This window comes from Mesorhizobium denitrificans (assembly GCF_003403035.1).
GTDB classification, from domain to species: domain Bacteria; phylum Pseudomonadota; class Alphaproteobacteria; order Rhizobiales; family Rhizobiaceae; genus Mesorhizobium_G; species Mesorhizobium_G denitrificans.
In genome coordinates, this window is the sequence record NZ_QURN01000007.1 from 57,407 (window position 1) to 112,894 (window position 55,488).

Below are 55,488 nucleotides of genomic sequence, written 5' to 3' on the forward strand. Positions count from 1 at the left end.
ACAATATTTCGGAAGGTGCGCCGCTTGGTTTGGGCCATGTGATACACCCAGCGTGGCTTGGTCGCGAGGTTGATCATGTTGGCGATGGTCGGCGCGGGCGGCGTGGTCAGCCCGTTCTTGATGTCCTTGTGGCGCTGTCCGAGAATTTGCAGGTCGAGCGTCAGCACCAGTGCGGTGCAGCCAGCGGCCTTGGCGCGGTCAATCAGGCCGTTGGAAAACTCTTGGTCGCGCATCACGTAGAGCTGGAACCAGAAGGGCGCGTCCGTATTTTCCGCAACGTCTTCGATCGAGCAGATGCTCATGGTCGAAAGCGTAAACGGCACGCCAGCCTTCGCAGCGGCGCGCGCGGCAAGAATCTCGCCGTCTGCATGCTGCATTCCCGTCAAACCGGTAGGTGCGAGCGCGACTGGCATCGACACCGGAATGCCGATCATGGTGCTTGCCAGCGAGCGATTGCGCATATCCACGGCAACGCGCTGGCGCAGCTTTATCTTCTGAAAATCTTCCTCATTCGCCCGATAGGTGCTTTCCGTCCAAGAACCGGAATCCGCATAATCGTAAAACATCCTGGGCACGCGCCTGCGGGCGAGTGCTTGTAGGTCGGCAACAGAGGTAATGGGGCGAGGCATAGTGAGATCCGTCAGCAGAACTGTGCTGACGGTGTAGCGCATTTTGCCCCGCCGTCACGATATTTTTTGAGCGATATTCAAATATGGACAAACTTTTTACAGGCTATTGGCACCCTTTGCTGGTTCTTCCCAGCCAAGCTTGTCCAGCGCCTTGCGAACGTCGCGCAACGCACCGTCCCAGCCGTCGTCGTCCACCATTGGGCTTTCGGATGCAGCACGTTGCAAGGCCCGCGCTTCGGATTCGATTTCCAGCAAAGCTTCGATCTTTTCATCCGTGGCGAGCGATTTGTCGTCAAGGATATGCTGTACCTTCATTTCATTGAGCCGTGTCATGTTGAGCCTCCGCTCATAATGGCAATGAAGAACGCTTCGAGCGCGATGGTGTTCCACAATCTTTTGCTCATGTATAAGCAGTTTATTATATAATTTGAAAATCGCGGATGTATCTTTCTGCTATCCAGAAGTGTTTGCCGCGAGGAGGCGGTAGAGGGAGGACAAATTGCTGGAAAAACTGTTCAAGCTTTCGGAGCATGGAACTTCCGTGCGCACAGAAGTGCTCGCGGGCATCACGACATTCCTCACAATGTCGTACATCATCTTCGTCAATCCGGAGATTCTTTCGTCCACTGGCATGGACCGCAACGCCATTTTCGTGGCGACCTGTCTCGCCGCCGCGCTGGGCTCCGCTGTTATGGCGCTGATGGCCAATTGGCCCATCGGCATGGCGCCGGGCATGGGCCTCAACGCATTCTTCGCGTTCACCGTTGTAGCCGCGTTGGGCTTCACATGGCAGCAGGCGCTTGGTGCCGTGTTCATCTCCGGCGTCATCTTCTTCATTCTCACCGTCACCGGCATTCGAAGCTGGCTCGTGGCAGGCATCCCGCATTCCTTGCGAAGTGCCATCGCCGCCGGTATCGGGCTTTTCCTTGCCATCATCGCGCTGAAAAGCTCCGGCATCGTGGTCGATAATCCTGCCACGCTGATTGGCCTTGGCAGCCTGCACAATGCGGGAACGCTGCTCGCGATCTTCGGCTTTTTCGTCATCGCCGCGCTGGATGCAATGAAGGTGCGCGGAGCGATCCTGATCGGCATTCTCGTGGTCACGCTTCTGTCGATGGCCTTGGGCATCAGCCAGTTTCAGGGTGTCGTTTCCATGCCGCCAAGCATTGCGCCGACCTTCCTGCAGCTCGACATTGCCGGCATTCTCCATGCGGGCATCATCCAGGTCATTCTGGTGTTCGTGCTGGTTGAAGTGTTCGACGCCACCGGCACGCTGATCGGCGTTGCCAAGCGCGCGAAGCTTATTGAGGAAGGCAAGCCGAACAATCTTGGGCGAGCGCTGTTCGCCGACTCCACCGCGATTGTCGCGGGCTCGCTTCTTGGCACCTCCAGCACCACGGCATATGTCGAAAGCGCGTCGGGTGTGCAGGCTGGTGGGCGCACGGGCCTCACCGCGCTCACCATTTCGCTGCTGTTCCTGGCTGCGCTGTTCGTCTCGCCGCTGGCGGCAGCCGTTCCCGCCTATGCCACCGCTCCGGCGCTGCTTTACGTGGCGGGCTTGATGATGCGCGAACTGGTCGACATCGATTGGGAAGACGTGACCGAAGCAACGCCCGCCGCGCTTACCGCACTGGCTATGCCTTTCACCTATTCCATCGCGAACGGCCTTGCTTTCGGTTTCATCAGCTATGTTGTCATCAAGGCTGCAACTGGCCGCATCGGCCAGATCCACCTTGCAACATTGCTCGTGGCGGTTTTGTTCGTCATCCGCTTCGCCTTCTTCGCGGAGTAGGCACGTCCTTCTCCCCGTTTACCGGGGTGAAGAGTGGTTTGCGAAGCAAACGAAAAGCCCAGGAATGGGCTTTTCGAACGAGGAACGCCCGGAGCCATAGCCGAGGGCGGTGGCCCGAAGGGCCGGGTGAGGGGAAGCGCGAGCTTTCGGCGATCTACGCCAACGCTGGCGTTTGCCTTGGCCGGGATTTGCTCAGCATCCACAGCATTGCGGTAATATTCACCAGATTCCACGCAATGCCATTCAGGAATGCGACTGTGTAAGACCCGGTCTGCACATAAATCCAGCCGGTCATCCAGCCGCCAACGGACATGCCGATGATGGTCGACATCATAACCAGTCCGATGCGCCGACCTGCTTCTGCCGGCGGCATATACTCCCGCACGATAATTGCATAACACGGCACAATCCCGCCCTGGCTGAGCCCAAAAATCAGCGACACGATATAGAGCGACGCCAACCCGTCAAACGGAATATAGGCAAAAAGCGCCAGGCACTGCGCTACAGACCCGATCAGCAGCGTTCGAATCCCTCCGATGCGGTCTGCCACCACGCCCGAAACGAGGCGCGAAACCACGCCGCCCACCAGCATCAGCGACAGCATTTCCGAGCCGCGCGCGATACCGTAGCCAAGGTCCATGCAATAGGCCACGATGTGCACCTGTGGCATGGACATCGCCATGCAGCAGCCGAACCCCGCCACCACCAGCAGCGCTTGCAGTGCGCGCGGCGAAATAGCTGCGATCGATTGCGTCTGCTTTTGCGCGGCTGCGGTCATTGCGATGTTATGGTCGATCCTGCGTCTTAGCAGCATCAGCAGTGGAATCATTGTCACGGCGCAGAAAACGCCGATCGCCGCATAGGCTCCGCGCCAGCCATAGGCATCCATCAAATGCGGCATGATGATCGGCCAGATCGCGCCTGAGAGGTAATTCCCCGAAGCCGCGGCGGTCACAGCTACGCCGCGCCGCTTTCGGAACCAATGCGATATGTCGGCGATCAGCGGCCCGAACATTGCCGACGATCCGAGCCCGATCAGCGCACCATGCGCGAGCGAGAACTGCGATGACGTTGTAGAAAGCGATGCAAGGATCAGTCCGGCGCTCAGGGTCAGCGATGCCACCAGCGCCGGCAGAAAATAGCCCATTCGGTCAATCGCGCGCCCGACAATCACATTGCCTGCGGCGAAGCCGATCATCGTAGCGGTGAAGGGCAGGGAGGCTTGCGCGCGGTCGATGCCGAACTCGGCCTGCACTTCGGGCATGACGACCACGACGATCCACATACCCGCGCAACCAATTGTCGCCAACAGTATGGAGATGCCTAGCCGGTACCACGCATATTGTCCGTCAATGTCGGCGGCGGTTCCCTGCATGATGCACTCCTTTTCGGGCTGCACCATTGCTTTGTGCCAGCGCTGTTTGGCAGCGCCACTCGCCGCCTTTCAGTCGATCCAGATTTGGCATTGGAGTGACAGGAACCGCGCTATCATTCAGCAGGTGGTGATGGCGGACACAGCGGCCTTAAAACAACCCCTCGATATAACCCTGCTCGTTTAGGAATATGCGTTCGCTGGAGGGCGATTTCGGCAGGCCGGGCATAGTCATGATCTCACCGCAGATGGCGACCACGAAGCCCGCGCCTGCTGACAGCCGCACCTCGCGCACGGGCACGACATGGCCAGTCGGTGCGCCACGCAGGTTCGGGTCAGTCGAGAAGGAATATTGCGTCTTCGCCATGCAGACCGGCAAATTGCCGTAGCCTGCAGCTTCCCACGCTGTCAGTTGATCGCGCACCGCTTTGTCCGCAATCGCCTCGGAGCCGCGATAAATGCGCTTCACAACCGTGTTGATCTTTTCGAACAATCGCATGTCGTCGGGGTAAAGCGGGGAGAACTGCGAGGCCCCGCTTTCTGCAAGCTCGACCACTTTGCGCGCGAGGTCTTCAATGCCTGCCGAACCCTGTGCCCAATGCTTGCAAACAATCGCTTCGGCGCCGAGTGAGGCGACGTAATCTCTCATCGCCTGAATTTCGGCATCCGTGTCGGAAACGAAATGGTTGACGGCAACGACCGCCGGAACGCCGAACTGTTTCACATTTTCGATGTGCCGGCCGAGATTCGCACAACCCTTTTTCACGGCCTCGACATTCTCCGCGCCCAGGTCTTCCTTCTTGACCCCGCCGTTCATTTTCATGGCCCGAACGGTCGCGACAATCACCGCCGCTGCCGGCTTCAGCTCGGCCTTGCGACACTTGATGTCGAAAAACTTTTCCGCGCCCAGATCCGCGCCGAAGCCCGCTTCTGTCACCACATAGTCGCCCAGCTTCAACGCGGTGGTTGTCGCAACCACCGAGTTGCAGCCATGCGCGATATTGGCAAACGGTCCGCCATGCACAAAGGCCGGGTTGTTCTCCAGCGTCTGCACCAGGTTTGGCTGCATCGCGTCTTTTAGCAGAACCGCCATCGCGCCATCCGCTTTCAGGTCGCGCGCATAGATGGGCGACTTGTCGCGCCGATACGCAACGATGATATCGCCGAGGCGCTTTTGCAGGTCCTTGAGGTCACGCGAAAGACATAGGATCGCCATCACCTCGGAGGCCACCGTGATGTCGAAGCCAGCCTCGCGCGGATAGCCATTCGCCACCCCGCCGAGCGAGCAGATGATCTCGCGCAGTGCGCGATCGTTCATGTCCATCACGCGCCGCCACACCACGCGCCGCGTGTCGATGCCGAGTTCATTGCCCCAATAAATGTGATTGTCGATCAGCGCCGAGAGCAGATTATGCGCCGTGGTTATCGCGTGAAAATCGCCGGTAAAGTGGAGGTTCATATCCTCCATGGGTACGATCTGCGCGTAGCCGCCGCCTGCCGCGCCGCCCTTCACGCCGAAATTCGGCCCAAGCGAAGCCTCGCGAATGCAGATCACGGCCTTCTTGCCGATCCGGTTAAGCCCGTCGCCAAGGCCAACCGTCGTCGTGGTTTTGCCTTCGCCCGCAGGCGTTGGGTTGATCGCCGTCACGAGGATCAGCTTGCCATCCTTGCCGCCCTGTTTCGATGCGATGAACTCAGCTGAAACCTTCGCCTTGTCATGGCCGTAGGGCAGCAGATGCTCGCTTGGAATGCCGAGCTTCGCCCCGATTTCCTGAATCGGCTTCTTTTTCGCCGCGCGCGCAATCTCGATGTCGGATTTGTATTCGGCCATTCAATTCCTCCCGTGGGGCGCATTGCGCCTCCGATTTTTTATCCCGCATAGACGCAACAGCCCAATTTCGCGGGCTGTCGAAAAACAGTCGTGAATTGGCTGAATTGCGACCTCGCAACCTACCTGTCGAGAATGCCCCTTATCTCCACAAGTTGCGAACGTACGCGAAGCAGATTGAAGCCTAGTGTGGCAAGATGAGACGGGAATATGAAAGAAGATTCACTTCCATTCGAAATGATCCACGGCTGCATATCCAATGCGAAGCGCAATTGGCTTTCCATATTGTCCCAGATCTGACGAAGATTGCGATCATTAATGACCGCGTTGAAATCAACATGGGTTGCTTTCAACAGGCCATAGTAAGCGTAAAGTTGTCCGTACGCGAACCAGAAACGATCATCCGCCCGTGGATCGAGCCACCCGGCGTCGGAAGCCTGAATCTGTGCGCGGAGAATGTCAGATGTCGAACCAATATCGCCGGATATCCTATCGAGAAATACCATCAGGTTGTCGGCGCGCGCATCAAATGTCGCATTGCACTGACCGAGGCGGTCGTTGAATTCCTGCAAAGTTTTAAGCGCGGCGCGATAAGCGCCTGGCGTGGGGCGCGTAAGACCGTTGCTACCGACATACCAAACCGTCTCGCCCCAGTTCATGTTTTCACGTGCGCTCTGGAGGCCCTGATCGATCTGTGACGTTCCGCGCACGCGCCCCAGCGTGTCCACGAGTTCGATAGTCGTGCGGCGGATCGCTTGATTGATACCTGTTTGGAATGCTGCCTTATTGTCGAGAAAAGGAGTGTTTTTCCATGGAATGCCGAAAAATCCCAACTTCGAGGCCAGCATGGAAGGTATCCACGCATTCTGGTTCACGTTGAAGTCGATCAGATCGGTGGTGATGTCTACAATAGCGGATCGTTGGCAAGATTGTGCGTTGCCCTGCGCGGTCTGCTGCACCGCCGAGCCACCTTGCACCGCCGACAATGCAGCCGATGCGTCTGCGTTGGCGGCTGCGCCCGCAAGTGTCTTGCTTGAGTCTTCCTTGACGCGCGCGTTCGGGTAATCCGGATTGAAGTTCGTCCAGATCTGCGTCTGCCATATGAAATAGCCATAAAATGCCGCCAGCCCGACCAGAACCAGCGCGACAACGCCTTTGATCGCCCAGTTGCGCTGGGTGTACCAACCAGTCAACCACAGGAGCGGCCACAGCAGTATGCCGACCACGAAGCCAATTCCTCGCCCAATCAGGCCAAACACACGAACAAAGAAAGCAACAATCGGGTCGAGCATAAGGTCCCTTCCTTCAGTCCGTCAGACCATAGAGGTGTTCGCGAAACGCGGCCTTATCTTTCAGATATGAGTTTTTCAGGGTCACGACAACATTCTCGCGCCATTGCGGCGTGAATGAATCATAATCCTTGTAAAAACCCTGCTTGTTGAACACGTAGCGCGACACGAAATCGAAGCGAACGAAGTCCGAAATCAGCCGGTTTGTCAGCCAGGCGTCGGGGTGGTCCGGCTTCGCCCGTACGACAAGAAACCGCAGGGGCGGCGGTACATCCTCGAGCCGGATTTGCCCATATTGTGCGATTTCGCGCTTGGCGGCGTTCAGAAATGGAAACGTGCCTTCGCGATTGATTATGTCGGCATGAGATTGAATCCACGTCTGATACCACACCAGACTCGCCTCGGTCAGATCACGGTCGGGTTCAACCTCGCGGATAATTCCCCGGATCGCCATTTCTGCGCGATGTTCGAGATAGCCGGATTGCTCGATCCATGAAGCGCGCGGCAGTTCCAGCCGCCCGGTGCTTGCCAGAAAGCGAAAAACGCGGTCGGCGTCGGTGATGGATAGATAGCTCACCTGCCACGGGCGCGAACGCTTGAAGCCGGGCGAAGTCGGATCGCCGATAACGGTCGTCATATCCTTATCGATAAAGATATAGATGCCGCCGAAATGGCTCGTCCAAAACGCGTTGTGACGGAATATCACCTGATCGGGCACCAGCGCATTTTCGCGTATGTCGCCGGTCACCTTGGCGAGTTCCACCATGCGCTTCAGCATGTCGTCGTCGCGCCAGGCGTTCGGTTCGAGTTTCAGCCGGTCCACCAGCTTGCCGAGTTCTGCGGCTTTGCCCAGCACGTCCTCCGCCGAAAGAACTCGAAACTCCACCTGATTGATGGATAGCAAATCCTCGATGGATTCAACCTTCGCGACCGTGTCTTCAATCTCGCCGTAGATCACGTCCTTGATGGTCAGCGCGTCGATTGCCCGGCTGTTCTTGGACATGAATTCATAGACAAGCTGGCCGGTATTGGAAAAGGCCGTGTGCACCACCGGCAGGTCGATCTGGTCCGGCGTCAAAATGATGAAACGTCGATTGACCTCATTGGGGTCGAGATAGAGCTGATTGTCGAGCTCCTTGGCGATTTGTGGCGAAAAGCCGGTGCGGTCGATCTCGAATTTCTTCAGCTTGGTTGGTTTGAGGCCGAACGCTTTCAGCGCCTTGTTATAGCGCTCGATCAAATGCGGTTCGTCGACCGGCATCAGCCGCCCATAAATGAGTTCGTTCCGGCGCAGCAGGTCCATTTTATTCCATGCCCGGCGTTGAACGCATAAAAGACCGCGCTTCTTCTGCTTCAAGCACTCCACAAACCCTTTTTCTTCAATTCTTCCATCTCGCGCGCCGCGCGTTCCCTTAGTCTTGCGTCGCGAAGCATTTTTTCGACAGCGGAATCATCCGCCCGGTCGGAATACCGGAACTCGCTGTCGGCATAGCGGTTTATCTCCTGCATGATCATGTCCATGTCGAACGGCCCGCGCAGTTCCTCGATCATGGCTTTCTTTTCATCGTAGGATTTGTGCATGAATGCTTCGGGCTTCTCGAACCATTCGTCGGGCAGGTCGATGTCCATCGCGCGCATCTTGATGGCGTCGGTGACGTTCTTGATCGCGCGTCCGGTAAAGCGCGGCTCGGCTTCCTTTATCATGTGCAGATAGGCGCCCACATCGGCCATCGTCTTTGGCTGGCCGTGGTCCTTGATGAAGCGGTCATAGACGTTCAGCAACCCATCCTCATGCGGCTTGGCGTGGCTTTCATAGGCGGTGTCCACCGCGCGCTTGATCTCCTGCGCGGCATAAAGCTCATGCTTGCCGAGTGGAATTTTGTGGTTCTTGCCCGCCAGCAGCACGAAAATGTCGATATAATCGGCTTCGCTCTGCGGACCATCCACCAGCCACCGCGCGCCCGCGCGTTGTCGCAGAGCGTCGTCCACATTTTCCGGATAGTTGGAAAACATGCCGAACGAGCAATTGCCGCGAATAACCGTGTTCGTGCCGGAAAACGCCGCCATCAGCACGCCGGTTATTTCGTGCTGACCGGCAGAGGCGCGGTCGTCGGAGCGCTTCGCCGCCACCTGATCCAGATCGTCAATCGTGCCGAAACCGATTGCGCGCGGGTTCAGCACATTGTCGATAAACGCCTTACAATTCTGGCCGGACTTGCCTTGATAAGACGAGATTTGGTCGACGCCGAAATTCTCATAATGGAAGGCATAGCCCGCCATCTGACAGTAGCCGTTGACCATGCCCGCGATCATCTGGATCAGCGTTGTCTTGCCGGTGCCGGGCGCGCCGTCGCCAATGAAGGTGAACAGGAAGCCGCCAAGCTCCACGAACGGGTTCATCTGCCGGTCGAAATCATAGGCCATCAGCATCTTGGCCAGCTTCAGCGACTGGTATTTCGCGATGTGATTGCCGACGACCTCTTCCGGCTTCTTGAACGTCATTTCGAGCGGCTTGGACTTCTTGCCTGGCGCAACGTCGAAACCGTCAATGTTGAAGTCGTCTTTTTCGATGCGGATATGCGCGTCTTCAAATGTGCCAAGCCCGTCGAACCGGCTCTTGCGCGCCAACAGGCCTTCCATCGCGACGCGGGCGAAAGCGCGGGCGCGCGTGGTCAGCGTCGCGTCGTCCTGCGAACCCGAAATTGCGCTATCCAGCCCGGCAATGAGCGATTTCACCGCATCTTGCGGCGTGTCGAAATTAAATTGTGGCTCGGCTATGTCGTTGGGCGACTCGCCGTCACTATCGATAAGCTGCAACAGATAGGACCCGAAAGTGAACGCTGCGACATAGGCCGATGCGGATAGCAGCTTATGAAAGCGGCTTGCGTCTTCACCTTCGAGCGGCGTGCGGGCGTTCTTCGCCTGCAATGATTCCAGATCGCTGGCGCGGGCATAGACATCGGCGACCGCCAGCGCAATCGCGATGCCGCGCCGCGCGCGAAAGAGCAGGGTGTGCTGGGCGATGTCCAGAAGCTGGTCGCCGGGCCGCACCGCCGCGACCGTCTTGGTCAGCTCCACTTCGCGCGACCGCCCGACCGATCCGGTCGAAACCGTCGAGACAAAGCGCCGGTTGGTTCCAGCCAGAGCCGTTCCCGACCGCCCGTCAGATTGTTCCAGCACCACGATGCGGGTGATGAAGCTCTGCGCTGTCGGCACATGCTTTTCAATATCCGCTTCGGGAATTGTCGTCAGGCCGGTGTCCATGCGGTCCTCGCTTTATGCATGCCCCCTCACCCTTACCCTCTCCCCGCAAGCAGGGAGTGGGGGAAATTGAGAAGGCGTGCCCATGATCCAGCAAAGCTGGAGCCCACGCCGAAGTGTTTCTGCCCCAACGATATTGTCCCCCTCTTCCTGTCCTTCACGGGGAGAGGGTAAGGGTGAGGGGCAGTGCTGAGCGCGGGTCCTTTTCCTACACATCGCTAATCACCTGTCCCTTGGACAGAACATGCACCTTGTATTCGGCGAAAATCTTCTGCGCTTCGCCTGCTGCATAAAGCGCCTGATACGCCTCATGCGGAACGAGCGCGTGCTTTTCATACGCAGACACGCCCTGCCGTGCAGCTTCCAGATCGTCGGTGTTGACGTAGAATTCCTGCGTCGCTTTCTCGCTCGACCACAGCCCGCGCTTGCCGGGGCGTTCAGCCTTTGAATAGACCTCCTGCACGGTCCAGGTCAGCAGCCAGGCGTTCTCCGGCTTGCGCACCTTCGACAGCACTTCGGAGACGGTCGAATTGTTCTCGGTGATGCCCGCCGAGTAAAACGGTCCCAGCACGAGCCGGCGAAGCTGCTTCGGGTGCAGTGTCGGAAAATCCTTGTCCAGATTGTTCGCAATCGTCGCTGGCGAGAGCGTATAGGCCGAGTTTTTTTCGGTGAACGCGTCAAACTGGTGCGCGAGTTCGGGGTTCAGTAGGCCCTCCACCGGCAGCGGAATTTTCACATCCTCATTGAGCTTGTTGTCGCTCGTCACAAGCTGCCGAACCAGTGCAGGGGAGGAGTCCTCGATTGTCGCCATGTAGATCAGCGGCAGATTGGCGGTGCCGTCAAAGCTTGCCCAATGGACCAGATAATAGGGACGACCATTGTTTGGGTTGACTGAAACTTTGGCCGTCTGCGCCAGCATGAATGGCCCGAAAATCTGGCCGTTGCGCACGTCTTCCAGATAGAGCCGTTCGGCCATGGTGCGTTGAAGCGCTGCCGGAAAATCCTTATGGCGCAAAATGAAATCCGCCATTTCGGCGCGCAACTCATCCGCCTGTGGGATTGCTGAAAGCCGCTCCTCTGCCTGCCGCCGATCGTTCTCCAGTTCCAGCACATGCTGGAAAACGGGAAAGCCGCTCTCTGCGCGCGAAATGCGAAACTTTTCGAGAAAGCCAAGCTGGTTGCGCCAGCAATCGAATGTGCGCTCCAGCTTGCCGATATATTCAGCGGCAACCTTGGTCACGAGATCATGCCGGTAGAGCGAAGACCGCTCATCGGACATGAATATCTCAAGCCCGGCGAGTGCCGCCGAAATCGCCGCGAAATATTGCGCGGCGGGTTCGTTATCCGGTTTCATGCGTCAGGTTCAGGCGCGAACGTAATCGGCAGTGTTGTGCTTGCGCAGAACCTCATCGAAGCGCCTTGCAAACGCATCGTCGGCCAGCTTTTTGCGCCGCTGAATGTCGGCGGTCGTCACCATGTTCTTTTCGTGCAGTTCCAGCAGATCGCCAATGTGCTTCTGCGCCGCCGCGCCAATGCCCGCCATCGTCTCTTCCGCGGTGTTGTCCACCTGCGAGCCAAGTGTGTTGATCTTGTGCGCGACGTCCTGCTGCGCTGCCGTCTTCAACGAATCTTCCAGTGCCTTATAGAGAACGATGCGCTGCTCGGTATCGATGGTCAGCTTGTTGATGAGCGTGTTCTGCGCTGCAATCTGGTTGTTCAGCGAGTCCACGAAGGTCTGGAACATGGAGGTGTAGCGCTCCAGTGTCTGGCTGGCGGCCAGCAATTCCTGCTCCTTGGCCTGCTTTTCATTATACTCCGTTGCCAGCTTGGAGCGCTCGCCCTCAAGGTGGGTGCGTTCCTTCTGGTTGGTGGAGGCGGCAATCTTGTTCTCGATGTCGAGCAGCAGCGGGTTCAATTCCATGATCCGCTTCTGCACGGCTTCCAGTTCCGCCATCGTCACCTTGCGGCGCTCGATAACCTGCGCCAGAGATGCCTCGGAGGTCTTGTAGCGCTGGTCGAGAATCTGCTTCTGGCCTTTCAGAATGCCGACAATCGTGTCCGACTTGGCGAGCAGTTCCTGCAGGTTGCCGGCCAGCGACATGTTGCGCACGCGCTCTGTCCGCATCCGCTGCTTCGAAGAGTCGGAGAATACGCCGACTACGCTTTCCCACGTCGTGTAGTTCTTCATGCTTTCGAACTCGGTGCCGAAAACATTGGTCGCGTCTTCCAGTCCGATAATCAGGTCGGCGATGTTGCTTTCCATCACCTTCTGTTGCTTCAGCACATCTTCAATGCGCGCATTTTCGATATCGAAATCGGCATTGCCGATCTTGGCGTCAGAGCGCGCCAGCTTGTCCAGCATGGTCGAAGACTGGTCGATCTTTGTGCGCATATCCTCGACAACACGCTTGGTCTTTTCGATTTCACTGTCGAAGTTCTGAAGCTCGGCCATGCGCACCCTCCTGGAGATGGTCGTCTATTGCGCGAATATAAGGGGCGCTGGTTGCGATTGGAAGAAGCAAGCCGTGAAATCGCAGCCATGCTTACCGCGTGGCGAAACCCAGGAAATCGTCAGGCTCCGTGCGGCCCATTTCTTCTTCCCAGTGGCGGCGGCAGAGCGAGACATAGGCTTCCTTGCCGATAGCAACCTGCGCGCCCTGCTTGGCAACTTTTCCATCGGGGCCCAGCCGCACGACCATCGTCGCTTTTCGCCCGCAGCGGCACACGGTTCGCACCTCGCGCAGTTCATCCGCGATTGCCAGCAGCGCCTTGGACCCGCTGAACAGCTTGCCCTGAAAATCGGTCCGCAACCCGTAGCACAAAACCGGGATGCCCAACCTGTCCGCGACACGCCCGAGTTGCCAGACCTGCTCGTCCTCCAGAAACTGCGCCTCGTCCACAAAAACCGCGTGTACCGTTTCGCGTGCGTGATGCTCGGCCACGCGAGCGAAAAGATCGTCGCCGTCGCGAAACATTTCCGCTTCGGCCTCAAGCCCGATGCGCGAGGAAATGTAGCCGCGCTCGCCCTTCTTATAGTGTCCCGCGATGAACAGCATCGCGTTCATTCCGCGCTCGCGATAGTTGTATGCGGCTTGCAGGAGCATGGTTGTCTTGCCCGCATCCATCGCCGCATAATGAAAATATAGCTTCGCCATTGCGTGCTTGTAGCCGTGCTGTTCGCCGATGGGGAGTCGCTGCCTCGATCGTCCACCGGAAAGCGCATCCGCGCGCCAATGTCGTGAATAGAGAAATCAGCGGCGCGTCCACGCATGTTGTTGCTTGCAAGCGCGCCAAAATGGTGTTTGGCTCGCGTCTAAGGGACAGTAAAAAAGATCCGGCGCGCAGCTGGGGCATCAATGGGAGAATACGTATGTCAGCTTTTAAATCGTTTGCATTGGCGTTGAGCCTTGCGAGCTTCGCGCTTTCGGGAACCGCTTACGCGGGCGATGCGGAGTCTTGTAAAAAAGTTCGTCTTTCCGATGTAGGCTGGACCGACATTCAGGCCACCACCGGTGTAGCCTACACGCTTCTTTCCGCGCTCGGTTATGAGCCGGAAGTAATCCAGCTTTCGGTTCCGGTCACGCTGGCCTCGCTCAAGAACAATGACCTCGACGTTTTCCTTGGCAACTGGATGCCGTCGATGACTAACGACATCAAGGATTACACGGCTGAAGGTTCGGTCGAAACGATCAGCCAGAATCTGGAAGGTGCGGGCTACGGCCTCGTGGTGCCGACCTATATGGCCGACGCTGGCGTCAAGACGCTTTCAGATCTCGCCAAGCCAGAGGTCAAGGAAAAGCTCGGCGGCAAGGTTTACGGCATCGAAGCCGGCAATGATGGTAACCGCATCATTCTCGATATGATCTCCAAGCCCGACAGCGGCCTGCATGGCTACGAGCTGGTGGAGTCGTCGGAAGCAGGCATGCTCACGCAGGCCGAAGCTTCGATGAAGGACAATCAGTGGATCGTCTTCCTCGGCTGGACGCCGCACCCGGTCATGGGTGAGATGAAGATCAGCTATCTCGACGGCATGGGCGATTCCGGTTTCGGTGCGGCCACGGTGCACACCAATGTCCGCAAAGGCTATCTCACGGAATGCCCGAATGTCGGCGGCTTCATCAAGAATTTGAAATTCGACCTGTCGATGGAAAACACCATGATGGATAGTATCCTGAAGGGTGGAAATGCCAACGACGTTGCGAAGGAATGGCTCAAGGGCCATCCGGATGTCGTTACGCCTTGGCTTCAGGGTGTAACCACCTTCGACGGCGGTGACGCCGCCGCTGCTGTCAAAGCGGCGCTGGAAGGCTGATGCAAGCGCTATGCGCTGAATAATTAAAAAAGGGCGGCCTCCCCGGAGGCTGCCTTTTTTGTTCCGATATCCGGCGAGACGAGGCTCGATAGCTGGCCTTACGAGAGGGAACCTATGGATCCGATTTCTGATTTTATTGCGGACAAGGCCTACAAGATTCCGGTAGGCGCTTGGGGCAAGGCGTTTTTTGAATTTCTTACGGATAATTTTGACGCCGTCCTTCGCGGCTTTTCCAATGGTCTGAATTTCCTTCTCGGCGGGGCGGTGGACATGCTGCTCTTGCTCCCGCCAATCGTGGTGGTGGCGCTCATCGCGCTGCTCGCATGGTATTTGCAGAAGTCAAAAGCGCTTGCCATCGGCGTGGCGCTCGGTCTGCTGTTCATCATCAATCAGGGCCTCTGGAAGCAGACCGTTCAAACTCTGGTTCTGGTCGTCGCTGCTTCTGCCGCTTCCATGGCGGTCGGTGTGCCGCTGGGTATCTGGGCTGCGCACAAGCCGAAGGTCTACAAGTTCATGCTGCCGGTGCTCGACCTGATGCAGACGCTGCCAACCTTCGTGTATCTGATCCCGGTTTTGACGCTGTTCGGCCTCGGCAACGCACCGGGTTTGATTGTGACGATCATCTTTGTCATTCCAACGGCGGTGCGCCTGACGCATCTGGGCATGACCAGCGTTCCCACGGCCATCATCGAGGCCGGTCAGGCGTTTGGCGCAACCAAGCGCCAATTGCTGTGGAAGGTGGAATTGCCCGCCGCCTTGCCCACCATCATGGCGGGGCTCACGCAGTGCATCATGCTTTCGCTGTCGATGGTCGTGTTCGCCGCGCTCATCGGCGCTGGCGGGCTTGGCACTGAAATCAACCGCGCGCTCGGGTCGCGCCGCATCGACCTTGGACTTGAGGCCGGTCTGGCGATCGTTGTTCTGGCCATCGTGCTCGATCGCATGACCCGTATTGGCGTTGGAGGCAAGAAATGACCGTCGCTGTCGATTTCAAAAATGTTGACATCATCTTCGGTGCCGAACCGGCGCGCGCGCTTGCGCTTGCGGAAAAGGGTGCAACCCGCGCTGAAATTCTGGAGCAGACCGGCAATGTGCTTGGCTGTGCTGGCGCAAACCTTACGGTGCATGAGGGTGAAATCTCTGTCCTCATGGGTCTGTCCGGTTCCGGCAAGTCCACGCTTCTGCGCGCGGTGAACCGGCTCAACACGGTTACGCGCGGGAATATCTTCGTCAAGGAAGGCAATCGCACCGTCGATGTTGCCAATTGCGACGAGGCTACTCTTCGCGAAATCCGGCAGAAGCAGGTCGCGATGGTGTTCCAGCAGTTCGGCCTGCTGCCGTGGCGCACGGTGGAAGAAAATGTCGGGCTGGGTTTGGAGCTTGCGGGCGTGCCGGAAGCCGAGCGCAAGGCCCGCGTTCAAAAGCAGCTGCAGCTTGTCGGTCTCGAGCAATGGGGTCGCAAATATGGGCATGAGCTTTCAGGCGGTATGCAGCAGCGCGTCGGCCTTGCGCGCGCCTTCGCGACCGAAGCGCCGATCCTTCTCATGGACGAGCCATTCTCCGCGCTCGATCCGCTGATCCGCACCAAATTGCAGGACGAACTTCTGGAGCTTCAGGCCCGGCTGAAAAAGACGATCATCTTCGTCAGCCACGATCTTGAGGAAGCGCTCAAGATCGGCAGCCACATCACCATCATGGAGGGTGGGCGCATCGTCCAGACCGGCGCGCCGGAAGATATCGTTCTCAAGCCTGCCAACGATTATGTGCGCGACTTCATCGCGAACGTTAACCCGTTATCCGTGCTGACAGCATGGAACGTCATGCGTTCGATGCATGAGCTTGAACCGGCGGGCAAGGACGGCTGGATTTGGCTCGACCGTCGCAAGACCACACGCTTCAAGATCGACAAGGATGGTCTCGTCACTGCAGCCGAACGCGACGGCAAGCCCGCATCATGGGTTTCGGTTGCTGATGTTGAGACGACGCCGGACGATGGCAGTCAGGTGTTCTGGGCTACGCCGGGAACATCGCTGAAAACGGTCATGCTCGCCATCCATCGGTCCAATACGGCTCCGGTTGCGCTGTTCGACGAGTCTTCGCGTTTCGTGGGCGCGATTGGCGTTCGCGACGTGCTGCAGGCCGTGCTGCGGCGGTAATACACTATTTGAGATTGTATACTGTGGTTCGATTCGCTTTGTGGGCGGTGGCATCGAAGGCCGCCCACCCGGAATCCAGAAAATAAATTGTATATTATGTCCCTTAATTAGAAATTCCTGTTTTAATTCGAGAAAAACTGTCGCAGTATGACACTGCCCTATATTTGCCCCATAGGACGCAGAAATCTGGAGGATCTATGTTTGCTGCATCCGTTCTCGCCAGTTGCGAGACCACTTCCTTTCAACCTGCCCTTACCACCGCGCCCCACAATTTTTATCCCACCGGGAAGTCAGAAGCAGTGAAAGACGCTGCCAACGACAACGCCGGTGCAGATGTGGGGTCGCTTTCTGGCCTTGTCGGTTTTGCAAGTGCTGTCGGCCATTCGCTGACATCCTGGATCTGGGCGAAGTGCAATGACCCAGACGTGGTTCAAGCAGCGCCCGAAACCGTGACCGACAGTTCATTCTGCCCAATGCAAATGTTTGAAATGCCCTTCGTGCTGAATATTTTTGCTCCCCTGGTGGATCAGGAAAATATGGTGCCTGCCTGACCCAATGGGATGCGCCTGAGGTGCTCAGCCTTGGTGCCATCCGTGTAGCGGAGGGCAGGATCGTTCCTCCGCTTACAGTTCAAGTCTTGATTCAACATCTTATTGTTTTGATTCAGCTAGCTGCTGAGTCGATTCAGGCCTGTTGTCCAAGTCATTGATTGCGTTGATGATCGCTGCAGTGGTCGGCAAGGCGTGAGTCATGCTTTTGCCACGTATTCTGAACATGTTGCGTTGTCACGCGCGGGAATACGCTTATGACGGATTCCGTTTCCAAACCAAAAACAAAGGTTCGGCCCAAGCTCGAAAGGCCGAAGCTTTATAAGGTCATTCTCCTTAACGATGACTACACGCCGCGCGAATTTGTCGTGCAGGTGCTCAAGGCTGAATTCCGTATCAATGAGGATCAGGCGCATCGCGTCATGATAACCGCACACCGTCGCGGCGTATGCGTCGTGGCGGTCTATGCGCGAGACATTGCGGAAACCAAGGCGACCAGAGCAACCGACGCGGGCAAGGCTGCAGGCTATCCGTTGATGTTCACTACCGAGCCGGAAGAATAGGCGCTACCGACCTTCGCGATACCACATCGCGCCGATGGCGAAGAGCAGCAGACCCAGACCGAGGAAGCCCGCAAACAGTGGCACGCGCGAGACAGAGCGCAGCACGCTGTCATTGGTCGCGCGCAGGCCGATCCAATCATTGCCGGAGGTCGTCGCGCCGGCGCGCACCGGCACGATGTTGGGCAATTCTATTGCGGAACCCAGCGAGGTAATTCCGCTCGCCGCAAGCCGTTGCACGCTGCCGCCGCTACGCAGCGCCACAGGCCGCAATGTTTCCTCGGTCGAGACGACATCTGCAAACTCAGGCGCATTCACCGGGCCGACATGGGCTAGCGCAGTCAGTTCGCCATTGGCAACCTGATACAGCCCGATCTCGTCCACCGTAGCGCTGCCGGTGAACACACCTGGCTCGGAACTCGACATCGGGATCGAAAGCCGCTTGCCGGATGGCGTGATGATCGCAGCCGGTCCGGGGTTATCGCTCATGGTCTGGCGGTTCACGCTCAGCGTCATGCCGCGTGAGTCCGCGGTCAAGCGTTCCTCTTCAAGCTCCGGTTCTTTCATCAGCCAGTGCGCCAGTCGGCGATAGAGCGAAACGTGTGGGCCGCCGCCCTCGAAGCCGCGCGCCCACAGCCAGCCTTGATCGGAAAGGAACATGCCGACGCGCCCTTCGCCCTTGCGCGAAAGCACCAGCAGCGGTTGCTCATTCGGCCCCTTCATCACCACTTCGCCTTCCGGTTTGTCGATGCCGATAAGGCGGAACCAGCGGCTCCATTTCGGCGGCTCCTGATCGGAGCCTTCCAGCCCGCGCGTAACGGGGTGACGTTTGCCAAGGTCGGTCAGACGCGGATAGAAACCTTGCTCGATCACATCGCCGGTCGGCAAGGCGGGCAGGGCAGACATTAGAGGCGTGTTGGCGATTGACGCCTCACCCGCATATTCCGGCCCCGCGGCGATCAGCAGTGCGCCGCCCTTCTCCACATATTCCGCGATGTAATCGTAATAGAGGATCGGCAGCACGTCGCGGTGCTGGTAGCGGTCGAAGATAATCAGGTCGAAATCGTTGATCCGCTCCACGAACAATTCACGCGTCGGGAAGGCGATCAGCGACAGTTCATTGATCGGCGTGCCGTCCTGCTTTTCCGGCGGGCGCAAGATCGTGAAGTGTACAAGATCGACCGACGCGTCGGATTTCAGCAGATTGCGCCATGTGCGCTCGCCCGCATGTGGTTCGCCTGACACCAGCAGCACGCGCAGGTTTTCGCGGATGCCGTCAATCAGCGCGACCGTGCGGTTGTTGGTGGTCGTCAATTCACCCTCGACCGGATCAATCGCCAGTTCCACAATGTTGCGACCGGCGGTCGGCAGCGTGATTTGCAGAGGCGTTTCCTGCCCGATGATTGCTCGCTCCGTATTCACGCGCTCGCCATTGATCGACACACGCACATCCACAGGCCCACTGGTACTGTTCGTCGCTATCACGCGGTAAGACAGATCGAGCGGCTTGCCGACAATGCCGAAGCGCGGCGAGCGCTCCAACCGGATGCGGCGGTCGAACTCGTTGGCCTGCCCGGTAATCAGCGCATGGACGGGCATATCAAGCGCGGTTGTCGCAGGGGGAATATCGTGGACCTGCCCGTCGGTGATCATGATCGCGCCCGCTACCCGCGAGGGCGGCACGTCCTGAAACGCATTGTCCAGCGCGCTGAACAAATGCGTCTCGGAGCGCTCGTCCACGGCGCCGGCCTGCGCTGCATCTACCGTTCGCACTTCAAACTGATTGAACCGCGCCAGACGGTCCTGCAATTCCTTCACCGCCTCGTCGGTCTGCGCCTTGCGCTGGCCGATATCCTGACTTTGGCTGCGGTCTACGATCAGCGCCACGACGCTTTTGAGCGGGTCGCGCTGTTCATCGAGCAGCACCGGGTTTGCCAGCGCCGCCGCCAGGGCCGCAAGCGCTGCCAGCCGCAGCCAGCCACCGCGTTGCCTCAGCCAGATGCCCACCAGTGCCAGCAGCAGAAGCGGAACCAGGATCAGCCCAAGCATGGGCCATGCAAGCAGGGGTTCCAGGGAGATGGTCCAGTTCATGTCACTGTCCCAGCCGTTCGAGCAGGGCGGGCACATGCACCTGATCGGATTTGTAATTGCCGGTCAGCATGTACATCACGATGTTCACGCCCGCCCGATAGGCATAAATGCGCTGCATCGGGTCGCCGGGAATGGTCGGCAGCATCGACGCGCCGCTGTCATCGACTGCCCAAGCGCCCGCGAAATCATTGCCGGTAATGAGAATGGGCGAAACCCCGTCGCCGGTGCGCACAGGCGCATTGTCCGGATTGCTGGCGTCAAGTGACGCCTCCACCCAGAGTGGGCTTCCGTCATAGCGGCCCGGAAACGACTTCAAGATGAAGAACGCTTTTGAAAGCACATGGTCTTCCGGTACAGGCTCCAGCGGCGGTACATTGAGATTTACCAGAATGTCGCGCAGCCGCTGGGTGGCCGGACTGGTTGAGCCATCCATCGGCGAGGAAAACTGGTCCCGCGTGTCGAACAGCACCGTGCCGCCTTCCTTCATATACGCGTCGATGCGGGCGATCGCCTCCTGCGAGGGCATCTGTGCATTGGCGTCAATCGGCCAATAAATCAGCGGATAAAAAGCAAGTTCGTCGCGGTTCAGGTCCACGCCGCGCGGCTCACCCGGCTCCAGCGCCGTCTTTTCGATCAGGAATTGCGAGAGCCCCGTCAGCCCTGCCTTGCTGATATTGTCCACCGAATTGTCGCCGGTAATCACATAGGCAAGGTGCGTTACTGACACCGCGTCTATCGCCGTCGCATCGTCCGGCTTGCTGTCCTGCGCGTGGGAAACATCCGGCGCGAAGGCGACCACGCAGGCCAAAATCATCGCCGCCGCGTTCGCTGCAGGGCGCGCATTTTGCCAGCGCAGCCGACCCGCCATCCACAGCACAATCAGCCCGTCGATCAGGAAAAACAGCAGCGCTGCCAGCAGTAACGGCCCTTTGAGATCGGTTGATTGGTCTTCCGCATAGCGTTCGGTCAGCATTGGCACCGAAACTTGCGGGCGCACGATTGGCGTCAGCTTCGCATCGGCGTCAAGCAGATTGTGCGCGACGAGCCCTTCTTCCGTACCATAGAGGCCGGGCGGATTGTCGATGGAGACCGGCGCGATTTTCTTGCCCGTTTCGAGCGGGCGCGCCTCGCCGTCTGGCGGCACAAGCTGCCCATCGGCGGAAATCAGGCGGAACGGCGCAAGCCGCGCACTTTCAGCAGAGCTTTCGCCGGTTGCGACCGCACCCTGGTTGCGCGAGAGCTGCACGATTCGACGCATCATTTCCACGAAAGTGCCAGAAATCGGCAGGTTTGACCATGTTGCCTGTGGCGTCACGTGGAACAGAACGACGATGCCTTTGCCGCGGCGGTCGCCGGTCACAAGCGGCGTGCCGTCGGCCAGCGTTGCCCAGGTGTGGTCGATCAGGTCTGGCGTCGGCTCGGCCAGAATCTGCCGCGAGACGGTCACTTCCGATGGCGGCGTCAGATCTGCGAACGGTCCGGTCGGCGGAAATTCGGTTACGGGCTGCGGCTCGGTCCATGAAAGTGCGCCGCCCAATTGCCGTTCACCAGCGCGCAGCGTCACCGGCAGCAGATCGGCGTCGTTGCCAGCTTGCAGCAAGGTCGAGCTTGCAAACCGCACCAGAGTGCCGCCATCGCGAAGCCATTTCAGCAGGGCAGGGCGCACGGCCTCCGGCACCACGCCGACATCAGCCATCACGATAATTGCGGGCTTCTGGTTCAAAACCTCGGTCATGGCCTGACCGATTTCAGGATTTTGCGGCTCCACAATATCGGCGAACGGCTCCAGCGCGCGCCGCAGATAATAGGTCGGCGAAAGCAGCAGGCGCGAATCGTCCAGCGGCGATTGGGACAGCAGACCGACGCGGCGGCGCTTGTCCGTGTTGTCCAGCACACGTATGCCTGCGGCATGGCGCTCGCCATCCAGCACGATGGACGCAAAATCATTGCGCAACTCGAACGGCACCACGATTTCGCCGGTCCCGCTCGTCTCGCCGGGGCCGAAGGTGATCGTCGCATCACCGATCCGCCGGCCCTTATTGTCCAGCGCGCCCGCCGTCACAATGCGCGGCGCGATGGTTCCGACAGCGCGCGCAACCGTGATCGAAAAGCGGTCGATCTCATTGTTCGCGGCCGTCATGGCCAGCATTGGCAGGCTGTCCGGCTGCACCCAAACGAGATTGGCAGGCTTTTGCTCCAGCAGTTTCGCGAAAGAGTCAGGATCGTTTTCGCCCGCCAGCCCATCGGTAAGCATGGCAATACTCGCGCCCGGATGCTTGGCAAGTTCGTCACCCACGCGCGCCATTGTGTCAGGCCGGTTCGTTGGCAGCGGCCGCGGCTTCATCGCGGCGAGCCGGTCGCGCGCTTCGCCAGCCGTAAACGGACCAATCTCCTGGTTCGGTTTTTCCGCAGTAAACGCCAGCATGATCGGCGTTTCGTTCGCCTCAGCATCATTGATAAGCCGCTGCGCAGTCGCGACGCGCATCTGCCAGTCACTTGCGCTCGACCAGCCATTGTCCATCACAATCGCCAGCAGGTTGCCATTGGCGGGCAGGCGCTCGCGCGGGTTCAGCACCGGGTCGGCAATCGCAAACACGATCAGCGCCGCCATTGCGAGGCGCAGCAGCGTCAGCCACCACGGGCTTTTGCTCGGCGTTTCCTCACGTTTCGCAACGCGCGCCAAAATCTTGAGCGGCGGGAATATTTCCACCAACGGCTTGGGCGGCGTCAGCCGCAGCAGCCACCAGATAACGGGCAGCGCAAGCAACCCCCATAAGACCGCCGGTACGCCGAATGAAAGCGGCAACCAACTCATCGCGTGCCGCCTGCTGCGTTTTCAACCGACATCGCCATATGCACGCGCACCAGCGCTTCGGATGCCAGCCGGTCGGTGTGGTTCACCGTATAGCTCCAGCCCCTGCGCCGCGCCCAAGTTGCGAGCGCTTCGCGTCGTGCAAGATAAAGCGCGCGATAGTCGTCTTTCAGCTGCTCTGCCCGACCGAACGTCAATTTCTGGCCCGTTTCAGGATCTTGAAACTCGGTTCGCCCCGTATAGGGAAAATTCTCCTCCGCCGGGTCCGCGACTTCGATCAGATGCGCACGCACGCCGCGCAGCGCCACAGGTTCCAACCACGCCAGCGTTTCTTCCACTGGGTCGAGAAAATCGCTCACCAGCACCATTTCCGAGAAGCGCCGCACAACGGTCAAATCAGGCCGCAGCGGCAATTCTCCTGCATGGATCAGGTGCGATGCGAGCCTTTCGGCTCCGTTGCGCGCAATGAACGGGTCGGTCAGGCCCGGCCACGCAATGCGCTCGCCGCTGCGCGAGAGCAATTCAGCCATCGCCATCGCCAACACCAGCGCACGCGATTCCTTGGAGACGGTCGCCGTGCCCGATTTGTAGAGCATGGAGGGCGATGGATCGGCCCAGATCCACACCGTATGCGCGGCCTCCCACTCCTTGTCGCGAACATAGATATGTTCGTCGCGCGCCGAGCGCCGCCAGTCGATACGCGATTGCGCCTCGCCTTCCACATAGTGCCGGAACTGCCAGAAATTCTCGCCAATGCCGCGCTTTTTGCGGCCATGCCAGCCCGCAATCACCGTGTTGACGAGGCGTTGCGCCTCCATCAGCAGGTCCGGCACGAGTGAGGCGCGAAGCCGCCCCCGTGCCAGCGCGTCGCGCGTCGCAACCGGGGTCTGGACTTGTCCGATTGGCATCAGAGCGCTTTCACCAGCCTTGCGATTTCGTCGCGGACGGACATGCCTTCAGCGCGGGCCGCGAAGGTCAACGCCATGCGATGTTGCAGCACCGGCTCTGCCAAGGCGCGCACATCGTCGACGGAAGGCGCCAGCCGCCCGTCATAGAGCGCGCGGGCGCGGGCGCAGAGCGTCAGCGCCTGACTGGCGCGCGGCCCCGGACCCCAGGCGATATTCTTGTCAGCTTCCGCGCCGCCCTGACCCGGACGCGCCGAACGCACCAGCGCAAGGATTGCCTCCACGACGCTCTCGGGCACAGGCATCCGCCGAATGAGATGCTGAATCTCTTTCAGCCGCTCCGGCGTGGTGACATTGCTTGCAACAGAATCACTTACGCCCGTTGTCTCAAGCAAAATGCGACGCTCCGCATCGAGTTCGGGATAGGGCACGTCCACCTGCATCAGGAAGCGGTCGAGCTGTGCTTCCGGCAGCGGGTAGGTGCCTTCCTGCTCCAGCGGGTTCTGTGTTGCCAGCACGTGAAACGGTCGCGGCAGATCATGCCGCGCGCCTGCAACCGTCACATGATATTCCTGCATGGCCTGCAAAAGAGCGGATTGCGTGCGCGGGCTGGCGCGGTTGATTTCGTCTGCCATCAGCAATTGCGCGAAGATTGGCCCCGGCACGAAGCGGAACGAGCGACGGCCCGATTCGTCCTGATCCATCACTTCGGAGCCAAGAATATCGGACGGCATCAGGTCGGGCGTGAACTGAACGCGCCGCGAATCCATGCCCAGCACCGTGCCCAGCGTTTCTACCAGCTTTGTCTTGGCAAGACCGGGCACACCGACCAGCAGCGTGTGGCCGCCAGCAAGAATCGCGACCAGCGTGCGCTCCACAACGCTTTCCTGCCCGAAAATCACCTTGCCGACGCCATCGCGGATGCGGGCGATCGCAGCAAGAGCCTTATCGGCCTCGGCAACCATTTCGGCATCGCTGATCGGCGTTTCTTTCACGTAGACGCTCATTTGAACCCCTTGATGCCTGCGGTGTTATATAGTTCCAGAGTAGCGCATGTCGGTGACGCTTGTCGGAGAATATTTCAACAAGTCTGACTGACAATCGGAACAAGAGTGACTATTTCGTGACGATGAACAGGAAGAACCCATCCCCGCAAGGCGAGCTTGCCGCCGCATCAGACAGCAAAGGGCTGGAGGCGCTGATTTCGCGCGCGGCCCGTGCCGGCAAGGGCTTGCCCCCCGTAGATCGTTGGAATCCGCCGTTTTGCGGCGATCTGGACATGGAAATCCGTGCTGACGGAACATGGTTTTATCTGGGTACGCCAATCGGTCGCCAGCCGCTCGTTCAACTTTTCTCGACCGTGCTGCGAAAGGACGCCGATGGCGATACTTATCTCGTCACGCCCGTCGAAAAAGTGCGCATTCGCGTGGTCGATGCGCCGTTTGTCGCTGTCGAGATGAATGCGGATGGCGAAGGCGAAGCGCAGGTCATAACCTTTCGCACCAATGTCGGCGATGTCGTGGAAGCCGGTGCGGAACATCCCATCCGCTTTGTCGATGAGCCGGAAACGGGCGGGCTGAAGCCCTATGTCCTTATTCGCGGCGCGCTTGAGGCGCTTGTTTCGCGTCCGGTCATGTATGAACTCGTGTCGTACGGAGAAGAAATCGAGATCGATGGCACGGCGATGTTCGCGGTGCGCTCACATGGCGAGGTTTTTCCTATAATGCCCGCCGACCAGCTCCACCGCCTGAGTGCATGATGCAGCCTGCAACAAAACAGCTTTATTCCATCGAGGATTTTCGCCGCCGTGTGGCGGGCAATTCGTGCGATGTGGATCATCTGGGATATGGCGATCATCGCTGGAACCCCGGCCATCCGCGACTGCATGAAATGCACGGCGCAAAGTTGCGGGATGCGGCGGTGCTCGTGCCTGTGGTTGACCGACCCGGCGAGGCGACGGTCATTCTCACAAAGCGCAATGAAGCGCTGCGCAATCACTCCGGTCAGGTGGCGTTTCCGGGCGGGCGCATAGACTCCACGGACGCTAGCGCTGAAGACGCCGCCATGCGCGAAGCCGACGAGGAAATCGGCCTACAGCCGCATGAGGTCGAGATAATCGCTCGAATGCCGGATTATGTTTCGGGCAGCGGTTATCGCATTGCGCCGGTCATTGGCATTGTGCGGCCCGGCTTCGTGCTCACCATCAATCATGATGAGGTCGAAACGGTTTTCGAGGTGCCGCTCGGCTTTCTGATGGACCCGACCAACCATACGCAGAACAGCCGCGAATGGAACGGTCTGGAATGGGCGTTTTTCGATATGCCCTATGGTGGTCAGCGCATTTGGGGCGTAACCGCAGGCATTATTCGCAGCATTTACGAAAGATATTACGCATGAGCGGGACGGCCTCCATAGCAGAGCGCGCGCCGTGGCTGGCAAATCCGGCCTTGCAGAAACTCCTGGCCGTGCTCTCGCAAAATGGCGAGGAAGCGCGCATTGCAGGCGGTGCCGTGCGCAATGCGCTGCTGGGCGATCCCGTTGCAGATGTTGACATCGCCACCACGAATTTGCCGGATGAAACGATCCGCTGCGCTTCTGCCGCGGGGTTCAAAACCGTTCCAACCGGCATCGAGCATGGCACGATTACCGTCATTGTCGAGGGCTCGGCCTATGAAGTAACCACCTTGCGCGACGATGTGGAAACGGATGGGCGGCACGCCGTCGTGCATTTCGGACGCGACTGGAAACGTGACGCCGAGCGCCGCGATTTCACGATCAACGCGCTCTATGTGGAAGCAGACGGCACGGTCATTGATCTGGTGGGCGGACTGGCCGACATCGAAGCGCGCCGCCTGCGGTTCATTGGCGATGCGGAAAAGCGCATTCGCGAGGACTATCTGCGCATATTGCGCTTTTTCCGCTTTTTCGCGTGGTATGGCAGCGGGCGACCCGACGCCGATGGCCTGAAAGCCTGCGCCCGCCTGAAAGACGGCTTGGAGCGGCTTTCTGCGGAGCGTGTCTGGAGCGAGTTGAAAAAGCTTCTTGGCGCGCCGGACCCATCGCGCGCATTGCTCTGGATGCGCCAGTCTGGCGTGCTCAGCAAAATCCTGCCGGAAAGCGAGAAATGGGGCATTGATGCCATCCATCCCCTTGTTTCCACCGAGAAAGAGCTTGGCTGGACCGCCGACCCGTTGTTGCGGCTGGAAGCAATCGTGCCGCCGGATGCCCCGCGTATGAAGTCGCTGGCCGAACGGTTGCGGTTGTCCACACGCGAGTCTGACCGGCTGGTCAATTGGGCTGCAGAAGCGCAGACCGCCGCCGATACGAGCGATCTCGCCTTGCGCAAGCGGCTCTATTTCGGCGAACCGGAAGGTGTTGCGGACCGGCTGCGGCTGAGCCTTGCGTCAGCCCACGCGAAAGCGGTTTCTGATGATGCAGCGCTCAAAGATGCTGCCGGTTTTTCGCGGCAGTTGAAAATAGCTGAAGCGTGGAAAAAGCCCGAATTGCCGGTCAAAGGCAATGATCTGATTGCGCTTGGGCTGGAAACCGGACCTCAGTTGGGCAAGGCATTGCGCAGTCTGGAAGAAGTCTGGGCCGATTCAGGATTTGTGCTGAACCGTCAGGCTCTGCTTGAAAAAGCCAAGGCGCTCCCGGCGATTCAGGAGCGCCCGTAAAAAGGCGAATTAAGCGGCGTCGCGTACGCGATCAACGCGCGAACGGATTGCCTCGACCATGGTTTCGCGGATCGTCGTTTCGCCATGCGTTTCACGCATGTGATCGACAGCGCGGCGGATCACCTCCGCCTCATCTTGGTGCCGCGTATGCCATTCGCAGCCTGGGACGAGCGAACCACAATGAAATTCCTTCATTTTTTCCTCCTTATGGTTTCGCGGTGGGCAAGAATAACACAGATGGGCACTTTTGGTTGCCATAATATGACGGGTTATCGTTTATTTGCTCAGGCCCCCCAAAAATATAAGACCCCCGGAGTTAACCGGGGGTCCTTCAGACCCAAAGCCATCAGCACCCGCCCCAAAAATCCCGGTGCAATGGCGCTTCCGTTCCTATTTCACGCGGGTAACGGATTCTACCATTTTTTTCTGGCCGGTCTTGTCCCATGCGACTCTGACTTTTTCACCGGCTTTCAGGCTTGAGGTCTTGAACTTGTGCGGTAGCGAATAGACTGACCCGTTGCTGAGTGTCAGCGTCATTGCCTTGGCATCAATCTCCTTGATGGTGCCGGTTGAATGATGAGAGGCACCTGCAAATGCCGAACCAGCCAGAAAGCACGATGCGGCGGCCGTAAGGATTATTTTGCGCATGGGAAGAATTCCTTGCTTCAGGCGGCACCGGGAAGGATTGCGCCGCCGAATTGAACCGTCTGGTCACGTCGCGTCGCGGCTCATCAAGCCGCCGGCGTTTCCCGGTTCGCTAACAGAAATAACCCTTTCATTTCAAATGCATATTAGACTAAAAAGAAATCTCCCGGCGATTTGCGAGCCACAATCTTCGCCACAATGAGGCCGTTTGGCCCCAATTTGGGCAGCGCCGAACATGACATAAATTTCATGTTGCTCAGGGCCAGCGCACCAGCGGCGGCAGGCTGGAAAGTATAGACGCAACGTTTCCGCCGGTTTTCAGGCCGAAAATCGTACCCCGGTCATAGAGAAGGTTGAACTCGACATAGCGCCCACGGCGAACAAGCTGTTCTTCGCGATCTGCTTCCGTCCAGGGCTTCCGGGCGTTGGCATGGACAATTCGCGGATAGATCGACAAAAATGATTCGCCGACCTCTTTGACGAATGCGAAATCCGCATCCCAGCCGCCTTTTGAATCGTCGGAGTGCTGGTAGTCGAAGAAAATGCCACCGATTCCACGGGGCTCATTGCGGTGGGGCAGAAAGAAATAGCGGTCGCACCAATCCTTGAAATGCGGGTAATCGGCAACAGCATGTGCGTTGCAGGGCTGTTCCATTGCAGCATGAAACGCCAATGAATCCGCATCATCCTGCGTTCGGCGACGGTTCAGCATAGGCGTCAGGTCAGCCCCGCCACCAAACCACCAGTGCGAGGTCACGACCATTCGCGTGTTCATATGGACGGTCGGCACCTCTGGACTAACTGGATGAATAATAAGGGAAATTCCGCTCGCCCAAAAACGTGGATCTTCGTTTGCGCCCGGAATCTGGTTGCGGAATTCCGGTGAGAATTCGCCATGAACAGTCGAAACATGGACGCCCGCCTTCTCAAAAACGCGACCATGAAGAAGGGACATGACGCCACCGCCGCCTTTGCCCTCATCGCGCTGCCATGAGGTACGCTCGAACCTTCCGGCGGGTTGGGCAGCATCGCCATACTGATCTTCCAGCGATTCCAATTCTGCGCAGATTCGATCACGCAAGGCGGCGAACCAAAGCGCGGCGGTTTCCTTCTTGGCTTCCATATCGGAGGGAATACCAGCCAGAATATCCTTACGATCCAATGATTTGGCTCCTTGTGTCGGCATTTGCGAAAAGACTCGCAATCGCTGCCGACGATCCCTAATCTGATAGACGTGTGGGTCAAGGAGTTCTTTTTTGCGAACGCCAGTAAGGCCACCGCTGGACGGTCTCAAACGACGTCTGGCGGAAAGCCGGGAAAAGACCGGCGGCAGACGCAACGACGGTTTCGTGCGCGAGACCTTTGTGCTGCCGAGAACGGCTGCCCGAATGAAGGCCAGAGAGTGGTTCGATCGCTGGCCGAAGCAAGCCTATTGGACCGAAATCGAAAGCTGGCTTGAGCGGCCAGATGATGTGATAGAATTTACGATCCGTCGGCTTCCGGTTGCCGATTAGCGGAAAAATACGCCCGTAAAACTGCCGAAATTTTTGCAAAATGCGCGTTTTGAGACGGAATACGCCCGTATAATCTGAATTATACGGCCGTATTCTGGTTTTTAGTGGCCCTCAAACGCCACGAGCGTGCGCACGTCCACGTCAAGCGCTTCCAGCTTTTTACGTCCGCCAAGGTCTGGCAGATCGATCACGAAGCACGCGGCGACGATATCGGCACCCATCTGCCGAAGCAGCTTCACAGCACCCTCGGCTGTACCGCCAGTTGCAATCAAATCATCAACGAGAATTACTTTTTCACCGGGACTAACAGCATCCCGGTGCATTTCCATTTCATCCACGCCATATTCGAGGCTGTAGGCCACGCGGACGGTGTCATGGGGCAGTTTGCCCTTCTTGCGGATGGGCACGAACCCGGCAGATAGTTGATGCGCAATCGCACCGCCAAGGATAAAGCCACGGGCCTCGATTCCGGCGATCTTGTCGATTTTGGACCCCGCGTAAGGGTGAACCAACTCATCCACAGCACGGCGGAACGCACGGGCGTTTCCGAGCAGAGTGGTGATGTCCCTGAACAATATTCCGGGCTTCGGATAATCCGGAATGGTGCGGATTGTGGTGAGCAGGGTATCTTCAACGGATTGCTTCATGGGCTGACCTTAGATGCAATCAGGGCTGTACGCCAAGCGCCGGGAATGGAATTTTCAACGTTGGAAACGAAAACAGTGTCATGTCCCGCTCAGAACGACTGCTCGACCTGATCCAGATTTTGCGCCGACACAGGCGACCAGTATCCGGGCAGGCGCTTGCTGCGGAGATCGGCGTCAGCATCCGCACGCTTTATCGCGACATTGCTACGCTTCAAGGGCAGGGGGCCGGTATCGAAGGCGAGCCGGGCGTCGGCTATGTGCTGCGACCTGGGTTCATGCTGCCGCCGCTGATGTTTACGGAAGATGAAATCGAGGCGATAGCGCTTGGGCTGCGCTGGGTCGGCAAGCGGGCAGATCAACGATTGGGAAGTGCTGCGCGCAACGCCGTTGCCAAGATCGGAGCCGTATTGCCAGACGATTTAAGGCGCGACATGGAAAATTCAGCGCTGTTGGTAGGGCCAGGAGCAAGGCTGCAAGAAGGAACGGCGGACCTGAGCATTATTCGCGGCGCAATCCGCAAGGAGCGCAAGCTGAAAATTGCCTACCGTACCGAAGGCGGGAAGGTGACCGAGCGGGTGATCTGGCCATATGCGCTGGCGTTTTTCGACCAGGTTCGCGTGGTGGCCGGTTGGTGCGAGCTGAGGGGCGATTATCGGCATTTTCGCGTGGATCGCATCGAACGGCTGCAGGAAAGCGACGAGCGCTCACCCCGCCGTCGTTTGGATATGCTGAGGGAGTGGAGGGCGCGCGAAGGGATCAACATCGATGCGTGATGATACTGCCATAAACTGGCAGTAGGGCGACGTATGGTCGTGGCATTGGAAATCACGGAGATACCCATGACCATCGCACCTAACATGCTGCTGCTCTATGTCGAAAACGTCGAGAAAAGCGCGGAATTTTATAGTGATCTGTTTGGGACCAAGCCAGTCGACGCGACGCACGGCTTCGCAATGTTTGTGCTCGGCAACTTGCGGCTCGGGCTATGGCTGCGGCCAGCCGTCGAACCGGCCGCGACCGTCACCGGCGGCGGCGGCGAGCTGGCCATCGCAGTTGGTTCGGCCGAAGAGGTTGGCAAGATTGCGCGCGACTGGAACGCAAAAGGTGTTTCCATTGCTCAGGAGCCAACCGATATGGATTTCGGGCATACGTTTGTTGCGCTGGACCCGGACGGCCATCGAATCCGCGTGTTCCAGCCAGCGCCGACGGAATAGCTCCGGGCGTTCGCCTCTGCCCGTTTACGGAAAGAAGATATCGGCGGGCAAGTGAGGGGCAGCGCAATTGCTGCAAGGTGGGTTCCGCCCCTCATCCGACCCTTCGGGCCACCTTCTCCCCGTGAACGGGGAAAAGTAAGTGAACGCCATCGTTGGTTTCAATTCCAAACGTTGTAAAGTGCTTGAGGCGTAGAAGCTGCCGCCAGCCGGATGAGGGCGAGCCGCCGCGTGAAGTGCGCAGGTGGCAGAATAGCAAAAGGCCCGCCATTGGCGGGCCTTTTGCATTCAGGAAGCGATGAGCTCAGTGCTCGACGTTCGACCAAACCTTGCGCTTGGTGAGATACACCAGCACGCCGAACAACAGCAGGAACGTCATGACGCTGAAGCCGGTCTGTTTGCGCTCTTCCATGTGCGGCTCAGCCGCCCACATCAGGAACGCAGCGATGTCATGGGCGTACTGATCGACGGTCTGCGGTGAGCCGTCATCATACGTCACCTGACCGTCGCTCAGCGGCGGAGCCATCGCCAGCGATTTGCCATTGATGAAATATGGATTGTAATGCGTACCCTCGGCGATCTCCATGCCTTCCGGCGGGGTCTGATCGTAGCCGGTCAGCAGCGAGTAGATGTAATCCGGCCCGCCTTCAGCGTACTGTGTGAAGATGTCGACCACGAATTGCGGGAAGCCGCGCGTCACGCCACGGGCTTTTGCCAGCAGCGACATGTCAGGAGGAGCCGCACCGCCATTGGCAGCAGCGGCTGCCTGATCGTTGGGGAATGGCGACGGGAAATAGTCCGACGGCTTGCCCGGACGATCGAACATTTCGCCATCATCGTTCGGGCCATCCTGAACGGTGTACTCAGCCGCAAAAGCCTTTACCTGAGCTTCGTTGTAGCCAAGTTCTTCGAGCATGCGGAATGGCACCAGATGCATCGAGTGGCAGGCCGAGCAGACTTCCTTGTACACTTTCAGGCCGCGCTGAAGCTGCGCCTTGTCGTACGTACCGAACGGACCCGCGAACGACCATGACTGCTCGCGCGGAGCCTTGATCGGAAAGTGGGTCGGCTCGGCTTCGTGATTGGCCGCATGGGTTGCTTCCTGAGCAAAGGCGGTGGAGCCTGCGAAAAGGAAGCTCAGTGCTGCCAGACCGTGGAGAACTTTCTTCATGATATCCCTCTGCAAGTCCTGAGCGGTCAGCCTTTGGTTTCCGGCGCGGCGGTTGCGCCTGCCGGGTGGGCGTGAGCGCCCTTATTCTTGGCAAGCACTGCCTCGGTGATGGAATTCGGCAATTGCTTCGGCGTCTCGAACAGGCCGAGCAGCGGCATGATGACGAGGAAGAATGCGAAATAATACAGCGTTGAAGCCTGCATCGCCGGGATATACCAGCCTTCCGCGGGCTTGGAACCAAGCCAGCCGAGGAACACCGCGTTTATCCCGAAGATCCAGAAGAAGAGCTTGTACCACGGACGATACACCGCCGAGCGAACCTTCGAAGTGTCGAGCCACGGCACGAAGAACAGCACCGCGATGGCGCCGAACATTGCAAGCACACCGCCGAGCTTCGAGTCGATTGGCCCGATGTTGAACGTGATGGCGCGCAGGATGGCGTAGAACGGCAGGAAGTACCATTCAGGAACGATGTGCGCCGGCGTCTTCAGCGAGTTGAACTGCGTGTAGTTATCCGGGTGACCGAGATAGTTCGGAATGTAGAAGATGAAGTAGGCAAACACGGCCAGGAACACGATCATGCCAAACGCGTCCTTGACGGTCGCATAGGGCGTGAAGGGCAGGGTGTCGGTCTTCGACTTGATTTCGATGCCGGTCGGGTTGGTCTGGCCGACAACATGCAGCGCCCAGACGTGCAGCACGACAACGCCCGCGATTACGAATGGCAGGAGGTAGTGCAGCGAGAAGAAGTGCGTCAGCGTCGGGTTGTCCACCGAAAAGCCGCCGAGCAGCAGCTGCTGGAGCCACGTGCCGACGAGCGGAATGGCGGTGAAGAAGCCGGTGATAACGGTTGCACCCCAGCCGGACATCTGACCCCAAGGCAGAACGTAGCCCATGAAGCCCGTCGCCATCATCAACAGGTAGATGATGCAGCCGAGAATCCACAGCAACTCACGCGGCGCCTTGTAGGAGCCGTAATAGAGACCGCGGAAAATATGGAGATAGACGGCAATGAAGAAGAAGGATGCGCCGTTTGCGTGCATATAGCGCAGCAGCCAGCCCCAATTCACATCGCGCATGATCTTTTCGACCGACACGAAGGCGAGGCTGGTGTCGGATGCATAATGCATTACCAGCACGACGCCGGTTATGATCTGTACGACCAGCATGATCGCAAGAATGCCGCCGAACGTGTAGGCATAGTTGAGGTTACGCGGCACCGGAAAGGCAACGAATGAATCGTATACCAGGCGCGGCAATGGCATGCGCGCGTCTATCCAGCGCTCAATCCCAGTCTTGGGCGTATAGGTCGAGTGTCCACCGCTCATAAAATTATCCCCCGGACCTTAGCCGATTCTGATTTTGGTGTCGGAGATGAAAGAATAAACCGGCACTTCGAGGTTCATCGGAGCGGGGCCTTTGCGAATGCGTCCCGCGGTGTCGTAGTGCGAACCGTGGCACGGGCAGAACCAGCCACCGAAATCGCCTTGCTGACCGAGCGGCACGCAACCCAGATGGGTGCAGACGCCAACCATGACAATCCAGTTTTCTTTATCCTTGCCGGCGGAGCGATCCACATCCGTTGCCGGCGCGTCCGAAGGCAGATTGCCGTTGCGTGCAATCGGGTCCTTGAGGTCCGCCATCGGCGTGTCCTGTGCGGCCTTGATCTCTTCCGGCGTACGATTGCGGACGAAAACCGGTTTGCCGCGCCATTTCACAACCAGCGAAGAGCCAGCCTGGAGCGAACCAACCTCAACTTCGATCGATGATTGCGCCAAAGTGGAAGCATCCGGCCGCATCTGGTCGATAAACGGCCATGCGGCGGCTGCCGTACCGACTACTGCGGCGGTGCCTGTTGCTACGTATAAAAAGTCGCGTCTTGTGACGTCCGAATGATCGGTGGCGCTCAAGGGGTCTGTCCTTCTGCCTCTTCCTCGCCGTCGGCAGAGCTTTGTCCCCGCTCCATACCCTTCCCGACGGCGCATGGCTGCAGGCTGGGCGCGTTCCTCCGGCATTCGGATTTCGGTTTATGCGTGACAATCACGCTTGTCCAGACGGCTAGTCCACAGATGGCAGATTGTCGCGGGTAGGCCCGTGGGATTTCAGTGAGCATGGGCTGCAAATGACGCATTTCTGCGCTTCCGGTGCTCATGTACCCAAAAGTACACTCCGCTTCGGTTCTCGAAACACATCATTTTCGCTCCACGCTGGCCGGAATCTCATCAGGCCAGGGCGCTTGATTCTCAAAAGCTAGGCCCGAATCTTCGCAGGTTTGAGAGAACTGACCCAATCGATAGCTGCCTGATACTGTTGCAGAGCGACGATTGAGCGGCCATTTTGGCGCCGAAAGAAATATTGGGGCGGCGGAATGACCGACAAAAAATGGGCGTTCGAAGATTTCACAGAAGGCGGAACGCTCGTGCTTGGAACGAAAGTAGTGACCGCAGCGGAAATCGTGGAGTTCGCATCCGAGTTCGATCCACAACCCATGCATTTGAACGAGGAAGCAGGCAAAGCCAGCATTCTGGGCGGGCTGGCAGCTTCGGGCTGGCATACATGCTCGATGTTCATGCGCCTGCTTTGCGATGGCATATTGCTGCATTCGACGTCGCAAGGCGCGCCGGGCATCGAGTATGTGAAATGGAAAAGGCCCGTGCTGGCGGGCGATACGCTGACCGCGCGCGTGACTGTGCTTTCGAAGCGGATGTCCTCCAAGCGACCGAATCTCGGCCTCGTAATGATGCGTGCCGAAATGACGAATCAGAACGACGAGCAGGTTTTCGAACTGCAAAACACCGGCATGTTTTTGACGAGGGCAAGCGCATGAGCCTCGACGAATTTTTTCAGGTCGGGGAAACCGTCGATCTTGGCTCGCATCATTTCGACGCCGAATCGATTGTTGCGTTCGCGCGCAAATATGATCCGCAGCCCTTCCACCTTTCGGAAGAAACAGCGCATGGCACGGTTTTCGGGAAGCTCTGCGCATCCGGCTGGCACACTGCGGCTGCATGGATGAAGTGCAATGTGCGCACCGGAATCCTGAAGGGCGCGCAAGCATGGGATGGAGACGGGCCTGCGCCGACAGTGGGCGCTTCGCCGGGCTTTCGGAACCTCAAATGGCTTAAGCCGGTCTATGCAGGGGAAACCGTGACCTACACGCGCAAGGTGCTGAGCCAGCGCGCACTCTCATCAAAGCCCGGATACAGGCTGCTGACCGTCTTCGGCGAAGGACACGACTCAACCGGCGACAAAGTGCTGGAGTTCGAAAGCTCCGTGATCGTGAAGGCGGATTAGGGGAAATGACTATCCCATCTGACGCAGCGCTTCGCCGGCGACCATCGCTGCACTGACGGCGAGGTTGAGGCTGCGCCCCGCAACCATCGGAATGATGAGCCGAGCGTCGGCGCGGTCATGCAATGCATCCGGCACGCCAGCGGATTCGCGACCGAAAAGAATCACGTCATCAGGCCGGAACTCGAACTGCGTGTAAGGTTCGGCGGCGCGGGTCGTGAGCAATATGAGGCGGCGATTTTGCGCTTCGCGCCATGCGTTGAAGGTGGCGAAATCGACGTGACGAGCGAGTGCGGCCAACTCCAGATAGTCCATGCCCGCACGTCGCAAATTGCGGTCGGACAGGTCAAATCCCGCGGGCTCGATGATGTCCACCGCAAGGCCGAGACAGGCGGCGGTGCGCAAGATCGTGCCGGTATTTCCGGCGATGTCCGGCTGGTACAGCGCGATGCGCAGGCTGTGTTCCAATGGCAACACTCGCTCGACAGGGTTGGTGATGCTAGCCGGGTGGGTGGCCTTTTGCCGCGAATGAGGCTATAGAGCGCTCCCTGTCAACCCGAACCAAGGAGGCGCACAGATGACAGCTTTGTTCATCCCGCACTTTATGCGCCGTCTTCACGTGCGCTCCGCCTGATCGCGGAACCGGTTCGAAACCTCAGAAAAATTCATTCGACCTGATTCCGCCTGAGCCAAGTCTGGTTTTCGAGGAATCTCATTATGTCATACGATACGAACCGGAGCCGGAAGGTTCCTTATCTGTCATCTGCTGAATTCAATCCGGATGTTTCCAGCATCGCGGAGGCCCGACGCGCGGCGATTGCGTTTTCGCTGGGCGAGACGGGACATGGCCCGCCCGACCGCAAGCCGCATCGCGGCGGGCTGCCGGACGTGGACATGTCGCAGATTGTGCAGCAACCACGACGCTCGTGGCTGGAGCGCCTGTTCGGCGCGCCGCGCGCTGTCAAGCAACATCATAAGCCTTCCTCCAGCGCCGTGTGATTGCGGCGCGGGAGCAGGCAGACTACCTAAGTGAAGATCATGTTTCGCAAATTCGAATCGCTTCTGAATCCATTTCCGCCGGAAGAACCGGTGGAGCCACCGAAGACGCTCGTCGCCTTCTGCATTCACTACACGCGCGGCGCGTGGCCCTACATCATCGTTTCGACGATTTTGATGTCGGTGCTGGCGTTTGCCGAGGTGTGGCTGTTTTCCTTTATGGGAAACATCGTTGATTGGCTGAGTAACGCCAATCGCGAGACGTTCCTGCAAACCGAAGGCTGGAAGCTGGCCGCGATGGCGGGGCTGGTGCTGGTCGCCATGCCGATACTGGACTGGTTCCGCTCGCTGCTGAGCCAGCAGACGCTGATGGGCAATTACCCGATGCGCATTCGCTGGAATGTGCACCGCTATCTGCTCAAGCAGTCCATGACTTTTTATCAGGATGAGTTTGCGGGGCGCGTCGCGACCAAGCTGATGCAGACAGCGCTTGCCGTGCGCGAATGCATTCTGAAACTGTTCGAGGTGCTAAATTACGTCGTCGTGTATTTCACCGGCGTGCTGATTATTGCTGCCTCGGCGGACCTGTATTTGCTCATACCGCTGCTGATATGGCTGGCGTTTTACATCGGGTTGCTGCGGCTTTTTATACCGCGAATCCAGAAGGTTGCGGAAGAGCAGGCCGATACGCGCTCGCTGATGACTGGCCGCATCGTAGACTCCTATGCGAACATCCAGACCGTGAAGCTGTTTTCCCACGCGAAGCGTGAAGCCGATTATGCGCAAGAAGCGATGGGCGAGTTCATGGACACGGTGTACCGCTCCATGCGGCTCGGCACGGTGCTGTTTGCTGCGCTTGGCATTTTGAATGCGGCGCTGCTTGTGGCGGTGGGTGGGCTGTCCATCTCGCTGTGGCTGAACAATGCGGTGACGATTGGCTCGGTTGCGGTGGTGATCAGCCTCGTGCTGCGGCTCTGGGGTATGTCGCACTGGATCATGTGGGAAATGTCTGCGCTGTTCGAAAACATCGGCACTGTGCGCGACGGTATCAATTCAATCTCGCTGCCGCGACTGGTGCAGGACAGGCAAGGCGCGAAGGATCTCGTCGTCACCGAAGGGCGGATCGAGTTCGACCATGTGCGTTTCCACTATGGCCGCGCCAAGGGTGTGCTCGAAGACCTGTCGCTGGTGGTGAAGCCGGGTGAGAAGGTGGGCGTTGTAGGCCGCTCCGGCGCGGGTAAATCCACGCTCGTGAACCTGCTGCTGCGGTTTTACGACATCGAAGGCGGGCGCGTGCTTATCGATGGGCACGACATTGCTGCCGTGACGCAGGATTCGCTGCGCGCGCAGATCGGCATGGTGACGCAGGACACGAGCCTGCTGCATCGCTCTGTGCGAGACAACATCATGTATGGGCGGCCCGATGCGACCGAAGCCGAGATGATCGAAGCTGCGCGGCGCGCCGAGGCGACAGACTTCATCGCGATACTGACCGACCCGAAAGGGCGCAAGGGGTTCGATGCACATGTCGGCGAACGGGGCGTCAAGCTTTCCGGCGGCCAACGGCAGCGCATCGCGATTGCGCGCGTGATGCTGAAAGACGCGCCGATCCTGATACTCGATGAAGCGACATCAGCGCTGGACTCCGAGGTCGAGGCAGCGATTCAGGAGAATCTCTATCGCTTGATGGAAGGCAAGACCGTGATCGCCATCGCGCACCGGCTTTCGACCATCGCGGCGATGGATCGGCTGGTGGTTATGGATAAGGGCCGCGTCATCGAACAGGGCACGCATGACGAACTGATTGCGCATGGTGGGCTGTATAGCCAACTCTGGCAGCGGCAATCCGGCGGGTTCCTGCCACACGATGAAGCGCCAGCGGATGAAGCCGAGCAGGCGGCGGCGGAGTAGGGGCGGTCGATGCCGCAAAACTGCCTCAAGTGACGGAAAGGGTGCATGATGTTTGACGCATTTTTCCGTCGCTTCGAGGGAGCAGTCGATCCCTTTCAGGACACTGAGCGCGAAGTGCTGCCCGACTCGGCGTGGCAGTTCATTCTTTATTTCGCCCGGCAAGCGAAGGTGCCGTTTGCGATGCTGCTGATCGTCGGCGGGCTGGCAGGCGCAATCGATGCGGCGATGTACTGGTCTGTCGGCTGGCTGATCGACCTTCTGGACAAATCCACGCCCGCGAACCTGTTCGCCAATCACTGGTCGGAGCTGCTGGCGCTGCTGCTGCTGATACTCGTTGGCCGAACGGTGGTGATGATTGCGTCGGCTGTCGTTGAGCAGCAGATTATCGTGCCGGGGTTCTTTTCGATGGTGCGGTGGCAGTCGTTTCGCCGCGTGATCGAGCAGCCATACAGCTTTTACCAGAATGATTTCGCGGGGCGCATCGCAACCAAAATCATGCAAGGCGGCGAGGCCGTGGGCGACTTTATCGTCAACGTGCTGCAAACTATGTGGTCGTTCCTGACATTTGTCGTGCTGGCGGTGACCATTCTGATGTCGCTGGACCCGCTGATGGGCGTGGTGGTTGGCGTCTGGTTTCTCGGCTATCTGGCAATCGTGCGGTTTCTGCTGCCGGAAATGCGCCGCGCGGGACGCGAGGCGGCGGACCAACGCTCGGTTTTCAACGGGCGCATGGTGGATGCATTCACCAACATCATGGCGGTGAAGTTGTTCGACAGCGGACGGCGCGAACACAGCTATATTCGCGATGGGATGGAGGGATTGCTGGAAGCAGTGATCCGACTGACACGGACCATCACCACAGTGCGCGCTGCGGTGGCCTTTCTCAACGGCCTGATGATGAGCGCCGTGGGCGTGCTGGCGGTGATGTCCTGGGCGAATGGCCAGATCAGCAGCGGTGCGATCGCTGCCGCGCTGGGCCTCGTGTTTCGTCTTAACCAGATGTCCGGCTGGATGATGTTCAACATCAATGGCCTGATCCGCAACTATGCCACCGTGCAGGACGCGACGCGCACGATTTCGGTGAGGCCGGAGATTTCCGATGCGCTCGGCGCGGTAGAGTTACCGCGCGCCAAGGGCGATATTCGGTTCGACAATGTTTCGTTCCACTATGACAAGGGCGAGGGGATTATCGAAAACCTCTCGCTGCATATCCGCCCCGGTGAGCGCGTTGCACTTGTGGGGCCTTCAGGTGCGGGCAAGACGACGATCGTCAATCTGATGCTGCGGCTGTTCGATGTCGAGAGCGGGCGAATCCTGATCGACGGGCATGATGTTCGCGATGTGACGCAGGGTTCACTGCGCGAGCAGTTCGGCGTGGTGAGCCAGGAAGCGATGCTGATGCACCGCTCCATTCGCGACAATATTGCCTATGGCCGGGCGGGCTCGACTGACGCCGAAGTTGAAAGCGCGGCACGGCGCGCGGCGGCAGATGACTTCATCGCGACGGTTGCCGATCCGCGCGGGCGCACCGGCTATGACGCGCATGTGGGCGAGCGGGGCGTGAAGCTTTCCGGCGGGCAGCGGCAGCGCATTGCGATTGCGCGCATGATGCTGAAAGACGCACCGATCCTGATATTGGACGAGGCGACATCTGCGCTGGATTCTGAGGTGGAAGCGGCGATTCAGGAAAACCTCGGCAAGCTGATGGAAGGCAAAACGGTGATTGCTGTGGCTCACCGGCTTTCGACCATCGCGGCGCTGGATCGCCTGATCGTGATCGATGAGGGGCAGATCGTTGAGGAGGGCACGCATGAGCAGCTCATCGCGCGCGATGGCTTGTATGCGCGGCTCTGGAAGCGGCAATCTGGCGGATTTCTCGCAGAAGCGGCGGAGTGATCATGAGCCTGCGCGCACCCGCCCGATTTTCCGCCGCGACACTCGCGGAGTCCATGCAGAGTGCGCTGGACTATGAAATCGCATCCGAGAAGGCGAGTTCGCTAGGCCGGGCAGGGGATGCTGTCGCGAAATCGATGGCGCTGTTGCGCGCATATGATGGCGAAGCTGCGGAGCGCAGGCTTTTGCTGAAGCAGGCGGCTGATGCAGTTTGGGCCTATTTCATACAGCGCGAGCTATGCGGCCTGCGTCGCCACGACGATGCCATCCGCGAATATGGCATTCCGCGCGAAGTGCTGGTGAGGCTTGGCGCGAAGTAGGGTTATGTGTTCGGCTCAAGAAATCGAAGGGCTGCCGAAACCAATCGCAACTGCTCATTAGTTATCGCTTCCCATTCTCCGAGATGTTTTAGAATTTCTGGGATGTGCTTAGCGGCGATTTTCCCGATTGCGCTTCCTGCATTCCGTGCAAGTGCATCTTCAATTTGGAGTTCCGTGAGTTGTAGTATGCGGCAACCAAGGAACGAGTCGCCAGCATGTAACCATGGGTGATCTGTCTGATTAATTGGAAAGCATGGCGCAAAATGAGATCTGCTATTGATGCGAAGAAACCAGCCGCGCTGTGGTTCTATGCACGCAACCATTTTAGGGCGCGGTTTGTTCTTATTTACGACGCTTTCAGAATCTCGATGATTGAGCACGTCCAACGGACGTAGCTTCATAAGACAGCGTACCGGGCAGTTTCGCGCAATTCTCTCACTTTTGCGCTCTGATCAGGGCCGTTATCGAGCATATCAGCGTAGTCCATCATTCCAAAATTAGCGCGTTCCCAATCTCGGCCATGCGTCGCGGCAGTGCGGTCCGTAAAGTTCATTGAGCGGGAGAGACTAAAGCCTTCCTCCAAGGCTAGAATGTCGCTCCGAGAAAGGATGTCCATGTTTGGAGCGGCGTTTCCCTTGAGTTTAAGGCGATAGCCTTCCAGTTCCCAAGGAACTATACGATCTTGCAATTCCGCGATGATTAGCGGCTCACTTTTAGCAAGCTCATAGATTTCCAAGGGTACCGGACCGTAATTCATTGCTTTATACCGCGCACCAAAAATCGGGCGCAGATGCCTATTGAGGTGATACTTGTCAGCGAAATAGCAGGCTTTCAGAAGCGTATGCAGATCAAGCGGAGACTGCTGCGTAAGCATCCAATGGAGCGCAGTGCGAGCTTTCTCGGGAGAGAACCTAAACCTGATTTCGGGCATACCCATAGGCATAATATAGAAGATTAGTTTGGATGTCGCAAATTGCGCAAAAGGAAGCTCGAATCCATCAGGTATTAAACTTGAAGAGCATGACGTCGCCGTCCTGCACGACATATTCCTTGCCTTCGTCGCGGGCCTTGCCTGCTTCCTTCGCCGGGACTTCGCCGCCAAGCGTGACGAAATCCTCATAGGCGATGGTTTGGGCGCGGATGAAGCCGCGCTCGAAATCCGTATGGATTACGCCAGCCGCCTGCGGTGCCTTCGTGCCCTTCACGATGGTCCAAGCGCGCGTTTCCTTCGGGCCTGCTGTGAAATAGGTAATGAGGTGCAGCAGGTCGTAACCGGCGCGGATGAGGCGGTCGAGGCCCGGTTCCTCAAGACCCATTGCCTCAAGGAATTCCCTCGCTTCATCGTCCGCAAGCTGCGCGACCTGAGCTTCGATCTCGGCAGAAATGATGACCACCGATGCGCCCTGCTTCGCGGCCATCTCTTCAACGGCTTTGGTGTAGCTGTTGCCCGTGGCGGCATCGGCTTCAGCAACGTTGCAGACATAGAGAACCGGATGCGAGGTGAGCAGGTTCAGCCCTTCCAGAAGGCGGACCTCAGCGGGATCGAGGTCTTTGCGCAGCACGCGAACCGGCTTGCCCTCCTGAAGCAGCGCGAGCGCGCGCTCCATGATCGGCAATTGCTCCATGCTCTCCTTGTCCTTGCCCTGCGCGCGCTTGCGGGTGTTGGTAATGCGGCGCTCAAGGCTGTCGAGGTCTGCCAGCATGAGTTCGGTTTCGACAGTATCGGCATCCGCAACGGGATCGATGCGACCCTCGACATGGGTGATGTCGTCATTTTCGAAGCAGCGCAACACATGCACGATGGCGTCTACCTCGCGGATGTTGGCGAGGAACTGGTTGCCAAGCCCTTCGCCCTTGGACGCACCGCGCACGAGCCCGGCGATGTCCACGAAGGAAATGCGGGTCGGGATAATTTCCTTCGAACCGGCGATCTTGGCGATCTTGGCCTGGCGCGGGTCCGGCACGGCTACCTCGCCTGTGTTCGGCTCGATGGTGCAGAACGGATAGTTTGCCGCCTGCGCAGCCGCCGTGCGCGTCAGTGCGTTGAAAAGCGTCGATTTGCCAACGTTGGGCAAGCCAACGATGCCGCATTTGAAACCCATGATGGTGATCCTATCGGGAAACCAGAATTTGCTCTGGCGTATGGGCGAAGGGACTAACGATCGTCAAGCCTTCAATCTTCTGTTCGTCCTGAAGGTCTTCCGACAGAAAGTGCGTGCAGCCAAGATTCAAGGCCGAAGCGAGAAGCAGACAGTCCCACCAGGAATAGTGGTATTTGAGGTGAAGGGTACGAGCCTCCTCCATTTCCCAGATCGAAAGCGGGTAGTTGCCCATTGATGAGAATTGGCCGACGACAGAAAAGACCTGCTCGACCGTGGCCAGCCACTTCTTCGACAACAGAACGTTGGTGACTTCGTTAAGTACCTGAAGATTCAGGACAGCTTGCTGGAAAATCGCGAGTTGGCGCAGCCATTCGCGCGAGCGCAGCATCTTTTCGGGATCTTTGCGGTCGTGCGAATAGAGAATGACATTGGTATCGACAAATACTTTAACGGCGGGCATTGCGCTCTTCCGCAGTCGGCATTTTTCCGTTGTCGCTTACGTCCCAAAGGGGCAGCGACCATAATTTTTCCAGTGCTTCCAATTGCTCGTTGCGCTTTTGGGTCGCGGAATGAACCGCATCTGCCTCAATCTTCTCGCGGGCGGCTTCGGCCAGATATTTGGATACACTCTTGCCGGCCTTGGCTGCAGCAATGCGGGTCTGGCTGGCCAGTTCGTCGTCCATCGAAATGGTAATGTTGCGCATGATATTATCTCACGAAAACACGGAGTTCGTGTTATCTTATTTATAGGCTGCGCGCCCGTAATACAAGTGCGCGCTAATCTTTGCCGAGCAGCTTTTTGAGCATCGCGGCCATAGGCCCGGTTTCCGGGAGCTTGACCTGCGGCTTTTGGGGACGCGCCTGGCGGATGTGGCTTTGGGCCGCCTTTTCGGGCTTTGGTGCGCCGACATTGCTGCCGACAGCTAGCGAAATCTTGTTCATGAAGCCGTTGTCTTCGCCCTTGGCGAGCATATCGGCACTGTCGGCGATGGATTGCAGAAGCGGGTCGAGCCAGTTCTGATCGGCTTTGGAGAAGTCACCCAGCACGTAACCGTGGACAAGCTCTTTGGCGCCGGGATGACCGACGCCTATGCGCACACGGCGATAGTCGTTTGCGATGTGCTGGTCGATTGAGCGGATGCCATTGTGACCGCCTGCGCTTCCGCCGATCTTGATGCGGACCTTGCCCGCCGCCAGATCGATTTCGTCATACAGGACGGTGACGGCGGAGGGTTCCAACTTATAGAAGCGCATGGCTTCACCGACCGACTGGCCGGAAAGGTTCATGAAGGTCGAGGGCTTGAGCAGGAGAATTTTCTCGCCGCCGAGCCTGCCTTCGGCGATTTCGCCCTGAAACTTTTTGGTCCAGGGGGAAAAGGAATGGCGGCGGGCAATTGCGTCCGCCGCCATGAACCCGACATTGTGCCGGTTGTTCGCATATTTCGCACCGGGATTACCGAGACCCGCAAAGATGAGCATCGCAGAAACCTCCGGCGTGGAGGAGGATTATTCCTCCTTGGCTCCAGCTTCAGGAGAGGCGTTGTCTTCCGATGCCTGGGCCGAGGTGCCAGCAATGGTGGCAATGGTGAAATCGCGGTCGGAAATGACCGGCTTCACGCCCTTAGGCAGCTTCACAGCCGAAATGTGGATCGAATCGCCGATGTCGGCGCCGTCCAGATCGACCGTGATGAATTCCGGAATGGAATCAGCCGGGCAGTGGAATTCAACTTCGTGACGAACGATGTTGAGCGTGCCGCCACGCTTGATGCCGGGGGACTTCTCTTCATTGATGAAGTGAACCGGGACCTGAACGTTGACTTCGGTATTCTTGCCGACGCGCAGGAAATCCACGTGGAGCGGGAAATCCTTGACCGGGTCAAGCTGATAGTCCTTGGGGAGGACACGGATCTTCTTGCCGTCAACGTCGATCGTGGCAACCGTCGTCAGGAAGCCGCCGCCGTGAATCTTGTAGAAGATGTCCTTATAGGACAGCGCAATTGCAAGGGGTGCTTGCTTGTCGCCGTAAATAACGGCTGGCACTTTACCATCGCGACGAACTGCACGGGCGGACCCCTTACCGACCTGTTCGCGCGCTTCGGCCTTGAGCTCGTAAGTGTCGTGGCTCATGGTTTTTCCTTTTCGCGTTGTATGGAGCGTTTGCGGTTTGGCGCTGGCCGTTCCGTAAACGTCGAAAGCCGCCGGATAGGGCGGCTCTCATCCGCGTTGCCTCCAAGGGTGTCTACGCGGGTGGCGGCTGCATATAGGAAGTGGCGCGAAAGCGCAAGTTCTCGCGATCAGTCGAACAGGCTGGAGACGGATTCTTCCAGTGCCGTGCGCGAAATTGCCTCGCCGATCAACTCCGCGATGGAAACGACGCGGATGTTGTGGGCGTCCATGACAGCCTGCGTGGGCTGGATCGAGTCGGTGATGACAAGTTCCTGCAGCTTCGAGCCGGTGATGCGTGCAACCGCGCCGCCCGACAGAACGCCGTGGGTGATATAGGCGGTGACGCTGGCCGCACCTGCTTCGAGCAGAGCGTCAGCGGCGTTGCAGAGCGTGCCGCCGGAATCGACGATATCGTCAAACAACAAGCAATCCTTGCCGTGGACTTCACCGATAATGTTCATGACTTCGGATTGGCCGGGCTGGTCGCGGCGCTTGTCTACGATGGCGAGCGGAGCGTCCAAACGCTTTGCGAGCGCGCGGGCACGCACCACGCCGCCGACATCCGGCGAAACGACCATGACGTTGTTGATCTGCTTGTATTTGGCCTTCACGTCGCGCGCCATGACGGGAACGGAGAAGAGATTGTCCACCGGCGTATCAAAGAAGCCTTGAATCTGACCGGCATGCAGGTCCAGCGTGAGCACGCGGTAGCAGCCCGCGCGGGTGATCATATTCGCGACCAGCTTCGCGGAGATGGGCGTGCGGCCTGCCGAGCGGCGATCCTGCCGCGCATAGCCGAAATAGGGGATGACCGCCGTGATGCGCCGCGCAGATGAGCGCATGAACGCATCGGCCATGATGAGCAGTTCCATCAGGTGATCGTTGGTCGGGAACGAAGTGGACTGGAGGATGAAAACATCCTCGCCGCGCACGTTCTCCTGAATCTCAACGAATATTTCCTGATCCGCGAAGCGTTTGACCGTCGCTTTGCCGAGCGGAATGTTGAGATATCGGGCGACCGCCTCGGCCAGCACCCGGTTCGAATTGCCCGCGAAAAGTTTCATGCAAGTTCCCTGGCGTGGTCCGCTCGGATAATGGGCGGCTTTTAGCGCTGTTGCGCTGCAATGCAAGCACCGTAGTTGGGAATCTCACCTGAATTACATCAGTAAGTACTAATATAATTGATGAGATCTTATTTTACGATCAGTTCGAGGTCGTAGCGTGACAGGGGTTTTGGAGCGCCTTCGGTCGTCAAATAGGTGCGTCCGAGCGTCATTGCAGTTTCGGTTTCCGAATCCATGATAATCATATGCGCAAAAAGTGTCATGTCGGGCGTGATGGGCTCGGGATTGCCCTGATAGAACATCGGCATATCCATCCATGACGGAGTGAACCGCGCGCCGAGCGAATAGCCACAGGCGTTCAGCCGGTGTCGGGTGAGGCCATGCGCTTCGAGCGTGCGGGCATGTGCGTCGAACACATCGCCAAACGTGTTGCCGGGCACCATCGCCTTTTCGACGGCCAACAGCGCATCGCGCGAGGCGTCGAACAATTCCTGATGGCGCTTGCTGACCTTGCCAATGAGCACAGTTCGCATCATGGCGGCGTGATAATGGTGGAACACGCCAGCCCATTCGAGCGTGAGCTGATCGTTCTTGGTCAGCTTGCGGCGTCCGGCCTTGTAGCGGCAGAGCAGGGCGTCGATGCCCGACCCGATGATGAATTCATTGGCTGGATAATCGCCGCCGCCCTCGAAAACCGCCCCCTGCATGACGGCGAGGATTTTCCCCTCGTCCGCACCCTGCTTGATGATCTTGAGAGCAGCCTCCAGCGCATTATCGGCCAGTTCAGCGGCCTTTTCGGCCTTTTTGATTTCGGCAGGGCTTTTGAAAAGCCGCAAACGGGACACGATGCCGGATGCATCGACGATCTGGCCGAATGTTTTCAGTTGTTCGTCCAGAAGCTGGCCGTTGCGTGCCGTCAGGCCATGCGTGTCGTATTCGACACCGATGCGCATACCGAGCAAGCCAAGATCATTGAGCAGGTTGCGCAGATCCATTGCCGGATTGGCATCGGCGCGATCAGTCCAAACCGTTATACTTTCAATGATGGAGGTGTTCCTCGCTTGTCGCAAATCCGCAGAGCGGGTCAGCAGAAACATCGATCCATCGGCCTTGACGACGAGGCTTTGAAAAAAACAGAAGCCAAACGTGTCATAGCCGGTGAGCCAGTACATGCTCTCCTGCGCGAACAGCAGGATGGCATCCAGCTTCTTGTCCGCCATTTCCAGAACGAGCCGGTCGCGGCGGGCGTCAAATTCGGCGCGCTCAAAGTGTAGAGCCATCAATTTTCCTCCAACACGATTGCCGAAATGTGCCGACCGTAATCTGGTTCCTGCCGATGGGTAGACCGGCGGTAGGAATAGAAGAGCGCGTCGTCAGCATATGTGCAAAGGAAAAGCGCATCCGCTTGCACGCCAGCCTTGCGCAGCCGGTCAACGGTATAGGTGTTCAGGTCGAACATGGAATGCCCGGCATTTGCCGCCATGGTGAAATATGCGGCGTTGTCACGGTCCTGATCGATGAAGCGCTCCACAAATTCCGGGCCAACCTCATAATTCGCGCTGCTGATCGAGGGGCCGAGCGACGCGCGGATGGATTCGCGGCGAGCGCCAAGCGAAATCATCGCTTCAATCGTGTTTTCCAGAACGCCGGTGAGCGCGCCTTTCCAGCCTGCATGGGCGGCGCCCACGACACGCGCTTCAGGATCTGCAAAGAGAATCGGGCCGCAATCGGCGCTGGACGCGCCAACGGCAATGCCGGGACGATCAGTCACCAGCGCATCAACCTTCGGGCGCGGGCCGGTGAAAGGTTCGCGAACCACCACGACATCGGGCGAGTGCACCTGGTGTGCGCTGAGCAGGGAATCGGTGTCGACGCCCATCCATTTTGCGACGCGGCTGCGATTTTCGCGAACCTTGTCCGGGTCGTCATTTGAGCCGGTGCCCGTGTTCAAACCGCGATAAATGCCATCGGACACGCCGCCGGTTCGCGTGAAATAGCCGTGCCGGATGCCGGATGTAGCCAGCCCTTCCAGCAACGGCGAGACGATGGGTTCGGGTATTGCAGTGGCCGTCATGGCAGGAATACAGCCTCTGTTTTGTCGGTGATTTTATGTATGGCGGCAGGCGGATGAGGGGTGAGCGGCGAAATGCAAACAGCTCCGCTGGCCGGAGTTGTTTGACGGTTGGGTCGAAACCAGAATGGGGCATTCATGGCGCGTGTTGTGGTCTGCCGGTGCGCCGCACGTCAAGGCTCGATTGCGCTGCGGAAATGAAATGTGAAGGCCGCACTGTGGACATTTCAAGCAAAAGGCGCAGGTGCCTTGCTGGACGAACTGAATGCCAAAACCTTGAAAAGATTGCCCATTTTGTCAGGACCAGCGAGACGCTCGACCGCTTCGCTCAGTTGTGCACGAATTGCAGGGCCAACGTTCGATCCAAGGCGTCCGGCGCGTTCCAGCAAGCCTGTGCGCACCAGAAAATCGCCCTGTGTCGTCATATGTGGGATGAGCCCGACGGCGCGAACTGCAGAGGCGAGGGCGGCGAAATCGACATGGGTGGTGAGGTCGGCACGACCGGGATTAGCCAGCGGATCATCATATTTATGATCCAGAACGGCTTGCAGCGTGTCGCCAAGACCGGGTTCAAGATGGCCGTAGTCGATGAACAGCGCCGCGCCGCTTTGCTCGGCGATATCCTGCGCGATGTGCTGCATCAGGGATGAGCGGGCGGGAGATGCCTCGAAGACTGTGCCGGGTGGCGCGCTGGCAGCTTCAGGCGGCAGGAGGTCCGTATCAATGCTGCCGGAGCCAGCAACGAAAACGAGCTCATCTTGATCGTTGAGGCCAACGCAGCGCTCGCGCCAGTCTTGCTCTGTGAGAATATATTGACGAGTGGGGAGCGCGTCGAACAACTCATTGCCGACGATGAGCAAAGGGCCAGCGGGCAACTCAGACATGGCCTTATGCCATGTGGGCGTGACGCCAGCCGATTCCAGCGTTTGCTGCTGGATTTTGGTAAGGCGCGGGCTGGCCTCGATGAGGTGCACCGTGGAATTGGCGAACAGATCGGGCGCAATCTGCGCGACGGTGCGCAAAATGTCCTTCATCAGCGTTCCGCGCCCCGGACCGATTTCGGCTAGGATCGTGCCGCGCGGCTCTCCCAAATCGCGCCATGCAGCGGCAAGCCATGCACCGATCAACTCGCCGAACATCTGGCTGATTTCCGGCGCGGTGATGAAATCGCCGTCACGGCCAAAGGGTTGGCGCGTCGTGTAATAGCCGTGCTCGGGGTCGAACAGGCACAGCGCCATGTAGTCGCTGACGGGCAGGGGGCCGGTGGCGCGGATCAGCCCCGCGATTTTTGATGCCAGCGCGTTCATGCCGGGGTTTGGCTGGCAACCGGACGAGCCGTCGCCATCATGGCAATGCCAGTCAGGACGAGCGGGATGGAGAGGACCATGCCCATTGTGAGCCAATCGCCTGCCAGATAGCCAAGCTGCACGTCAGGCTCGCGGAAAAACTCAACGAAAATACGCGCGCAGCCATAGCCGGTGACGAAGGCGCCCGCGACAAAACCCGGTGTTTTCAGCTTCAGGCGGCTGTGGGTGAGGAAGCGCAGGACGACGAACAGCAGGAAGCCTTCCAGCAGCGCTTCATAAAGCTGGCTGGGATGGCGCGCAAATGGCCCGCCATTGGGAAAGACGATTGCCCATGGCACATCGGTTGGCCGCCCCCAAAGCTCGGAGTTTATGAAGTTTGCACAGCGAACAACGCCGATGCCGACCGTGGCAGACGGCGCGATGACGTCAAACAGGCTGCGCATCGGCAGGCCGCGCTTGATGGAAAAGACGATTAGCGCCGTCAGGACACCGAGAAAACCACCGTGGAAGGACATGCCGCCTTGCCAAATGGCAAAAATATCCGTCGGATGCGCCAGATAGCGCGCGAGGTCGTAGAACAGGATGTATCCGATGCGGCCGCCAAGCACGATGCCAATCGCTGCCCAGACAAGCAGGTCGTCAATGTCGTTTGGCGTTATGGGCGCCTGTCCGTTCGGCCATAGTCTAGGCGTAGAAACGAGGCGCTTCGCATACCACCAGCCGAACAGAATGCCGACCACATAGCCCAGCCCGTACCAGTGAACCGCCAGCGGACCAAGGTGGACAATCACCGGGTCAATGTTGGGGAAAGGAAGCTCGGCAATAAAAGGCATGTCAACTTTCTAGATGATTCCGCGCTTGTGGCTCAATAATTGGACAGTGATACGGCGGGGATATGTTTGGTTTCTAGATTTGCCTTTTCGGGCGACCCAATGGGGTGGGGCGAGGCAGCAAATACCCTTAAACCAGAAACGGATTGCCGCGGCGCTCGTCGCCAAAGCGGCTGCCGGGGCCGTGGCCGCAGATGAAGCCAACATCGTCGCCCAGAGGCAGGAGCTTTTCCTTGATCATGCGGATCAGAGTTTCATGGTCGCCACCGGGCAGGTCCGTGCGGCCAACGGAGCCGCGAAAGAGCACGTCGCCGACATGGGCGAAGCGCGCGGCGTCGTTGTAAAACACGACATGGCCGGGCGCGTGTCCGGGGCAGTGAAACACCTTGAAGCTGTGATTGCCGAACGACACTTTGTCGCCTTCCTCAAGGAACCGGTCAGGCGAGCAATTGTGCATGCCACTATTGATTCCATAACGAAGCGCCTGCTTTTCGATATTTTCCAGCAAAGGCTGGTCGTCCTTGTGGGGACCGATGATTTCGATGCCGCCGAGGCGCTCCTTGAGTTCATTCGCGCCGCCCGCATGATCCAGATGGCCGTGGGTTAGCCAGATTTGCTCAATTTTGAGACCGTTCTGCTCAATGGCATCGACGATGCGGTCAACATCGCCGCCGGGATCTACAACGACGCCGATCTTGGTCTCGTCGTCGAACAGAATGGTGCAATTTTGCTCAAATAGCGTGACCGGCACTATGCCCGCGCTCAATCGACCCATTATTCGTAGCCCTTCAAAAGGAAACGGGCGGCCATTGAGCCGCCCGCATTGGCTTTGCGCGAACGCGCGTTATTTGTTCATGGCTTTCATGATCTGGCCGACGATTGCGGTCAGGATCGCGCCGCCACCAGCGCCGCCGAGAATATTGTTCAAATTCAGCGCACCGTCAGAAACAGCAGCAGGATCCGCGCCGCCAAGAAGGCTGCCAAGAATCGTTGCGCCGCCGATGCCACCGATCGCGCCGCTGAGAATTTTCGGCAATTGTCCCATTACCGCCGACGAGACTGCAGCACCCACAGCCTGTCCGCCGAGGATCCCCGTGATGACCTGTACGATGATCGGCATCAAAGCTTCCATCGTTTATTCCCTCCACTCAGAACCGGCCAGGCGCCGGCGTGGATATCAGACCCTGATTCTGATGATTGTCAAACGATCATGCGCCGCTGGACCGAAAGGATGCGTCCGACTTTCGTTAAAGTAGAAGAATATGGGGATGCGATTCCGTCATAATTTTGGGGGGAACGTAATAGGCAAAGCTGCTTTTCATTCGCATTCGACGCAAAAGAATGGCAGAATCATTGGCATGCCCCATTTTTAGTAATAACGCTGACGTAAAACGTATCATGGGAGACGTAATGTCAAAGCAGAATGGGGCGGCGGTGGTACCACTCAAGACGGCCATAACCGACGAAGACGGAATCGACTTTGCGCTGATTGAGCTGCTTTTCTTCGCCTACCGGGATTTTACTTCCGATCCGGACAAGATACTTTCAGAGTTTGGATATGGTCGCGCTCACCATCGAGTGCTGCACTTTGTGAACAGAATGCCAGGTTTGACAGTTGCCGAACTGCTCGACGTGCTCAAGATCACCAAGCAAAGCCTGGGACGCGTGCTGAAGCAGCTTATCGACGGTGGCCATATCGTGCAGGAACGAGGGCCCAAAGATGGGCGTCAACGGGAACTCTACCCTACAGCCAAGGGCCGCAAGCTGGCACTTGCGCTGGCAAATCCGCAATCGAGCCGTATCAAGTCTGCGCTGGAGATTTCGGGCTTGAGGCAGCGCGATGTAGTCGAGCGCTTCCTGAAGGCTATGATGAATCCTGAACTGCGCGGGCAGATCGACAAACTGCCCGGTAAAATGACCGGGAGGACCGATGGAAACGATTGATCGCACGGGTCCGGGGGGCAACCCCCCGAGCGATGACGCTCCACACCTGCTCGTGATTGATGACGATACCCGCATCCGCAACCTGCTGAAGCAATATCTTTCTGAAAACGGGTTCCGCGTGACCGTTTCGGGTAACGCCGCCGATGCGCGACGCAAGCTGGAAGGTTTGGATTTCGACCTGTTGATCGTGGACGTGATGATGCCGGGCGAATCCGGCGTGGAACTTACGGCTTCGCTACGGGAGCGCGGACCGGTTCCGATCCTGATGCTGACGGCGCTTTCCGAGACGGAGAGCCGGATCGCGGGGCTGGAAGCAGGGGCCGATGATTATTTGCCGAAGCCGTTCGATCCACGCGAATTGATTCTGCGGATCAACAATATTTTGCGCCGCGGGGGGCCACAACCGCAGCCAAAGGTCGAGCAGGTTGTGTTCGGGCCGTACACGTTCCAGATCGCGCGGCGGGAACTCAAGCGCGGCGGGGAGCCGCTCAAGCTGACCGATCGCGAGCAGGAAATCATGGCGATATTCGCCGAGCGCGCCGGAGAGACGATCCCGCGACACGAACTGGTTGCGAATGACTCCGAGGTGGGCGAGCGTACGATAGACGTGCAGATCAACCGGCTGAGGCGGAAAATCGAACGCGACCCGGCCAATCCGGTCTGGTTGCAAACCGTGCGCGGTATCGGCTACCGGTTGAGCGTGGAGTAAGGCAATTGGACAGGCAAGATGGCATCGTCGGATTTCGATAGCGCGCCATCTGGCGGCTTTCGAGTAGCGCTTGCAGGGCTCAACGAGTCGTGGACGCGGTTCTGGAGGCGCATGTCGTTTTATCTGCCGAAGCGTCTCTATGCGCGCTCGCTGCTCATCGTCGTCATGCCAATGATCCTGCTGCAATCGGTGGTGGCCTATATTTATATGGACCGCTATTGGAGCGCCGTGACGCAACGGCTTTCAGCGGCAACCGCCAGAGAGCTGGCCGTGGTTGTGGATCTCGTGCAGAACGCGCCGCCCGGCAGCGACTATCGCGACATCATACAGATCGCCAACAGCCACCTTGAGTTCAATGTGTATGTGCTGCCGCCCGAACCGCTGCCTGCACCAGCTGGCGCGCCGTTCTTCGATGTGCTGAACGATGCGCTGAACGAGGAAATTGCGCAGCGCGTGAAATTGCCGTTCTGGATCGATACGGTTGGCAATTCACGCACCGTCGAGATGCGCGTGGCTTTTCCCGATAAGGTGCTGCAGGTGTTTGCACCCCGAAAGCAGGCGGCGCCCTCCAATACACATATTTTCCTGGTGTGGATGGTGGGCACGTCGCTGGTGCTGCTGGTGATTGCGATTACGTTCCTGCGCAACCAGATCCGGCCTATCATTGCGCTCACCGAAGCGGCGGAGAGCTTTGGTAAGGGCAGGCCAGCGCCGCGTGATTTTCGTCCGCGCGGCGCAGAAGAAGTGCGGCGCGCCGGCCTTGCGTTCATACAAATGCGCGAACGCATCGAACGTCAGCTCGAACAGCGAACGGCGATGTTGAGCGGCGTCAGCCACGATCTACGCACCATCCTGACGCGCTTCAGGCTGCAACTTGCGCTGGTGGGCTCCAAGTCAGATCGCGAGGCGCTGAATCAGGACATCGACGCCATGCAGTCGATGCTTGAGGGCTATCTGCAATTCGCACGCGGCGAGGCCGAGGAAGAAGAAACCGGCGTTTTCGATCTGGAGGATTATCTTTCGAGGATCGATGAGGAAGCCGAACTCCTGGAGCGGTCGCTTGGTTTCAGTTTAAAGGGCGATCCGAAAGTATTCGTGCGCCCCCAGGCATTCAATCGGCTGCTGGACAATATTGTGGGCAATGCGTTCCGATACGCAAAGACTGTGCGTGTCGAAATGGAGCATCGCCCCGGTATGCTGGTGGTGGTGGTTGATGACAACGGCCCGGGCATTCCAGCAGATCAGCGTGAAGAAGTATTCAAGGCCTTCGTGCGGCTGGAAGGCGGGCGCAATCTCGATTCAAGCGGCACAGGGCTGGGGCTGGCGATTGCGCGCGACATCGCGCGCAGCCACGGAGGCGATATTATGCTTTCCGATAGCCCACTCGGCGGATTGCGGGCAATCATCCGCGTTCCCGCTTAGCATCTGCTTAGCCCTCATCGGCACGCGGATGAGCGGTAATTGCGCGACAAACAGGAAGATGCTGGACGCCTTTGCAGGCGTTGCTTAAAACAGCCGTCCGCCGTCGGGGACTTTGTGCGAGATGGCGCCAAGAACGACTTCGCCGTCCTCATCCGGGAAGCCAAGGGTGAGCACTTCCGACATGAATTTGCCGATCTGGCGCGGGGGGAAATTCACCACCGCAAACACCTGCCGACCGACAAGCGTTTCAGGCGTGTAGTGCTTGGTGATCTGCGCCGAAGAGCGCTTCACGCCGATGACGGGTCCGAAGTCGATTTTCAACTTGAACGCCGGCTTGCGCGCTTCCGGGTAGGGCTCGACCTCGACGATCGTGCCCGCGCGGATGTCGACCTTTTCAAAATCGTCAAAGACGATCTGCGGCTTCTGTTCGGATGATGACGCCATGATGCGGCTCAGGCCGTGCCGGCAGTCTCGAACAGCACATGCGAGAGCGCATCGCGCGCATTAGTGCCGGACCAGACGACAAACTGGAACGCCTGAAAATAGCATTCGCAGGCCTCCAGCGCACTGGACAGCAGCACCTCGACCTGGCGGCTGGTCGGTTCCGCGCCGCCGCACAGCAGCAGCGACTGGCGGAACATGATCGCGCCTTCCTGCTCCCACAGATCGAAATGGCCGAACAACAACTGCTCGTTGATGAGCGAAAGGAGCCGCATGATTTCTGTGACGCGGTTTTCCGGGACTTTCAGATCGAACGCGCAGGCCAGATGCAGCGCCTCAAAATCTTCCATCCACGAAAAGGATGCATGGTAATCCGACCAGTTCCCGGCGACGGAGATCGAGATTTCATCATCGCCAGCGCGCTCGAACGCCCAGTCGTTATTATGCGCGACCTGTTCGATCACATCGACCGGATGTGCGTCGCGTGCGATTTCAATTTCAATCAGTTCCATATGCCCATTCCGCTGTCGAGAACGCGCGACGGCGTTCCGGCCAACCCCAGTACCTAACCTACAAGTGAAACCCCCAACCGGCCCCAACGCGA

The 55,488-nt window shown here is 58.5% G+C and carries 58 protein-coding genes (1 of these 58 running past the window's edge); 21 read left to right on the plus strand and 37 right to left on the minus strand.

Features of this window, described 5'->3' with window-relative positions; translation table 11 throughout:
- Positions 1 to 629, minus strand: partial view of an alpha-hydroxy acid oxidase gene (locus tag DY251_RS10675; RefSeq protein WP_116624048.1) — the 5' portion only. The gene continues 544 nt to the left of window position 1, outside the view; only the first 629 of its 1,173 coding nucleotides appear in the window; the start codon lies at positions 627 to 629; the stop codon falls past the left edge of the window.
- Positions 630 to 725: 96 nt separating this feature from the next.
- The gene (locus tag DY251_RS10680; RefSeq protein WP_116623891.1) at positions 726 to 962 is read right to left on the minus strand and encodes a hypothetical protein; all 237 of its coding nucleotides are present in this window, start codon (positions 960 to 962) and stop codon (positions 726 to 728) included.
- A gap of 166 nt (positions 963 to 1,128) precedes the next feature.
- Here DY251_RS10680 and DY251_RS10685 point away from each other — a divergent pair, with 166 nt between their 5' ends.
- Positions 1,129 to 2,421 carry an NCS2 family permease gene (locus tag DY251_RS10685; protein WP_116623892.1) on the plus strand — a complete coding sequence of 431 codons (1,293 nt, stop codon included), beginning with the start codon at positions 1,129 to 1,131 and terminating at the stop codon, positions 2,419 to 2,421.
- A 154-nt stretch (positions 2,422 to 2,575) separates the two neighbouring features.
- On the opposite strand, the gene DY251_RS10690 is transcribed toward DY251_RS10685, so the two are convergent.
- The 8 genes from DY251_RS10690 to DY251_RS10725 form a co-directional block, all read right to left on the minus strand.
- Positions 2,576 to 3,796, minus strand: a complete 1,221-nt coding sequence (locus DY251_RS10690) for an MFS transporter (RefSeq protein ID WP_116624049.1) — start codon at positions 3,794 to 3,796, stop codon at positions 2,576 to 2,578.
- A 148-nt stretch (positions 3,797 to 3,944) separates the two neighbouring features.
- Positions 3,945 to 5,624, minus strand: coding sequence for a formate--tetrahydrofolate ligase (locus DY251_RS10695; RefSeq protein WP_116623893.1), 1,680 nt, complete (start codon positions 5,622 to 5,624; stop codon positions 3,945 to 3,947).
- Positions 5,625 to 5,743: 119 nt separating this feature from the next.
- Positions 5,744 to 6,913: a DUF2333 family protein gene (locus DY251_RS10700; protein ID WP_116623894.1), complete on the minus strand. Its 1,170-nt coding sequence runs from the start codon at positions 6,911 to 6,913 to the stop codon at positions 5,744 to 5,746.
- Between the two features lie 13 nt (positions 6,914 to 6,926).
- A complete protein-coding gene (locus DY251_RS10705) occupies positions 6,927 to 8,213 on the minus strand; it encodes a DUF6638 family protein (protein ID WP_116623895.1) in 1,287 nt (428 codons plus the stop codon).
- A 50-nt stretch (positions 8,214 to 8,263) separates the two neighbouring features.
- The gene (locus DY251_RS10710) at positions 8,264 to 10,174 is read right to left on the minus strand and encodes an AAA family ATPase (protein ID WP_116623896.1); all 1,911 of its coding nucleotides are present in this window, start codon (positions 10,172 to 10,174) and stop codon (positions 8,264 to 8,266) included.
- A gap of 205 nt (positions 10,175 to 10,379) precedes the next feature.
- Positions 10,380 to 11,525 carry a hypothetical protein gene (locus tag DY251_RS10715; RefSeq protein ID WP_116623897.1) on the minus strand — a complete coding sequence of 382 codons (1,146 nt, stop codon included), beginning with the start codon at positions 11,523 to 11,525 and terminating at the stop codon, positions 10,380 to 10,382.
- Positions 11,526 to 11,534: 9 nt separating this feature from the next.
- Positions 11,535 to 12,623: a hypothetical protein gene (locus tag DY251_RS10720; RefSeq protein WP_116623898.1), complete on the minus strand. Its 1,089-nt coding sequence runs from the start codon at positions 12,621 to 12,623 to the stop codon at positions 11,535 to 11,537.
- A gap of 91 nt (positions 12,624 to 12,714) precedes the next feature.
- The gene (locus DY251_RS10725; protein WP_116623899.1) at positions 12,715 to 13,326 is read right to left on the minus strand and encodes a thymidine kinase; all 612 of its coding nucleotides are present in this window, start codon (positions 13,324 to 13,326) and stop codon (positions 12,715 to 12,717) included.
- A gap of 215 nt (positions 13,327 to 13,541) precedes the next feature.
- On the opposite strand from DY251_RS10725, the gene choX reads away from it, so the two are divergent.
- The 5 genes from choX to clpS all read left to right on the plus strand — a co-directional run bounded on the left by choX (position 13,542) and on the right by clpS (position 17,750).
- The gene (choX, locus tag DY251_RS10730; protein ID WP_116623900.1) at positions 13,542 to 14,483 is read left to right on the plus strand and encodes a choline ABC transporter substrate-binding protein; all 942 of its coding nucleotides are present in this window, start codon (positions 13,542 to 13,544) and stop codon (positions 14,481 to 14,483) included.
- 114 nt (positions 14,484 to 14,597) lie between these two features.
- A complete protein-coding gene (gene choW / locus DY251_RS10735) occupies positions 14,598 to 15,458 on the plus strand; it encodes a choline ABC transporter permease subunit (protein ID WP_116623901.1) in 861 nt (286 codons plus the stop codon).
- On the plus strand, positions 15,455 to 16,639 hold the full coding sequence (gene choV, locus DY251_RS10740; protein ID WP_116623902.1) for a choline ABC transporter ATP-binding protein: 1,185 nt from the start codon (positions 15,455 to 15,457) through the stop codon (positions 16,637 to 16,639). Before choW ends, choV begins: the two co-directional genes overlap by 4 nt.
- 197 nt (positions 16,640 to 16,836) lie before the next feature.
- Positions 16,837 to 17,190, plus strand: coding sequence for a hypothetical protein (locus tag DY251_RS10745; protein WP_116623903.1), 354 nt, complete (start codon positions 16,837 to 16,839; stop codon positions 17,188 to 17,190).
- A gap of 254 nt (positions 17,191 to 17,444) precedes the next feature.
- Positions 17,445 to 17,750, plus strand: coding sequence for an ATP-dependent Clp protease adapter ClpS (gene clpS / locus DY251_RS10750; RefSeq protein ID WP_116623904.1), 306 nt, complete (start codon positions 17,445 to 17,447; stop codon positions 17,748 to 17,750).
- Positions 17,751 to 17,753: 3 nt separating this feature from the next.
- Here clpS and DY251_RS10755 read toward each other — a convergent pair whose 3' ends face one another.
- The 4 genes from DY251_RS10755 to DY251_RS10770 are packed head-to-tail and all read right to left on the minus strand — an operon-like array spanning position 17,754 to position 24,562.
- Positions 17,754 to 19,838 carry a glutamine amidotransferase gene (locus DY251_RS10755; RefSeq protein ID WP_116623905.1) on the minus strand — a complete coding sequence of 695 codons (2,085 nt, stop codon included), beginning with the start codon at positions 19,836 to 19,838 and terminating at the stop codon, positions 17,754 to 17,756.
- A 1-nt stretch (position 19,839) separates the two neighbouring features.
- Positions 19,840 to 22,653, minus strand: a complete 2,814-nt coding sequence (locus DY251_RS10760; RefSeq protein ID WP_116623906.1) for a DUF4159 domain-containing protein — start codon at positions 22,651 to 22,653, stop codon at positions 19,840 to 19,842.
- Positions 22,650 to 23,561, minus strand: coding sequence for a DUF58 domain-containing protein (locus DY251_RS10765; RefSeq protein WP_170971346.1), 912 nt, complete (start codon positions 23,559 to 23,561; stop codon positions 22,650 to 22,652). The genes DY251_RS10760 and DY251_RS10765 overlap by 4 nt, the downstream gene beginning before the upstream one ends.
- A complete protein-coding gene (locus tag DY251_RS10770; RefSeq protein WP_116623908.1) occupies positions 23,558 to 24,562 on the minus strand; it encodes an AAA family ATPase in 1,005 nt (334 codons plus the stop codon). Before DY251_RS10770 ends, DY251_RS10765 begins: the two co-directional genes overlap by 4 nt.
- Before the next feature lie 122 nt (positions 24,563 to 24,684).
- Here DY251_RS10770 and DY251_RS10775 point away from each other — a divergent pair, with 122 nt between their 5' ends.
- The 3 genes from DY251_RS10775 to DY251_RS10785 are packed head-to-tail and all read left to right on the plus strand — an operon-like array spanning position 24,685 to position 27,229.
- Positions 24,685 to 25,314: a DUF1285 domain-containing protein gene (locus DY251_RS10775; protein WP_116623909.1), complete on the plus strand. Its 630-nt coding sequence runs from the start codon at positions 24,685 to 24,687 to the stop codon at positions 25,312 to 25,314.
- Positions 25,311 to 25,952, plus strand: a complete 642-nt coding sequence (locus DY251_RS10780; protein ID WP_425373292.1) for a CoA pyrophosphatase — start codon at positions 25,311 to 25,313, stop codon at positions 25,950 to 25,952. Before DY251_RS10775 ends, DY251_RS10780 begins: the two co-directional genes overlap by 4 nt.
- On the plus strand, positions 25,949 to 27,229 hold the full coding sequence (locus DY251_RS10785) for a CCA tRNA nucleotidyltransferase (protein WP_116623910.1): 1,281 nt from the start codon (positions 25,949 to 25,951) through the stop codon (positions 27,227 to 27,229). The genes DY251_RS10780 and DY251_RS10785 overlap by 4 nt, the downstream gene beginning before the upstream one ends.
- 9 nt (positions 27,230 to 27,238) lie before the next feature.
- Here the strand turns inward: DY251_RS10785 and DY251_RS10790 are convergent, their stop codons facing one another.
- From DY251_RS10790 to hemF, 3 genes are all read right to left on the minus strand, one after another.
- Positions 27,239 to 27,424 (minus strand): DUF1059 domain-containing protein, encoded by a 186-nt coding sequence (locus DY251_RS10790; RefSeq protein WP_116623911.1) that lies wholly within the window; start codon positions 27,422 to 27,424, stop codon positions 27,239 to 27,241.
- Positions 27,425 to 27,619: 195 nt separating this feature from the next.
- Entirely contained in the window at positions 27,620 to 27,877 is a 258-nt protein-coding gene (locus DY251_RS10795) for a DUF1344 domain-containing protein (RefSeq protein ID WP_116623912.1), read from the minus strand.
- 253 nt (positions 27,878 to 28,130) lie between these two features.
- A complete protein-coding gene (gene hemF, locus DY251_RS10800; RefSeq protein ID WP_116623913.1) occupies positions 28,131 to 29,036 on the minus strand; it encodes an oxygen-dependent coproporphyrinogen oxidase in 906 nt (301 codons plus the stop codon).
- 94 nt (positions 29,037 to 29,130) lie between these two features.
- Between hemF and DY251_RS10805 the strand changes: the two genes are divergently transcribed.
- Positions 29,131 to 29,388, plus strand: coding sequence for a hypothetical protein (locus DY251_RS10805; protein WP_116623914.1), 258 nt, complete (start codon positions 29,131 to 29,133; stop codon positions 29,386 to 29,388).
- 101 nt (positions 29,389 to 29,489) lie between these two features.
- Here DY251_RS10805 and DY251_RS10810 read toward each other — a convergent pair whose 3' ends face one another.
- Entirely contained in the window at positions 29,490 to 30,035 is a 546-nt protein-coding gene (locus DY251_RS10810) for an adenine phosphoribosyltransferase (RefSeq protein ID WP_116623915.1), read from the minus strand.
- An 80-nt stretch (positions 30,036 to 30,115) separates the two neighbouring features.
- On the opposite strand from DY251_RS10810, the gene DY251_RS10815 reads away from it, so the two are divergent.
- On the plus strand, positions 30,116 to 30,808 hold the full coding sequence (locus DY251_RS10815; protein ID WP_116623916.1) for a helix-turn-helix transcriptional regulator: 693 nt from the start codon (positions 30,116 to 30,118) through the stop codon (positions 30,806 to 30,808).
- Positions 30,809 to 30,874: 66 nt separating this feature from the next.
- Complete coding sequence (locus DY251_RS10820; RefSeq protein ID WP_116624051.1) at positions 30,875 to 31,249, plus strand: VOC family protein; 375 nt, start codon at positions 30,875 to 30,877, stop codon at positions 31,247 to 31,249.
- A gap of 301 nt (positions 31,250 to 31,550) precedes the next feature.
- Here the strand turns inward: DY251_RS10820 and DY251_RS10825 are convergent, their stop codons facing one another.
- The 3 genes from DY251_RS10825 to petA are packed head-to-tail and all read right to left on the minus strand — an operon-like array spanning position 31,551 to position 34,327.
- The gene (locus DY251_RS10825; RefSeq protein WP_116623917.1) at positions 31,551 to 32,417 is read right to left on the minus strand and encodes a cytochrome c1; all 867 of its coding nucleotides are present in this window, start codon (positions 32,415 to 32,417) and stop codon (positions 31,551 to 31,553) included.
- Between the two features lie 26 nt (positions 32,418 to 32,443).
- Entirely contained in the window at positions 32,444 to 33,745 is a 1,302-nt protein-coding gene (locus DY251_RS10830) for a cytochrome b (protein WP_116623918.1), read from the minus strand.
- An 18-nt stretch (positions 33,746 to 33,763) separates the two neighbouring features.
- A complete protein-coding gene (gene petA, locus DY251_RS10835; RefSeq protein WP_116623919.1) occupies positions 33,764 to 34,327 on the minus strand; it encodes a ubiquinol-cytochrome c reductase iron-sulfur subunit in 564 nt (187 codons plus the stop codon).
- Positions 34,328 to 34,785: 458 nt separating this feature from the next.
- On the opposite strand from petA, the gene DY251_RS10840 reads away from it, so the two are divergent.
- Both DY251_RS10840 and DY251_RS10845 read left to right on the plus strand, forming a co-directional pair.
- Entirely contained in the window at positions 34,786 to 35,244 is a 459-nt protein-coding gene (locus tag DY251_RS10840; RefSeq protein ID WP_116623920.1) for a MaoC family dehydratase, read from the plus strand.
- Positions 35,241 to 35,711, plus strand: a complete 471-nt coding sequence (locus DY251_RS10845) for a MaoC family dehydratase (protein WP_116623921.1) — start codon at positions 35,241 to 35,243, stop codon at positions 35,709 to 35,711. The genes DY251_RS10840 and DY251_RS10845 overlap by 4 nt, the downstream gene beginning before the upstream one ends.
- A 9-nt stretch (positions 35,712 to 35,720) precedes the next feature.
- On the opposite strand, the gene DY251_RS10850 is transcribed toward DY251_RS10845, so the two are convergent.
- On the minus strand, positions 35,721 to 36,176 hold the full coding sequence (locus tag DY251_RS10850) for a tRNA (cytidine(34)-2'-O)-methyltransferase (protein ID WP_116623922.1): 456 nt from the start codon (positions 36,174 to 36,176) through the stop codon (positions 35,721 to 35,723).
- A 249-nt stretch (positions 36,177 to 36,425) separates the two neighbouring features.
- Between DY251_RS10850 and DY251_RS10855 the strand changes: the two genes are divergently transcribed.
- From DY251_RS10855 to DY251_RS10870, 4 genes are read left to right on the plus strand one after another with little or no spacing between them, the layout of a single operon-like run.
- A complete protein-coding gene (locus tag DY251_RS10855; RefSeq protein WP_116623923.1) occupies positions 36,426 to 36,707 on the plus strand; it encodes a hypothetical protein in 282 nt (93 codons plus the stop codon).
- Between the two features lie 39 nt (positions 36,708 to 36,746).
- On the plus strand, positions 36,747 to 38,615 hold the full coding sequence (locus tag DY251_RS10860) for an ABC transporter ATP-binding protein (protein WP_116623924.1): 1,869 nt from the start codon (positions 36,747 to 36,749) through the stop codon (positions 38,613 to 38,615).
- A gap of 48 nt (positions 38,616 to 38,663) precedes the next feature.
- Positions 38,664 to 40,511: an ABC transporter ATP-binding protein gene (locus DY251_RS10865; RefSeq protein ID WP_116624052.1), complete on the plus strand. Its 1,848-nt coding sequence runs from the start codon at positions 38,664 to 38,666 to the stop codon at positions 40,509 to 40,511.
- Between the two features lie 2 nt (positions 40,512 to 40,513).
- Positions 40,514 to 40,828 carry a DUF6665 family protein gene (locus tag DY251_RS10870; protein WP_116623925.1) on the plus strand — a complete coding sequence of 105 codons (315 nt, stop codon included), beginning with the start codon at positions 40,514 to 40,516 and terminating at the stop codon, positions 40,826 to 40,828.
- A gap of 397 nt (positions 40,829 to 41,225) precedes the next feature.
- Here DY251_RS10870 and DY251_RS10880 read toward each other — a convergent pair whose 3' ends face one another.
- From DY251_RS10880 to DY251_RS10940, 13 genes are all read right to left on the minus strand, one after another.
- Positions 41,226 to 41,702 (minus strand): Panacea domain-containing protein, encoded by a 477-nt coding sequence (locus DY251_RS10880; protein WP_158553246.1) that lies wholly within the window; start codon positions 41,700 to 41,702, stop codon positions 41,226 to 41,228.
- A 124-nt stretch (positions 41,703 to 41,826) separates the two neighbouring features.
- Positions 41,827 to 42,930, minus strand: coding sequence for a redox-regulated ATPase YchF (gene ychF, locus DY251_RS10885; protein ID WP_116623928.1), 1,104 nt, complete (start codon positions 42,928 to 42,930; stop codon positions 41,827 to 41,829).
- Positions 42,931 to 42,940: 10 nt separating this feature from the next.
- Positions 42,941 to 43,390, minus strand: a complete 450-nt coding sequence (locus DY251_RS10890; RefSeq protein ID WP_116623929.1) for a PIN domain-containing protein — start codon at positions 43,388 to 43,390, stop codon at positions 42,941 to 42,943.
- Positions 43,377 to 43,634 carry a hypothetical protein gene (locus DY251_RS10895; RefSeq protein ID WP_116623930.1) on the minus strand — a complete coding sequence of 86 codons (258 nt, stop codon included), beginning with the start codon at positions 43,632 to 43,634 and terminating at the stop codon, positions 43,377 to 43,379. Before DY251_RS10895 ends, DY251_RS10890 begins: the two co-directional genes overlap by 14 nt.
- Before the next feature lie 73 nt (positions 43,635 to 43,707).
- Entirely contained in the window at positions 43,708 to 44,409 is a 702-nt protein-coding gene (gene pth, locus DY251_RS10900; RefSeq protein ID WP_116623931.1) for an aminoacyl-tRNA hydrolase, read from the minus strand.
- A gap of 27 nt (positions 44,410 to 44,436) precedes the next feature.
- Complete coding sequence (locus tag DY251_RS10905) at positions 44,437 to 45,057, minus strand: 50S ribosomal protein L25/general stress protein Ctc (RefSeq protein WP_116623932.1); 621 nt, start codon at positions 45,055 to 45,057, stop codon at positions 44,437 to 44,439.
- Positions 45,058 to 45,224: 167 nt separating this feature from the next.
- Positions 45,225 to 46,160, minus strand: coding sequence for a ribose-phosphate pyrophosphokinase (locus tag DY251_RS10910; protein WP_116623933.1), 936 nt, complete (start codon positions 46,158 to 46,160; stop codon positions 45,225 to 45,227).
- Between the two features lie 128 nt (positions 46,161 to 46,288).
- The gene (locus DY251_RS10915; RefSeq protein ID WP_116623934.1) at positions 46,289 to 47,440 is read right to left on the minus strand and encodes a M24 family metallopeptidase; all 1,152 of its coding nucleotides are present in this window, start codon (positions 47,438 to 47,440) and stop codon (positions 46,289 to 46,291) included.
- On the minus strand, positions 47,440 to 48,234 hold the full coding sequence (pgeF, locus tag DY251_RS10920) for a peptidoglycan editing factor PgeF (protein ID WP_116623935.1): 795 nt from the start codon (positions 48,232 to 48,234) through the stop codon (positions 47,440 to 47,442). The genes DY251_RS10915 and pgeF overlap by 1 nt, the downstream gene beginning before the upstream one ends.
- A 224-nt stretch (positions 48,235 to 48,458) precedes the next feature.
- Positions 48,459 to 49,538 carry a class I SAM-dependent methyltransferase gene (locus DY251_RS10925; RefSeq protein WP_116623936.1) on the minus strand — a complete coding sequence of 360 codons (1,080 nt, stop codon included), beginning with the start codon at positions 49,536 to 49,538 and terminating at the stop codon, positions 48,459 to 48,461.
- The gene (gene lgt, locus DY251_RS10930) at positions 49,535 to 50,371 is read right to left on the minus strand and encodes a prolipoprotein diacylglyceryl transferase (RefSeq protein ID WP_116623937.1); all 837 of its coding nucleotides are present in this window, start codon (positions 50,369 to 50,371) and stop codon (positions 49,535 to 49,537) included. The genes DY251_RS10925 and lgt overlap by 4 nt, the downstream gene beginning before the upstream one ends.
- A 127-nt stretch (positions 50,372 to 50,498) precedes the next feature.
- Complete coding sequence (locus DY251_RS10935) at positions 50,499 to 51,143, minus strand: MBL fold metallo-hydrolase (RefSeq protein ID WP_116623938.1); 645 nt, start codon at positions 51,141 to 51,143, stop codon at positions 50,499 to 50,501.
- A gap of 69 nt (positions 51,144 to 51,212) precedes the next feature.
- Positions 51,213 to 51,500, minus strand: a complete 288-nt coding sequence (locus DY251_RS10940; protein WP_116623939.1) for a hypothetical protein — start codon at positions 51,498 to 51,500, stop codon at positions 51,213 to 51,215.
- A 278-nt stretch (positions 51,501 to 51,778) separates the two neighbouring features.
- On the opposite strand from DY251_RS10940, the gene DY251_RS10945 reads away from it, so the two are divergent.
- The 3 genes from DY251_RS10945 to DY251_RS10955 are packed head-to-tail and all read left to right on the plus strand — an operon-like array spanning position 51,779 to position 54,443.
- Entirely contained in the window at positions 51,779 to 52,312 is a 534-nt protein-coding gene (locus DY251_RS10945) for a MarR family winged helix-turn-helix transcriptional regulator (RefSeq protein WP_116624053.1), read from the plus strand.
- The gene (locus DY251_RS10950) at positions 52,299 to 53,021 is read left to right on the plus strand and encodes a response regulator (protein WP_116623940.1); all 723 of its coding nucleotides are present in this window, start codon (positions 52,299 to 52,301) and stop codon (positions 53,019 to 53,021) included. Before DY251_RS10945 ends, DY251_RS10950 begins: the two co-directional genes overlap by 14 nt.
- Before the next feature lie 18 nt (positions 53,022 to 53,039).
- Positions 53,040 to 54,443 (plus strand): ATP-binding protein, encoded by a 1,404-nt coding sequence (locus tag DY251_RS10955; RefSeq protein ID WP_116623941.1) that lies wholly within the window; start codon positions 53,040 to 53,042, stop codon positions 54,441 to 54,443.
- 84 nt (positions 54,444 to 54,527) lie between these two features.
- Here DY251_RS10955 and DY251_RS10960 read toward each other — a convergent pair whose 3' ends face one another.
- Positions 54,528 to 54,887 (minus strand): tRNA-binding protein, encoded by a 360-nt coding sequence (locus tag DY251_RS10960; RefSeq protein WP_116623942.1) that lies wholly within the window; start codon positions 54,885 to 54,887, stop codon positions 54,528 to 54,530.
- Between the two features lie 8 nt (positions 54,888 to 54,895).
- The gene (locus DY251_RS10965) at positions 54,896 to 55,396 is read right to left on the minus strand and encodes a type III secretion system chaperone family protein (protein ID WP_116623943.1); all 501 of its coding nucleotides are present in this window, start codon (positions 55,394 to 55,396) and stop codon (positions 54,896 to 54,898) included.
- Between the last annotated feature and the right edge of the window lie 92 nt (positions 55,397 to 55,488).

Excerpts from the sequence above, each read along its gene's own strand:
- DY251_RS10680 (WP_116623891.1), bottom strand. The coding sequence starts at position 962 with ATGACACGGCTCAATGAAATGAAGGTACAGCATATCCTTGACGACAAA.
- DY251_RS10690 (WP_116624049.1), bottom strand. The coding sequence starts at position 3,796 with ATGCAGGGAACCGCCGCCGACATTGACGGACAATATGCGTGGTACCGG.
- DY251_RS10695 (WP_116623893.1), bottom strand. The coding sequence starts at position 5,624 with ATGGCCGAATACAAATCCGACATCGAGATTGCGCGCGCGGCGAAAAAG.
- DY251_RS10700 (WP_116623894.1), bottom strand. The coding sequence starts at position 6,913 with ATGCTCGACCCGATTGTTGCTTTCTTTGTTCGTGTGTTTGGCCTGATT.
- DY251_RS10705 (WP_116623895.1), bottom strand. The coding sequence starts at position 8,213 with ATGGACCTGCTGCGCCGGAACGAACTCATTTATGGGCGGCTGATGCCG.
- DY251_RS10710 (WP_116623896.1), bottom strand. The coding sequence starts at position 10,174 with ATGGACACCGGCCTGACGACAATTCCCGAAGCGGATATTGAAAAGCAT.
- DY251_RS10715 (WP_116623897.1), bottom strand. The coding sequence starts at position 11,525 with ATGAAACCGGATAACGAACCCGCCGCGCAATATTTCGCGGCGATTTCG.
- DY251_RS10720 (WP_116623898.1), bottom strand. The coding sequence starts at position 12,623 with ATGGCCGAGCTTCAGAACTTCGACAGTGAAATCGAAAAGACCAAGCGT.
- DY251_RS10725 (WP_116623899.1), bottom strand. The coding sequence starts at position 13,326 with ATGGCGAAGCTATATTTTCATTATGCGGCGATGGATGCGGGCAAGACA.
- choX (WP_116623900.1), top strand. The coding sequence starts at position 13,542 with ATGTCAGCTTTTAAATCGTTTGCATTGGCGTTGAGCCTTGCGAGCTTC.
- choW (WP_116623901.1), top strand. The coding sequence starts at position 14,598 with ATGGATCCGATTTCTGATTTTATTGCGGACAAGGCCTACAAGATTCCG.
- choV (WP_116623902.1), top strand. The coding sequence starts at position 15,455 with ATGACCGTCGCTGTCGATTTCAAAAATGTTGACATCATCTTCGGTGCC.
- DY251_RS10745 (WP_116623903.1), top strand. The coding sequence starts at position 16,837 with ATGTTTGCTGCATCCGTTCTCGCCAGTTGCGAGACCACTTCCTTTCAA.
- clpS (WP_116623904.1), top strand. The coding sequence starts at position 17,445 with ATGACGGATTCCGTTTCCAAACCAAAAACAAAGGTTCGGCCCAAGCTC.
- DY251_RS10755 (WP_116623905.1), bottom strand. The coding sequence starts at position 19,838 with ATGAACTGGACCATCTCCCTGGAACCCCTGCTTGCATGGCCCATGCTT.
- DY251_RS10760 (WP_116623906.1), bottom strand. The coding sequence starts at position 22,653 with ATGAGTTGGTTGCCGCTTTCATTCGGCGTACCGGCGGTCTTATGGGGG.
- DY251_RS10770 (WP_116623908.1), bottom strand. The coding sequence starts at position 24,562 with ATGAGCGTCTACGTGAAAGAAACGCCGATCAGCGATGCCGAAATGGTT.
- DY251_RS10775 (WP_116623909.1), top strand. The coding sequence starts at position 24,685 with ATGAACAGGAAGAACCCATCCCCGCAAGGCGAGCTTGCCGCCGCATCA.
- DY251_RS10780 (WP_425373292.1), top strand. The coding sequence starts at position 25,311 with ATGATGCAGCCTGCAACAAAACAGCTTTATTCCATCGAGGATTTTCGC.
- DY251_RS10785 (WP_116623910.1), top strand. The coding sequence starts at position 25,949 with ATGAGCGGGACGGCCTCCATAGCAGAGCGCGCGCCGTGGCTGGCAAAT.
- DY251_RS10790 (WP_116623911.1), bottom strand. The coding sequence starts at position 27,424 with ATGAAGGAATTTCATTGTGGTTCGCTCGTCCCAGGCTGCGAATGGCAT.
- DY251_RS10795 (WP_116623912.1), bottom strand. The coding sequence starts at position 27,877 with ATGCGCAAAATAATCCTTACGGCCGCCGCATCGTGCTTTCTGGCTGGT.
- DY251_RS10810 (WP_116623915.1), bottom strand. The coding sequence starts at position 30,035 with ATGAAGCAATCCGTTGAAGATACCCTGCTCACCACAATCCGCACCATT.
- DY251_RS10815 (WP_116623916.1), top strand. The coding sequence starts at position 30,116 with ATGTCCCGCTCAGAACGACTGCTCGACCTGATCCAGATTTTGCGCCGA.
- DY251_RS10820 (WP_116624051.1), top strand. The coding sequence starts at position 30,875 with ATGACCATCGCACCTAACATGCTGCTGCTCTATGTCGAAAACGTCGAG.
- DY251_RS10825 (WP_116623917.1), bottom strand. The coding sequence starts at position 32,417 with ATGAAGAAAGTTCTCCACGGTCTGGCAGCACTGAGCTTCCTTTTCGCA.
- DY251_RS10830 (WP_116623918.1), bottom strand. The coding sequence starts at position 33,745 with ATGAGCGGTGGACACTCGACCTATACGCCCAAGACTGGGATTGAGCGC.
- DY251_RS10840 (WP_116623920.1), top strand. The coding sequence starts at position 34,786 with ATGACCGACAAAAAATGGGCGTTCGAAGATTTCACAGAAGGCGGAACG.
- DY251_RS10845 (WP_116623921.1), top strand. The coding sequence starts at position 35,241 with ATGAGCCTCGACGAATTTTTTCAGGTCGGGGAAACCGTCGATCTTGGC.
- DY251_RS10855 (WP_116623923.1), top strand. The coding sequence starts at position 36,426 with ATGTCATACGATACGAACCGGAGCCGGAAGGTTCCTTATCTGTCATCT.
- DY251_RS10860 (WP_116623924.1), top strand. The coding sequence starts at position 36,747 with ATGTTTCGCAAATTCGAATCGCTTCTGAATCCATTTCCGCCGGAAGAA.
- DY251_RS10865 (WP_116624052.1), top strand. The coding sequence starts at position 38,664 with ATGTTTGACGCATTTTTCCGTCGCTTCGAGGGAGCAGTCGATCCCTTT.
- DY251_RS10870 (WP_116623925.1), top strand. The coding sequence starts at position 40,514 with ATGAGCCTGCGCGCACCCGCCCGATTTTCCGCCGCGACACTCGCGGAG.
- DY251_RS10880 (WP_158553246.1), bottom strand. The coding sequence starts at position 41,702 with ATGCTTACGCAGCAGTCTCCGCTTGATCTGCATACGCTTCTGAAAGCC.
- ychF (WP_116623928.1), bottom strand. The coding sequence starts at position 42,930 with ATGGGTTTCAAATGCGGCATCGTTGGCTTGCCCAACGTTGGCAAATCG.
- DY251_RS10890 (WP_116623929.1), bottom strand. The coding sequence starts at position 43,390 with ATGCCCGCCGTTAAAGTATTTGTCGATACCAATGTCATTCTCTATTCG.
- DY251_RS10895 (WP_116623930.1), bottom strand. The coding sequence starts at position 43,634 with ATGCGCAACATTACCATTTCGATGGACGACGAACTGGCCAGCCAGACC.
- pth (WP_116623931.1), bottom strand. The coding sequence starts at position 44,409 with ATGCTCATCTTTGCGGGTCTCGGTAATCCCGGTGCGAAATATGCGAAC.
- DY251_RS10905 (WP_116623932.1), bottom strand. The coding sequence starts at position 45,057 with ATGAGCCACGACACTTACGAGCTCAAGGCCGAAGCGCGCGAACAGGTC.
- DY251_RS10910 (WP_116623933.1), bottom strand. The coding sequence starts at position 46,160 with ATGAAACTTTTCGCGGGCAATTCGAACCGGGTGCTGGCCGAGGCGGTC.
- DY251_RS10915 (WP_116623934.1), bottom strand. The coding sequence starts at position 47,440 with ATGGCTCTACACTTTGAGCGCGCCGAATTTGACGCCCGCCGCGACCGG.
- pgeF (WP_116623935.1), bottom strand. The coding sequence starts at position 48,234 with ATGACGGCCACTGCAATACCCGAACCCATCGTCTCGCCGTTGCTGGAA.
- DY251_RS10925 (WP_116623936.1), bottom strand. The coding sequence starts at position 49,538 with ATGAACGCGCTGGCATCAAAAATCGCGGGGCTGATCCGCGCCACCGGC.
- lgt (WP_116623937.1), bottom strand. The coding sequence starts at position 50,371 with ATGCCTTTTATTGCCGAGCTTCCTTTCCCCAACATTGACCCGGTGATT.
- DY251_RS10935 (WP_116623938.1), bottom strand. The coding sequence starts at position 51,143 with ATGGGTCGATTGAGCGCGGGCATAGTGCCGGTCACGCTATTTGAGCAA.
- DY251_RS10940 (WP_116623939.1), bottom strand. The coding sequence starts at position 51,500 with ATGGAAGCTTTGATGCCGATCATCGTACAGGTCATCACGGGGATCCTC.
- DY251_RS10945 (WP_116624053.1), top strand. The coding sequence starts at position 51,779 with ATGTCAAAGCAGAATGGGGCGGCGGTGGTACCACTCAAGACGGCCATA.
- DY251_RS10950 (WP_116623940.1), top strand. The coding sequence starts at position 52,299 with ATGGAAACGATTGATCGCACGGGTCCGGGGGGCAACCCCCCGAGCGAT.
- DY251_RS10955 (WP_116623941.1), top strand. The coding sequence starts at position 53,040 with ATGGCATCGTCGGATTTCGATAGCGCGCCATCTGGCGGCTTTCGAGTA.
- DY251_RS10960 (WP_116623942.1), bottom strand. The coding sequence starts at position 54,887 with ATGGCGTCATCATCCGAACAGAAGCCGCAGATCGTCTTTGACGATTTT.
- DY251_RS10965 (WP_116623943.1), bottom strand. The coding sequence starts at position 55,396 with ATGGAACTGATTGAAATTGAAATCGCACGCGACGCACATCCGGTCGAT.